General features: G+C 43.3%; 35 protein-coding genes. 15 read left to right on the top strand and 20 right to left on the bottom strand.

All coding sequences use genetic code 11. From position 1 onward, the window contains the following. Nucleotides 1-165: 165 nt before the first annotated feature. From rmf to R7F67_RS21265, 14 genes are all read right to left on the bottom strand, one after another. A complete protein-coding gene (gene rmf, locus R7F67_RS21200) occupies nt 166-339 on the bottom strand; it encodes a ribosome modulation factor (RefSeq protein ID WP_005377453.1) in 174 nt (57 codons plus the stop codon). Nucleotides 340-520: 181 nt separating this feature from the next. Continuing rightward, the gene (locus R7F67_RS21205; protein WP_017634284.1) at nt 521-2,254 is read right to left on the bottom strand and encodes a DUF3466 family protein; all 1,734 of its coding nucleotides are present in this window, start codon (nt 2,252-2,254) and stop codon (nt 521-523) included. 7 nt (nt 2,255-2,261) lie between these two features. Further along, nucleotides 2,262-4,181 carry an ABC transporter ATP-binding protein gene (locus R7F67_RS21210; RefSeq protein WP_005377449.1) on the bottom strand — a complete coding sequence of 640 codons (1,920 nt, stop codon included), beginning with the start codon at nt 4,179-4,181 and terminating at the stop codon, nt 2,262-2,264. Further along, complete coding sequence (locus R7F67_RS21215) at nt 4,159-4,401, bottom strand: glutaredoxin family protein (RefSeq protein ID WP_017821808.1); 243 nt, start codon at nt 4,399-4,401, stop codon at nt 4,159-4,161. Before R7F67_RS21215 ends, R7F67_RS21210 begins: the two co-directional genes overlap by 23 nt. Nucleotides 4,402-4,422: 21 nt before the next feature. Then, a complete protein-coding gene (gene rlmKL, locus R7F67_RS21220) occupies nt 4,423-6,543 on the bottom strand; it encodes a bifunctional 23S rRNA (guanine(2069)-N(7))-methyltransferase RlmK/23S rRNA (guanine(2445)-N(2))-methyltransferase RlmL (protein WP_017634283.1) in 2,121 nt (706 codons plus the stop codon). 486 nt (nt 6,544-7,029) lie between these two features. Next, nucleotides 7,030-7,572, bottom strand: a complete 543-nt coding sequence (locus R7F67_RS21225) for a cell division protein ZapC (RefSeq protein ID WP_017634282.1) — start codon at nt 7,570-7,572, stop codon at nt 7,030-7,032. Nucleotides 7,573-7,740: 168 nt separating this feature from the next. Beyond that, nucleotides 7,741-8,751, bottom strand: coding sequence for a quinone-dependent dihydroorotate dehydrogenase (pyrD, locus tag R7F67_RS21230; protein ID WP_017634281.1), 1,011 nt, complete (start codon nt 8,749-8,751; stop codon nt 7,741-7,743). A gap of 311 nt (nt 8,752-9,062) precedes the next feature. Then, nucleotides 9,063-13,904 carry an NAD-glutamate dehydrogenase gene (locus R7F67_RS21235; protein ID WP_042522994.1) on the bottom strand — a complete coding sequence of 1,614 codons (4,842 nt, stop codon included), beginning with the start codon at nt 13,902-13,904 and terminating at the stop codon, nt 9,063-9,065. Nucleotides 13,905-14,105: 201 nt separating this feature from the next. Beyond that, nucleotides 14,106-14,324: a DUF2835 domain-containing protein gene (locus tag R7F67_RS21240; protein WP_005377440.1), complete on the bottom strand. Its 219-nt coding sequence runs from the start codon at nt 14,322-14,324 to the stop codon at nt 14,106-14,108. 65 nt (nt 14,325-14,389) lie between these two features. Beyond that, on the bottom strand, nt 14,390-16,996 hold the full coding sequence (pepN, locus tag R7F67_RS21245; RefSeq protein ID WP_053304490.1) for an aminopeptidase N: 2,607 nt from the start codon (nt 16,994-16,996) through the stop codon (nt 14,390-14,392). A 226-nt stretch (nt 16,997-17,222) separates the two neighbouring features. Then, nucleotides 17,223-17,888 carry a hypothetical protein gene (locus R7F67_RS21250; RefSeq protein WP_053304489.1) on the bottom strand — a complete coding sequence of 222 codons (666 nt, stop codon included), beginning with the start codon at nt 17,886-17,888 and terminating at the stop codon, nt 17,223-17,225. A 194-nt stretch (nt 17,889-18,082) separates the two neighbouring features. Beyond that, entirely contained in the window at nt 18,083-20,089 is a 2,007-nt protein-coding gene (gene prc, locus R7F67_RS21255; RefSeq protein WP_017634279.1) for a carboxy terminal-processing peptidase, read from the bottom strand. A 17-nt stretch (nt 20,090-20,106) separates the two neighbouring features. After that, nucleotides 20,107-20,733, bottom strand: a complete 627-nt coding sequence (gene proQ, locus R7F67_RS21260) for an RNA chaperone ProQ (RefSeq protein ID WP_005377435.1) — start codon at nt 20,731-20,733, stop codon at nt 20,107-20,109. 97 nt (nt 20,734-20,830) lie between these two features. After that, nucleotides 20,831-21,304, bottom strand: a complete 474-nt coding sequence (locus tag R7F67_RS21265; protein ID WP_005377433.1) for a GAF domain-containing protein — start codon at nt 21,302-21,304, stop codon at nt 20,831-20,833. 92 nt (nt 21,305-21,396) lie between these two features. Between R7F67_RS21265 and R7F67_RS21270 the strand changes: the two genes are divergently transcribed. From R7F67_RS21270 to rsmF, 4 genes are all read left to right on the top strand, one after another. Continuing rightward, the gene (locus tag R7F67_RS21270; protein WP_005377431.1) at nt 21,397-23,193 is read left to right on the top strand and encodes an ABC transporter ATP-binding protein; all 1,797 of its coding nucleotides are present in this window, start codon (nt 21,397-21,399) and stop codon (nt 23,191-23,193) included. A 24-nt stretch (nt 23,194-23,217) separates the two neighbouring features. Beyond that, nucleotides 23,218-24,468, top strand: a complete 1,251-nt coding sequence (locus R7F67_RS21275) for a paraquat-inducible protein A (protein ID WP_005377429.1) — start codon at nt 23,218-23,220, stop codon at nt 24,466-24,468. Continuing rightward, nucleotides 24,461-27,109, top strand: coding sequence for an MlaD family protein (locus R7F67_RS21280; protein WP_054576878.1), 2,649 nt, complete (start codon nt 24,461-24,463; stop codon nt 27,107-27,109). Before R7F67_RS21275 ends, R7F67_RS21280 begins: the two co-directional genes overlap by 8 nt. A 150-nt stretch (nt 27,110-27,259) precedes the next feature. After that, on the top strand, nt 27,260-28,696 hold the full coding sequence (rsmF, locus tag R7F67_RS21285; protein WP_054576877.1) for a 16S rRNA (cytosine(1407)-C(5))-methyltransferase RsmF: 1,437 nt from the start codon (nt 27,260-27,262) through the stop codon (nt 28,694-28,696). Nucleotides 28,697-28,978: 282 nt separating this feature from the next. On the opposite strand, the gene R7F67_RS21290 is transcribed toward rsmF, so the two are convergent. Beyond that, nucleotides 28,979-29,812, bottom strand: a complete 834-nt coding sequence (locus R7F67_RS21290) for a S1 RNA-binding domain-containing protein (protein ID WP_054576876.1) — start codon at nt 29,810-29,812, stop codon at nt 28,979-28,981. Between the two features lie 192 nt (nt 29,813-30,004). On the opposite strand from R7F67_RS21290, the gene R7F67_RS21295 reads away from it, so the two are divergent. Next, nucleotides 30,005-31,357 carry a hypothetical protein gene (locus R7F67_RS21295; protein WP_005377421.1) on the top strand — a complete coding sequence of 451 codons (1,353 nt, stop codon included), beginning with the start codon at nt 30,005-30,007 and terminating at the stop codon, nt 31,355-31,357. Nucleotides 31,358-31,390: 33 nt separating this feature from the next. Here the strand turns inward: R7F67_RS21295 and R7F67_RS21300 are convergent, their stop codons facing one another. Then, nucleotides 31,391-31,888 (bottom strand): DUF4442 domain-containing protein, encoded by a 498-nt coding sequence (locus tag R7F67_RS21300; protein WP_005377418.1) that lies wholly within the window; start codon nt 31,886-31,888, stop codon nt 31,391-31,393. 372 nt (nt 31,889-32,260) lie between these two features. On the opposite strand from R7F67_RS21300, the gene R7F67_RS21305 reads away from it, so the two are divergent. Further along, nucleotides 32,261-33,319, top strand: a complete 1,059-nt coding sequence (locus R7F67_RS21305; protein ID WP_047102331.1) for a 3-deoxy-7-phosphoheptulonate synthase — start codon at nt 32,261-32,263, stop codon at nt 33,317-33,319. Between the two features lie 21 nt (nt 33,320-33,340). Further along, nucleotides 33,341-33,823 (top strand): YajQ family cyclic di-GMP-binding protein, encoded by a 483-nt coding sequence (locus tag R7F67_RS21310; protein ID WP_005377415.1) that lies wholly within the window; start codon nt 33,341-33,343, stop codon nt 33,821-33,823. 101 nt (nt 33,824-33,924) lie between these two features. Here R7F67_RS21310 and R7F67_RS21315 read toward each other — a convergent pair whose 3' ends face one another. Continuing rightward, complete coding sequence (locus R7F67_RS21315) at nt 33,925-34,845, bottom strand: bifunctional precorrin-2 dehydrogenase/sirohydrochlorin ferrochelatase (protein WP_005377406.1); 921 nt, start codon at nt 34,843-34,845, stop codon at nt 33,925-33,927. Between the two features lie 460 nt (nt 34,846-35,305). Between R7F67_RS21315 and R7F67_RS21320 the strand changes: the two genes are divergently transcribed. The 5 genes from R7F67_RS21320 to R7F67_RS21340 all read left to right on the top strand — a co-directional run bounded on the left by R7F67_RS21320 (nt 35,306) and on the right by R7F67_RS21340 (nt 40,547). Continuing rightward, a complete protein-coding gene (locus R7F67_RS21320; RefSeq protein ID WP_005377403.1) occupies nt 35,306-36,334 on the top strand; it encodes an amino acid ABC transporter substrate-binding protein in 1,029 nt (342 codons plus the stop codon). A gap of 218 nt (nt 36,335-36,552) precedes the next feature. After that, entirely contained in the window at nt 36,553-37,758 is a 1,206-nt protein-coding gene (locus R7F67_RS21325; RefSeq protein ID WP_005377402.1) for an amino acid ABC transporter permease, read from the top strand. Between the two features lies 1 nt (nt 37,759). Next, nucleotides 37,760-38,857, top strand: a complete 1,098-nt coding sequence (locus R7F67_RS21330) for an amino acid ABC transporter permease (protein WP_005389988.1) — start codon at nt 37,760-37,762, stop codon at nt 38,855-38,857. Nucleotides 38,858-38,880: 23 nt separating this feature from the next. Beyond that, on the top strand, nt 38,881-39,630 hold the full coding sequence (locus tag R7F67_RS21335; RefSeq protein ID WP_017634609.1) for an amino acid ABC transporter ATP-binding protein: 750 nt from the start codon (nt 38,881-38,883) through the stop codon (nt 39,628-39,630). Between the two features lie 248 nt (nt 39,631-39,878). Further along, nucleotides 39,879-40,547: a Bax inhibitor-1/YccA family protein gene (locus tag R7F67_RS21340; RefSeq protein ID WP_017634610.1), complete on the top strand. Its 669-nt coding sequence runs from the start codon at nt 39,879-39,881 to the stop codon at nt 40,545-40,547. A 76-nt stretch (nt 40,548-40,623) separates the two neighbouring features. Here R7F67_RS21340 and R7F67_RS21345 read toward each other — a convergent pair whose 3' ends face one another. After that, the gene (locus tag R7F67_RS21345; protein ID WP_005377398.1) at nt 40,624-40,998 is read right to left on the bottom strand and encodes a chromosome partitioning protein ParB; all 375 of its coding nucleotides are present in this window, start codon (nt 40,996-40,998) and stop codon (nt 40,624-40,626) included. A gap of 908 nt (nt 40,999-41,906) precedes the next feature. On the opposite strand from R7F67_RS21345, the gene R7F67_RS21350 reads away from it, so the two are divergent. Further along, a complete protein-coding gene (locus R7F67_RS21350; RefSeq protein WP_005377396.1) occupies nt 41,907-42,236 on the top strand; it encodes a TusE/DsrC/DsvC family sulfur relay protein in 330 nt (109 codons plus the stop codon). Nucleotides 42,237-42,238: 2 nt separating this feature from the next. Here the strand turns inward: R7F67_RS21350 and yccX are convergent, their stop codons facing one another. Then, nucleotides 42,239-42,511, bottom strand: coding sequence for an acylphosphatase (yccX, locus tag R7F67_RS21355; protein WP_017634611.1), 273 nt, complete (start codon nt 42,509-42,511; stop codon nt 42,239-42,241). Nucleotides 42,512-42,601: 90 nt separating this feature from the next. On the opposite strand from yccX, the gene R7F67_RS21360 reads away from it, so the two are divergent. Continuing rightward, nucleotides 42,602-44,005, top strand: a complete 1,404-nt coding sequence (locus tag R7F67_RS21360; protein ID WP_318057333.1) for a methyl-accepting chemotaxis protein — start codon at nt 42,602-42,604, stop codon at nt 44,003-44,005. Between the two features lie 160 nt (nt 44,006-44,165). Next, the gene (locus tag R7F67_RS21365) at nt 44,166-45,359 is read left to right on the top strand and encodes a class I SAM-dependent methyltransferase (protein WP_054574168.1); all 1,194 of its coding nucleotides are present in this window, start codon (nt 44,166-44,168) and stop codon (nt 45,357-45,359) included. Nucleotides 45,360-45,411: 52 nt separating this feature from the next. Here the strand turns inward: R7F67_RS21365 and R7F67_RS21370 are convergent. Next, on the bottom strand, nt 45,412-50,008 hold a 4,597-nt coding region (locus R7F67_RS21370), incomplete at its 5' end, for a Calx-beta domain-containing protein (RefSeq protein ID WP_318057334.1).

Here is a 50,008-nt window from a genome sequence, read left to right on the forward strand (position 1 = left end):
GGCGCTGGACTAAACAAAGGCCCCCTTTTAGGGGGCTCACACAAAGCCACCTTCTTTAGAAGGTGGTAATTTACTATCCAGTGTTAACCTACTTCCCTATGTCCCTATAATGTAGAAAAGGCTCCGTAGAGCCCTTTCGAATCCTTCTTTTTGTATGTGGAGAGTTTATTTGTAGAGACCAGATTGTCTTTCATCTCTGGCATCACGCCAACCACCTAACCAATACGACCGAGCATCAACTTGTTGATATGGGCAAGCCTCTTGAGACCTTCCATTCAACCCAGCTTTGTAGCCTTGAGATTGAGCTCGTTCTAGGCGATCACGCTTTTGTCTCTTCATAGTTAATTCCTCATACAGGTCCATTTACTAACGTACAGCTGTTATTGTGAAACTTTGATGGAGTTTTTATGACTCCACTTATAAGAATCGATCAAAGTAGGCAATTTCTCAAGGCATAAAAAAAGCAGAGACTCAAATGTGTGAGCCTCTGCTTGATTTAAAAATTACTGACGATTTTTAACTATTTTCTACGGAACCCAAACAATCCAAGCATGGTCAAAGCTAACCAACCAAGGCCTGCACCTTGACGCTCTGTCGTCGTTGAGTCAATGCTTCGAGATACGATGTCGTCCTTAGTTGCGTCAGCAATAGGTACTAGTTTGACTGCTACAATTTGCTCTTCAGAGCTACATGTCGCATTGTTTGCTGTTGTGCTATAACCACCTGCACATTTCATAGCAGTACCAGAGATCACACCTGCATCATTGATATCAGTTGCGTCGATAATACGGAACTGATTGTTTTGTTCAGAGTAATCACCGCCATTAGTCAAACTGTCTAGGAACCAAGCTTTTCCATTGAATAATGTTGCAGCACGTTCACTAGTCTCGCCACCTACGCTATATGGATAGATAAAACCGCGCTTACGACGTGGCTTGCCATCGTCTTCACGAGTCGTTTCCGCATCAAGTTGCCCGACGATTTCATTGTAAGAGTTGATACCGCCCATCTTACCGCCCGCACCGCTAAAGAAAATGCCAGTAGTTGGGTAAAAAGCGCTAATAGAATCCTTACGAACATCATCTACGATAAAGAGACGATTCGGAGCAGAGCCCGTTGGCATTAAGTATCCGCCCGAACGTTTCGCTTCACCAATAGCAACAAAATTAGAGTTAACGTCGGTTAAGCGTGAGTTTGTATGAACAGTATCATCACCTTCGCGCTGTCTAGCTCCTACAACAACTTTATTTTTCCAAGTTGCGTTTTCAACGCTACCTTCGGCTTCTAGAGTTCCGACAAAAACAGTCGCATTCAGGTAGTTATCATCACTGTAAGTGTTGTAACCTACGCCATAGACCGTTGTTCCATCAGTGACAAGATCACGCATGCTCCCTTGAGCTAACCTTTCTCCATCTTTAGATGTGCCACTAGGCCAAGCCAATTCACTGACGGTTCCGCTTTGATCCCAAATCGCTGCTTTTGATGTGTGGTGAGATCCATTGGTATTGCTTGCTGTTCGAGAAACACTGCCAACAGTAAAAATGCCGTCTGTGCTCCAAGCATGGCTTTGCACAACACTTGCGTCATTATCGCCAGTAAGAATATTTGGCTCTACTGGTGCAACTACGGTATTTCGTGTTTCTAATGTAGAAGTATTTTCTGTGCTAACTTTACTCTGATTACCGACAGCTGCACCACCCTCGGTAAGCTGGTTGATAACATTGTTATATTCATTTTTATAAGCAGCAGAATCTTCTTCTATGAACGCTAACGCATTAGAAGTAAAGTCTTTACTACGTTCTTTATTCCACGGCGTCCAGTTTACTGAAGCCCATGAGTCACAGGTGGAATAACGAAGCTGGTTGTAACAGTAACGCTCAAAGTCTTTGAGTTCTTGGATGTAATAAAAGCCAGCGTCTAATCCGAATGGGATTTCTTCACGATAGCTGTTCCCATCCACGGCTTGTGTCGCTGAAATCGGTGTAGTGCGAGTTTCCATTGCAAGTTTAAACTGCTCTGGCGTGCAGTTTGCTGCTGCATCAAAGCAGCCTAGAGCGAAAGGTGAACCTGTTGAAGGATCTGTACCTGCATTGCCCTGTTGAATTGCAACCCCGTAAGCCGTTTGGTAGTCACCGTTTGAACCATGATCCTGAGGTGAAACCTCAACAACTTGATACAATGCCGCCTGTGCGTTCATTGTGGTACCAACCATCATTGCAATGGCGGTCAATTTGAATTTATTACTACAATTCATTGAATTCTTAACTATCCTGTTGCATTGCTTCGAGTTCTTCCCATCTCTCGAATGCGATTTCCAACTCCTGCTCTAATGCAGCAAGCTGTTCCAATACCGGCTGAGTTTGCTCTACAGGTTTAGCAAAGAACTCTGGATCGTTCACTTGCTCCTGAAGGCTCTCGATATCCGACTCTAATTGTTCAAGTTTAGCTGGTAGAGCCTCTAATTCTCTTTGCAGCTTATACGATAACTTCTTCGAATTGTTCTTAGGTTGCGTAGTTTTGGGAGTTTCCTCAACCACTTTCTCTTTCTTCGTTGGTTTTTCAACCTGACTGCGCGAAGCAAGAACTTGGTCACGCTGCTGTTTAGCATCATGATAACCACCAACGAACTCTTCGATTATACCGTTACCCTCAAAAATCCAGCTGGTTGTTACTGTGTTGTCTACGAACTCACGGTCGTGACTCACTAACAATAATGTACCCTGATAATTGGCAAGCATTTCTTCTAAAAGTTCCAACGTTTCGATATCCAAATCGTTAGTTGGCTCATCAAGAATAAGTAAGTTGTTTGGTTTCAACAAGATACGGGCTAGCAATAATCGGTTTTTCTCACCACCAGAAAGTGCCTTAACCGGGGTTCTGGCGCGCTTAGGTGCAAATAAGAAGTCTTGAAGATAACTCAGCGCATGACGCTGACGTCCCCCAACCATTACTTCTTGTTTCCCATCCGCTAAGTTATCGATCACTGTCTTTTCTGGATCCAAAATCTCTCGGTACTGATCAAAGTACGCGACTTCTAATTTTGTTCCGCAGTGTAAACGACCAGACTGCGCTTCCAATTGCCCTAATAGCAATTTAAGTACCGTACTCTTACCGCAGCCATTTGGTCCGATAAGTGCAATACGGTCACCACGCATGATGTTAAAGCTAAAGTCGTCGACAATTGTCTTGCCTTCGTAAGCAAAAGATACATTTTCTGCTTCAAATACAATCTTACCTGAACGAGAAGCATCATCGATGTTTAGGTTAACTTTACCTTGAACTTCACGACGGTCACGACGCTCTTCACGAAGTTTTTTAAGGGCTCGAACACGGCCTTCATTACGAGTACGACGTGCTTTAATACCTTGACGAATCCACACTTCTTCCTGAGCTAGTTTCTTATCGAACTCAGCATTTTGCATTTCTTCGACGCGAAGCATTTCTTCTTTGTCATTCAAATACTGTTCGTAATTACCAGGGAAAGAAGCTAATTGACCGCGATCTAAGTCGACGATGCGTGTCGCCATCGACTTGATGAATGCACGGTCGTGAGAAATAAAGATGATCGAGCCTTTGAAGTCTTTTAAGAAGTTCTCTAACCATTCGATCGTTGTCACATCGAGATGGTTTGTTGGTTCATCAAGAAGCAATACATCAGGATCACAAACCAGCGCACGAGCTAAAGCAGCTTTACGTTGCCAGCCACCGGATAGATCGGTCAGTTTGGTTTCTGGGCTTAGTTTTAAAGCGCCAAGTACGTTCTTAACACGGTCATCAAAGCGCCAAGCGTTAGAATGATCAAGTTGCTCTTGAACTTTCGCCAAACGGTTAATGTTCTTCTCACTTGGGTCTTGAGCAACAAGATCGAGAAGATCATGATAGATCTTCAATTGTTCGCCGATTTCAGCCAAACCGCCAGATACGTATTCGTAAACCGTACCCTCTTGATTGCGCGGTGGATCTTGTTCAAGCCGAGAAACTACTACGTCTTGAGTTATTTGAATCTTGCCATCATCCAACAAAATGTCGCCGGCAAGCACTTTCATTAACGTGGACTTACCTGCTCCGTTACGACCAACTAAACAAACGCGTTCGTTTTCTTGAAGAGCGAACTCCGCTTTGTCTAGCAATGGGTGGTCACCAAATGCAAGTTGTGCGTTATGAATGGTAAGTAATGCCATTATTATCCAACCAATGTGTGAGTTGTTCTAAGTCAAACGGCCAGTTCAACTCAGAATCTTGATATTTTAATACGGGTATTGTGACGCCGTAACGAGAAAATAGTACATCATCGAACGCAATATCAATGATATCTGTTTGCTCGGCCAAACCGACTTGGTCTACTAGAGCAAATGCCATCTCACAAAGATGGCATCCCTCCGTGCTATACAATATCAGCACGTATTAATCCTTTTGTTTATACTACGCGTGCGTTACTAGCCAACAGTTATGAATCTGTTTATTACGCGAAAAATCTAATGGTAACGTTTGAGAAGAAATATTCTGAGCCTTCAAACCCAATTCAGCGAGTGATTCTTCATCCATCTTGAAGTGACGTTTGTTATTTGAAAATACGATTGTGCCTTCACTTCTCAGTAAACGTTTGAGGTTCTTCATTAGCTTAATGTGGTCACGTTGTACATCGAATGATGTTTCCATACGCTTAGAGTTAGAGAACGTAGGTGGGTCAATAAAGATCAAGTCGTACTCACCTTTTGCGTTTTCTAGCCATTGCAAACAGTCCGCTTGTTCATATTTATGTTGGCGCCCTACACAGCCATTAAGCTGCATATTGTCTTTCGCCCAGTTCAAGTAGGTGTTTGACATATCGACAGTTGTAGTGGAACGCGCACCACCAACTGCAGCGTGCACCGTTGCACTACCAGTGTAAGCAAACAAGTTAAGGAAATCTTTACCCTGTGCCATTTCGCCAAGACGACGACGAGTGATCTTATGATCCAAGAACAGGCCTGTGTCTAGGTAGTCATGAAGGTTCACGATCAGCTTCACACCGTACTCGTTTACTTCGAGCGTCTCTGATACCTGACCTAATTTTTGGTACTGGCTTCGACCTTTCTGCTTCTCACGAACTTTCAGTACAACTTTGTTCGCTTCGACACCTGTCACCTGAATCGTCGCACGGATAATGTCCGTTAGACGACGCTTGGCTTTTTCTTCAGGGATGTTCTTAGGTGCTGCGTACTCTTGAATCACAATTTGATCGCCGTACACGTCGATCGCTACGTTATATTCTGGAAGGTCTGCATCGTAGATACGGTAGCAGTCTAGTTTCTCTTTACGCGCCCACTTGCCAATCTTGCCAATGTTTTTCTTCAAACGGTTTGAGAAGTCTGGTGCGATTTGAACGTTAGTATCTGCACCTTTAACTTCATCAGCGCTGCGCTCGGCAATGCTGTAGTTCTTTTGGTGACACGGTAACGCACCATTGTTCAATTTAAACTGTTTATCAGCGCGCATACGAAGGCAACTCAAGAGCTCGTCTGAGCTAGAGAAGATAGATGCTTTACATCCGCCAAACTCAGATTTTAGCTGTCCACCGAATGCGGTATAGAGCGCAATCAGCCCCGGCTCAGTTCCTAGACGCTCACCGTAAGGTGGGTTTGAAACGATAACACCGTGTTCAAATCCTGCGGGACGAGTAATAGTTGCAGCATCACCTTGCGCAAACTCAATCAACTCTTCAACACCTGCTCTGCGGGCGTTTTCTTGAGCAACTTTTAATACTTTGGGGTCGTTATCGAATCCAAAAAACTTAGCGTCAACTTTCTTGACACCTCGTCTAGCTTGAACATTAGCCTCTGATTTAATCTCAGCCCAGGTCTCCGGTTCAAAATCTTCCAAAACTTCGAAGCCCCATTGTTTGCGCTTAACGCCAGGTGCCATGTTGGCTGCCATCATCGCCGCTTCAATAAGCAAAGTACCAGAACCACACATTGGATCGAGTAATGGTTGATGCCCATCCCAGCCACAACGCATGATAATCGCAGAAGCAAGCGTTTCACGTAATGGCGCACGACCCGATTCTGGTCGATAACCACGCTGATGAAGACCACTACCTACCATGTCTACCCCAAGCAACGCTTTATCTTTATGCAAACGAACGTGAATACGAATATCTGGGCGTTCTTTGCTGATATTAGGACGTGGCAAGCCTTTATTCTCAAAGCAATCTACGATGCCATCTTTGACCTTCATAGCTCCGTATTGGCTATTTCTAATCTCACGGTTTGTGCCGTTAAAGTCCACAACAAAGCGTTTAGAGCTATGAAATTGGTTAACCCAGTTAATAGTGGAAGTGGATAGATACAAGTCCATGTCGTTGTTACACGTGAACTCAGATAAAACACGTACAAATCGAGACGCTAAACGGCTCCACAAACAACAGCGATAAACCTGTTCGTTTGTCGCTTTAAATTTTACGCCTGCCTGTACTGGTTTCGCATTTTCAATGCCTAGTTTAGTCAGTTCTTCAACAAGCAAATTTTCCATGCCATTTGAAGTTACCGCGAGATATTGATTCATAGTGTTCTTTCGCTGATAAAAAATGGCTTCAATTATACCTGACTTTACGATCAATGCCTCGTTTTTAAAGGTATTTTCCCACCCGTTAGTTCAAATCATCACCACTCAAATGATCTAAAACTTTCAACATCTTTAGTTTGAATGTTTTTCATTCATGAACGTATTTTGTTTCCTTTAGAAGAAGTGAATACTTATTTACATGCATTTTGGTATATACCAGCCTGAATTGGTTGATGTAAGTTACTTACAAATACCCTTTATAGGGGAATAAATAGGGTTGTTTTAGGCGCTAGGTTGCCTAATTAAAGGAGTAATCAAATTGAAATAAGTAAAATAAAAGTGACCAGCTTCATGTTTGCATGCATAGAAAACAAACAGTTTCATGGTCTTTCGGATTGGAGTGTCTGAGGAAAGGACAAAAAAAATCGACCCAATAAGGTCGATTAAGGCAAACAAAGGAACGAAATAAAGAAAAATTAAACCGCTTTAACCCACCATTGCCATAGGGGTCATTGCAAAGAGGTGGTTTGCACAAGCCATGCGATCATGCATTACTTTAATCGGCTGCCCAAATTGAAGCGCCTTATTGCCATCAAGAACAAAGGCTTCTTGGTTAACATAAGCACATAAGCTCGATGTTTCGCCTGGTTCTAGAACGATGAACATACCATCAGAATATTGATTTGTGAGAAAGACCATGTCCCCTTCTTGAGGTTCATAATCAGAGGTCTGTGCATCGAAGAACCAGCTCTTAGGCTGTACAGGTTTATGAAAACGCTTTGCAGCAACACAATACAGTGTTAATTCAGCTTGGCGATATTCACTGATATCGAGACAGCGAATGCGCTCATTAAACGTTTGAAATGCGCTGGCGTCATCAACGGTAAATTCACTGTTTGAGAAGGCACAGTTAACCAACAATTTTCGGGATAGATTGGTTTGGAAAATCATTTCCTCCCCCAGATCCAGCATTAAGCAAGCTTTTTGCTCGTCAAAATACCAATTCCATTTGTCGCTGGGTTTAAGCATTATTCCGTTCTCTCTTGACTAGTTAAATCAGTGGTAAAGAGGTAAGACGCTTAATTACCTACTCGTGATTTTTAAATTCTACAAACGAACGGATAAAAAAAAAGAGGAAACAAAGTCCTCTTTTTTATGTAACAGGTACTGATTTTTCAGTAGTTTTTGATGTATATGTTAAAGATTCTTAACAATATCACGTACGAGACCTGGGCCGTGGTAAATAAAGCCAGTGTAGACTTGAACAAGCTTAGCGCCTGCCATGATCTTTTCTTTGGCTGCAACATAGGAATCTACACCACCAACACCGATAATTGGAAGTTTGTCTCCAAGCTCTTCATGAAGCTTACGTACGACCTCCGTAGAGCGTGATTGCACAGGGCGACCACTCAAGCCACCTGCCTCATTGGCGTGTTTCATCCCTTCTACGATCGTGCGATCCAAAGTTGTGTTAGTCGCGATCACACCATCTATATTGTTTTTCAATAAAGAATCGCAAATTTGGCAGATTTCATCGTCACTTAAATCTGGCGCAATCTTTAATGCTAACGGGACGTACTTGTTGTACTTCTCTGATAACTCCGCTTGTTTCGCCTTTAATTCGGAAAGCAGTTCATCAAGGGCTTCACCATATTGAAGTGAACGAAGGCCTGGAGTGTTTGGCGATGAGATGTTTACTGCAATATAGCCAGCATACTCATACACTTTTTCCATACAAATCAGGTAGTCCTCTGCCCCTTTCTCAATTGGCGTATCTTTATTTTTACCGATATTAATTCCGAGAACACAATTGAATTTTGCTCGTTTAACATTCTCGATCAAATTATCAACGCCTAGGTTATTAAAGCCCATGCGGTTGATGATCCCTTCTGCTTCCACTAAACGGAATAGGCGTGGTTTATCATTACCTGGTTGTGGTCGTGGCGTTACAGTGCCGACTTCGACAAAGCCAAAGCCCATGGCATCAAATGCTTCAATACATTCGCCGTTTTTATCTAAACCAGCCGCAAGACCAACAGGGTTACGGAATGTTAGACCCATACACTCAACTGGACGAGTTGGTAACTGTTGGCGGTAAAAGAGATCAAGTGGTGTGCCGTTAAAGCGTTGGAAGTTCTTGATTGCAAGATCATGTGCCTTCTCGGCATCGAGTTGGAAAAAGCCAGTTCTGGCTAGACGGTAAAGCATTGTGCCTCCGAAAGAAAAAAGCCCCGTATAAACGGGACAATATTATTTACCGTTTTTCATCGTAATTCAATGAAAATGAACGTAATAAGTAAAAACCTATATCTTTATAAGATTTTCAAATATAAAACAAACAATTACAATCAAGTTTCTGCGATAAAAATCGTAACTAACCGCTTAAAAGCAATCGATTTCACTCTGTTTTAATTTCAACTCAATGTGACAATGTAACTATTTTCGTTCCAAATGTGAATAATAGATAATAAAAAGCCCCGTTAAATAACGAGGCTTTTACTTATGACTTGATTATTCCACTACTCTTTCGATGAGCAGTTGAGGTTTAAAAGTACTAGCTCTCGAAGTGCTACAGAGAACTTAGCAAATTCGTGTACTGAGCCAACTTTGAACTCGTTTAAGATACTCTCCCAGCGGTGCAACGATTGCTCGTTAGTTTCAATCCAATCTTCTAACGCAGCCATCACGTCAAGCTCTTCGGTTGAGCAGCCACAAGTCAGTACCTGAGCGGTAAGTTGACGTTGTTGCCAGTCCAGATCTTCACGGAATGCCGCTCTTGCAAGTGCTTGCCAGTTGTTATCAACGGCTTGGCTATTAATTTGCTTCAAGAACCAATGCAACGATAAACGGTCACCCAAGTTAAAGTAGAGTTTCGATGCTTGCTCAACCGTTTTACCTGTTTCACTTGCTACTGATGAAATATCCAGTGCAGATTGTAAGCTTGATAAGCGGGCAACTTGGTGAGCGAGTTTCTCTTCAACCCCTTTCTCTATCCAACCTTGAGCCAACTCATTGTGTTCTTCAACTTCAGACTCAACTAACATAGTGTCTAGGGTTTCAGTGATAACATTGACATCTTGCTTGTAGATAGCAATCAACTCACCGACCGTGCATTTGCCGCTACGGTTACGAAGCAACCAGCGTGCAATTCGACGCAGTGCTCGGCGCACGTAAAACATAATTTCGTATTGAGCTTGCGCTGTCGCAACGTTATCAAGTTTGCGAGTTTGCTTGAGGATTTCTTCTAAATCAAAGATTTCTCTAGCCGCACTGTAAGCGTTGGCAATATCGACAACACTTGCACCAGTTTCTTCTTGCAAACGAGTAACGAAGTTACAGCCCATTTCATTAACCATCTGGTTAGCCAATGCTGTAGCGATAATTTCAGCTCGCAGTGGGTGATTAACCATTTGATCTTTATAGTTACGTCGTAACGCACTTGGGAAATATTCAACAAGTTGTTTTGCATGGAATTCATCATTTGCGATTTCATCCGTAACAAGTTGCTGTTTAAGTACCATTTTACCGTAGGCAACTAACACTGATAGCTCAGGGCGAGTCAGACCTAGTCCCTGTTTTTCACGCTCGATTAGCGTTTCATCATCAGGAATGTATTCGAGAGCACGGTCCAAGTACCCTGCTTTCTCCATAGTGTGGATGAATCGAATTTGCTCCTTAACAATGCCAACACCTTGCTGTTCAGTAACAGAGATCGACTCCGACTGACGGTAAGCATCATCCAAGACAATTTCACCCACTTCGTCTTCCATAGACTCTAGAATTTGGTTACGTTGCTTAACCGTAAGATCGCCATTTGAAACCAGTCCATTGAGGAAGATCTTGATGTTGACTTCATTATCCGAACAGTCAACGCCACCTACGTTATCAACGAAGTCCGTGTTCACTCGACCGCCAGTTAGTGCGTATTCGATACGACCAAGCTGAGTCATACCCAAGTTACCACCTTCGCCAACCACTTTGGCTCTTAAGTCACGGCCGTCAATGCGCAGCATGTCGTTAGCACGGTCACCAACATCTGTATGAGTTTCTGTCGATGATTTAACGTAAGTGCCGATACCACCGTTCCAAAGAAGATCGACTTTCATTTTCAAGATCATCTTTATCAGATCGTTAGGCGCTAAAGATGCTTTCTTCGTACCTAACATTTTCTGAATTTCTGGCGTCAACTGGATCGATTTTGATCGACGAGAGAAGATGCCACCACCTTGAGAGATCAAGTCTTTGTTGTAATCTTCCCAGCTTGATCTTGGCAAATTAAACAAGCGGTTACGCTCTTCCCAGCTGCTGGCTGAATCTGGATTTGGATCAATAAAGATGTGCATGTGGTTAAACGCAGCTTGCAATCGAATATGCTTCGATAACAGCATACCGTTACCGAACACGTCACCTGCCATATCACCTACACCGATTGCAGTAAAATCAGTGGTCTGACAGTTGATGCCCATTTCACGGAAGTGACGTTTAACAGATTCCCAACCACCTTTTGCGGTGATTCCCATTGCTTTGTGATCGTAACCGTTTGAACCACCTGAAGCGAATGCGTCACCTAGCCAGAAGTTGTATTCTGCAGAAACAGAGTTTGCCAAATCTGAGAAGGTTGCTGTGCCTTTATCGGCAGCCACTACTAGATATGGGTCATCTTCATCGTGACGAACAACGTTTTGTGGTGGTACCACCTCTCCTTCAATGATGTTATCTGACACATCAAGCAGTGCACGGATAAAGCGTTTGTAACAACGCTGACCTTCCGCAAAAATTTCATCACGACTGGTGAGAGATGGCTGGCGTTTACAAACGAAGCCGCCTTTTGCACCCACTGGTACAATTACAGTGTTCTTAACCTGTTGCGCTTTCACTAAGCCAAGAATCTCCGTACGGAAGTCTTCTTGACGATCTGACCAACGCAAACCACCACGAGCCACTTTTCCACCACGAAGGTGAACACCTTCAATATCTGGTGCGTAAACAAAGATCTCGAATGCAGGTACAGGCTGCGGAATCTCAGGAATATCGCTTGGCTTCATTTTCAAAGATAACCAAGGCTTAGGCTGCTTATTCTCGTCTACTTGGTAGTAGTTGGTACGAAGCGTCGCCATGATCATTTCGATATAACGACGAATAATACGATCATCATCCAAGCTCTCTACACGATCCAACTGCTCTGTTAGCTTTTTAATTAGATCGTTTTGGCCTTTCTCGCTGCCTTTGTGTTTCGGATCAAATCGCTTGGTGAACAGCTTGACTAGACCTGTCGCTAAGTCTGGGTAGTGGCTTAGCGTGTCTTCGATGTACTGCTGACTGAATGGGAAGCCGACTTGGCGCATGTATCGTGCGTAAGCGCGAAGAATGGAAATCTCACGGCCAGATAAAGACGCACCTAATAACAATCGGTTGAAACCATCACTTTCAAGATTACCCGCCCAAATGGCAGCAAATGCTTGTTGGAAACGATCACGAGCTTCACGAAGGTCAACGGTTTTCTCGCTCTTATGCAGCATAGAGAAGTCAAGGATCCAGAAGGTCTGACCGTTGTTTTTCTCGATCTCATATGGCGATTCGCCAATCACACGCAAACCAAGGTTTTCCAACATCGGCATTACGTCAGAAAGGTGAATTGGTTCATCGCGATGATATAACTTTAAGCGGACAGCTTTGGAATCTGCTCCCTCTTCTTGAGGTCGGTAGAACAACATACCAAGTTTATTATCATCACTTAACGCTTCTAAGCGCTCGATATCTGCAACCGCAGAACCTGGCATCATGTCCTCTTTGTATGAGCGAGGGAACGCACTCATATATTCTTTTGAAAGAGGAAGGCCTTTACTTTCACCAAAGTTAGCAATGATGGATTCTTTTAGTCTGTCATCCCAAGAGGTAGAAACTTCCATTAGATTTTGCTCGATCTTTTTCACGTCTACGTCAATGTTGTTATTGTCTACACGAACAATGTAATGTGTTCTCGCTAGTGGGCTTTCTGAGAAGTACGTTGTAAATTCAACCTCTTGCTCGCAACCAAAGTACTGCTTAAGAATGCGTTGAGTTTGACGACGCAATTCTGTGTTGTAACGATCTTTAGTGACATAAACCATGCAACTGAAGAAACGACCAAATGGGTCTTTACGAACAAACAAACGCAGCAAGTCACGATCTTGCATTTGTACAACACCCATTCCCACCTCAAGCAGCTCTTCTTCATTAGCTTGAAGCAACTCGTCGCGTGGGTAGTTTTCTAAGATATTGTGCAATGCTTTGTATGAGTATGATCCGTGGCGGTATCCACTTGCTTCAAGGATACGGTCAACTTTTTCACGGATCAGAGGAATACTTTGTACCGCTTGGTTGTAAACGGCGGAGGTATATAAACCAGTAAAGCGATGCTCACCTATTACTTTACCGTTTTCATCAAACTTTTTAATACCGATGTAATCAGTATAAGCCGGACGGTGGATACGAGATGCTTTGTTACCTTTGGTGATGATCAGAGCGTATGGTTTTTTCGCTTCTAATCGCGCTGAATCTGATAATTCAGAGAGCTTGACGCTACGCACGCGCTTGTCATCAGCAAACAGACCTAGTCCTTTTTCTTTAGCAGGAACAAGTTCGGTATCACCATTGACCTCTTTTAAGTCATAATCTTTATAACCCATAAAGGTAAAGTTATGATCTTCTAGCCAACGAAGAAATGCGATCGTTTCATCCATACGATCAGTTTGGATAGAAACACGATCTTTATTTTTCTCAAGTTCATCAGTAACAAACTTAAGCTTATCAACCATCTGCTTCCAGTCATCAACGACTAAGCGAGTATCAGATAGAATTCTTAACAGCTCTTCTTTAAGCGCTTGCATCTCGTCTTTACTAGTAAGGCGGTCTACCTCTATGTGGAAAAGTGATTGAAGAACACCACCCTCACCGTTTACGTCTGTAACTTGGCCTTTTTTATCACGCTGAATCTGTGTTGGGTTATTCAACATTAGGTGACAAACAAGATCCAAACGTGCTAAAGCCATTTTGACTGAGTCCACTAAGAATGGACTATCTGGAACAACAATTTCTACGATTGTGTGTGTGGATTGCCAGCCTTGACGACTTACGGTCGGGTTAAATACTCGAACCGAAATCTCTTCTGGTTTTTTTTCATTGATATGGTGCCAAAGGCTAACGACAGCACCATAAAGGTCGGATTCGTTTCGCTGAATTAGATCATCATCAGCAATGTTACTGAATAAGTGTTGAGCAAGTTTAGTTACAAGCGTTTGGTGAGAAAGCTCGAGTTTGTCTTGAATCAGTTGGTAAACCTTTTCAAGCAGAACCGGCACTACATTTTCACGCGCGGTCATATTCACACTCCACATTAGAATTGTTGTTTTGTAGGGGGACTTAGTAGCTAGGTTGTTACCTTAGAAACTAAGCATAGGTAATGCATGTGCCCATTGTAAAAGCATAATTACAAATGTTTAACAACTAATCGTAGTGGTAAGAGGTGAAATGTCCGATTCTGTGACTAAGATTCCTATTTAACTCTCTGCAAATACAATACATCACAGAGTTTCTAACTTAAGAAACTTATTATTTTGGTCAGTTGTTAGTCTAAACTGGCCTCTAACGCCCAATTGACTAAGAAATGGTCTAAATCTCGCGGCGGGTAACTGCAAACGCAAACCGTTGTGTGTGACAACTTGAACAACACTTGCCGCACCAGAATAATGAGATAAAAACGTTTGATATGAAATGTTGAGATTGAAGTAGTAATAGTTCATGAAGTGAAAACTAAGTGACATAAACAAATAAGGTGGCCTTAATGACCACCCTATTGTGTTGTTTACTATTCGTCTAGTGCTTTAGTCACTTTTTCGAATAGATCTTTAGCAAGATTATCCATTGCTTTGAGCTTTTCAAGTTCTGCACGAATCATTGCTTGGCGAGCTTCATCGTATTTACGGAACTTAAGCAAAGGATCAATCATTCGAGAAGCTACTTGTGGGTTCGAATCATTTAGTTGGCGAAGAATTTCACCGGCAAACTGGTAACCTACACCGGATTTATCATGGAAACGTACAGGGTTCGCACTTAAGAACGAGCCAATTAAGCTGCGCGTACGGTTCGGATTTTTCAAACTAAATGCTTCGTGGTTCATGGTTGCTTTTACTTTTTCAAGAGCATCCTCTGCAGGATTGCTACCTTGCAGTGCAAACCACTTATCCATAACCAAACCATCGTGCTTCCATTTATCGCTGTAATCAGCCATAAGTGCTTCACGACACTCGAGCTGAGCGTTATTTGCAGCACTCATCGCAGCAATCGTATCTGTCATGTTATTTGCAGATGCGTACTGCGCGTTGACTAAATCATTACCTTTTTCCGTATGTGCAAGGTACTGAAGGCAACGGTTACGTAAAGCACGCTTGCCAATAGCAGCATGGTCGATCGTATACTCTGTTTGCTTAAGCGTGTGATAAGTCGCACTTAGCTCATCTTCTAACTCTTTGGAAAGTGACACTGTAATGCTGTTTAGCACTTTGTCTACGGCATCGATATCAATTTGCTGGTACCAACCAGTAATCTCATTGATTGAAGGCATAGAGAAAACTTGAGCAATGAAAGCTGGCTCAAGCGTTTCATCCAACAGCACACCGCGGAAAGCATCTATCACACCTTCAGAAAGCGATACTTCTTGTCCCGCTTGAACGTTTTTCACATTCTGACGAATGTATTTAGCCAATAGCATTTGGCTAGCGTCCCATCGAGCAAAATCGTTCGTTGCGTGCTTCATCAAGAAGACTAACTCGTCATCGCTGTAATCGTATTCTAATTTGACTGGTGCCGAGAATTCACGCAACAAAGATGGCACTGGCTGTTCTTCGACATTTTCAAATACGAACGTTTGCTTATCTTGTTTAATATCCAGCACGTTATGAACAGATTCACCGTTACTCATCAATGGGATAACTTGACCTTTCGAATCATACAACTCGATATCGAACGGGATATGCAGCGCTTGTTTTTCTGCTTGGTCTTGCGTCGGCTCCGTAAATTGCTCTACCGTTAGTGCGTAAGTTTTTGCATCAGCGTTGTATTCGCTATTTACGCGCAGCGTTGGTGTACCCGATTGGCTGTACCACAGACGGAACTGTTTTAAATCAACACCGGTGGCATCTTCCATTGCAGAAACAAAGTCTTCACACGTCGCGGCGGTACCATCGTGACGTTCAAAATAAAGTTTCATTCCTCTTTGGAAGCCCTCTTCGCCAAGGAGTGTATGGTACATACGAATAACTTCGCTGCCCTTTTCATACACCGTTAGCGTGTAGAAGTTATTCATCTCAATGACTTTGTCAGGACGAATCGGGTGAGACATTGGGCTTGCATCTTCCGCAAATTGAGGACCACGAATAATACGTACGTTATCAATACGGTTATCAGCACGAGAGCCTAAGTCAGAAGAGAATTCTTGGTCACGGAATACGGTTAAGCCTTCTTTTAGACTTAGTTGGAACCAGTCACGACAAGTGACACGGTTTCCAGTCCAATTGTGGAAGTACTCATGACCGATCACAGCTTCGATGCCTAAATAATCACGATCTGTCGCAGTTTGATCGTTCGCCAGCACATATTTTGAGTTAAAAATGTTCAAGCCTTTGTTTTCCATTGCACCCATGTTGAAGAAATCAACAGCAACGATCATGTAAATATCCAGATCGTATTCCAGGCCAAAGCGTTCCTCATCCCACTTCATCGAGTTGATCAAAGATGTCATCGCATGGCCTGCACGATCTAGGTTACCTTTATCAACAAAGATTTCTAAATCAACACTGCGACCTGACATCGTTGTATATTTGTCACGCAATACATCAAAGTCGCCTGCAACAAGGGCGAACAAGTAAGCTGGTTTTGGATGCGGATCCTGCCATTGAACCCAATGACGACCGTTCTCTGCATCACCTTCTGCAATTCGGTTACCATTGCTCAGCAAATATGGGTAAGCCGCTTTATCTGCGATCACTTTTGTTGTGTATTTTGCTAGAACATCCGGACGGTCTAGATAGTACGTGATACGGCGGAAGCCCTCAGCCTCACACTGAGTACAAAATGCGCCGCCTGATTTGTACAAACCTTCGAGTGCTGTATTCGCTTCAGGATCAATTTTGGTGACGATTTCAAGTTCAAACTCGGATGGAAGATCGGTCAGTACCAGCGATGACTCCTTCACCTCGTGATGAGCCCAATCCTCACCATTTACTTTTACAGCGCGTAGCTCAAGCCCTTCGCCATCGAGTTCTAGCGTTGTTGTATCGCCTTTTTGAGCAACTTTTGATACCGCCGTAACGATTGTGTCATTGTCATATAGATCAAAAGTAAGATCGATATCAGTAATCGCATGAGATGGCTCTTTATAATCTTTACGATATTTGGCCAGGGGAGCTTGAGACATGAGCATAAATCCTTGTATGTCGAACAACAAAAATACCAGACTGCATGATCAAAAATGCATTTCTGGTATCACTATATAAGCTATTTGTAGGGGTTGTGGTATCAGAATACAAGTCTTTCCATCAAAAAACGGAGCTTTTAGTGCTCTAGCTCCGTTTTTTGATTAACATTTAAACAACATTAATGACTTACCGTACGCACGCGTAATTTGGCGCATGTTAAAGGCATCATGGCGTAACTCTATTGAGTACGGCGTACATATCACCATTGGAATCTTCGATCGTTAGCTCATTCTTGTTGAGCTTATACGTGGTTCCATGCTCGCCATTTTCATACAGCAGAACCAAAAACTCATCTTCTGTGTAAAACACACCTTGTTTGATGGACTCATCCCCTTCTTCGTTCGAAACCCTAAACATGAACACGAAATCAGGTTGAAGTATCAAATCCATCTGATTAATGTTGTTGGCCACAAGACCGTCGCCAGATACGTGAGAGCTAGACCACATACCTGCAAGTGAATTGGATAATCCCTTAGTGAATGTTACACCATTAAGATCAAGCGTATTATGGTTGTTGCGATAGGCATAAATTTGAGGCTCGTCGGTGTTTAAACCAAGAACGATTGTGTCTTCATTTGCGTTATACAGCCCTTCCCAATGGTCAACGGAATAGTCTTTCTTTTGAATATCAATAGAAAAGCTGTAGTCAGAACCTAATGAGAGTTTGATCGCACGAAAGTTTTCAGCCGACTCTTCGGGGTTTGGGTTCATCAAATACCAGTCTCCGATGAGAAACGGCGTGTCAAAGTGACTTAATTCATCTTCTCTGGTGTTTTCTCCACCAAACACACTAAAGCAGCAAAAGCTAAGTAAAATAAAGAACCACTTCATATCGGCATCCTTATCGTTTTCTTTTAGCTTAGCCAGTAGTCCTCACTTTCGCGAAATTTTAGATGTAGATCACGTAAATTATTGGGGGAAAATAAGCGAATATCTTGCTCGATATCGAGACAGCGGAAGACAAAAAGGCATAAAAAAAGAGTGAATCTGAAAGACTCACTCTTTTTATTCTAAATTGCCAGTTATTATGACTGATTTTCCTGCTTAAGTAGATCGACCATAATCGCGACAGACTCATCTAAATAAACATCAGGAGCCTCGTAGTCTTTTGGTATGTCATCCAATGTTTTAAATGCTTTTTTACCCAAAGCAACTTGACGTTCATTTATGCGTTGTAATCGAAGGGCTTCCGCTTTATCCGATTCAGCCTTACGAACTTTTTCGTTCAAAGACAAAGTATTATCGTCTTTTTCTTTACGATATTTCTCGATGTCTTCATTGATAAAGCGGAACTCCATTTCATCAGAAATACGCTTGTTATGAAGAGCAGTAAGTTTTTCAACTAAGGCGTCGTTACTTGGAAACGTTTGATATTGTGCTTTATCAATCTGATCCCAAGGTAAAGCATTGTCTTCAACACTTTCACCTGTTTCAGAAGCCTCAATTGGCGTTGGGTACGAAATATCTGGTGCAACACCACGATTTTGCGTACTTCCACCGTCAATACGATAAAACTTCTGAATCGTGTACTGAACATAACCTAGCTCTTTATCGAAAAGATCGTAAATATGATTCAGTGAACGATGTTGCTGAACTGTACCTTTACCGAAAGAGTTTTCACCTAAGATGATTGCACGATTATAATCTTGCATTGCCGCTGCAAAAATTTCAGATGCTGAAGCACTGTAGCGGTTAATCAACACCGTCAATGGGCCATCATAACTCACTTTTCCATCGGTATCGGCATTCACCTTGATGCGACCATAGCTGTCACGAACTTGAACTACAGGACCTTCTTTAATGAATAAACCTGTCAATGCCGTTGCTTCTGTTAGCGCACCACCGCCATTGTTGCGTAGATCAACGATTACGCCGTCAACGTTTTTGGTTTTCAACTCAGCTAGTAATTTATCGGTGTCTTTCGATAAGCCGACGTAGAAACTTGGTACTTCTAAAATACCAATCTTCTTACCGTCTTTTTCGATGATTTCTGACTTAACTGCACGATCTTCTAAGCGAACTTTGTCACGAACAATTGTGACAATGTAACTCTTCGCATCGTTACCTTCTGGCAAGATCTGTAGATTAACCTTTGTGCCTTTAGGGCCTTTGATTAACTGAACAACATCATCCAGACGCCAACCGATCACGTCGACAATTTCTTCACCGTCTTGTCCAACACCAGTGATTCGGTCCCCTTCACCAAGTTGCTTACTCTTTGAGGCCGGACCGCCAACAACAAGTGAACGAATTACTGTGTAATCGTCTGTCATTTGCAAAACGGCGCCGATGCCTTCTAGAGAAAGGTTCATTTCCGATTGGAATTGCTCGGCATTACGTGGAGAAAGGTAGCTTGTATGAGGGTCAACCTGTCGCGCGAAGGCATTCATATACAACTGAAATGCGTCTTCATTGTTGGTCTGTGTGATGCGCTTCATCGCGTTGTTATAACGCTTCTCTAAAACTTCTTTAATCTCTGGCCACTCTTTGCCAGTCAGTTTCAGATTTAACGCGTCATATTTCACACGCTTGCGCCACAACTCGTTGAGCTCTGCTTCGTCTTTTGGCCATGCGGCCTCAGAGCGGTCTAACTCTATCTCGTCATCGGTATCAAACTTGATCTCTTCATCGAGTAGAGTTAACGCATAAGCAAAACGATCGAAACGCTTCTGCATTGAGAGGTTGTAAACATCAAAAGCAATTTGGTTGTTGCCCGATTTAAGCTGATCATCAAGCTCGACTGACCAATTTTTAAATGAATCGATGTCTGCTTGAGTGAAAATATTTCTATTGTAATCAAGCAACTCTACATAGCGTTCAAAGATCGCTTTAGAGAAATCATCATTGAGGCTGAAGTGCTTATAATGAGAGCGGGTAAATCGCGAGGTGACTCGTTTGCTAGCTGTTTCATGCTGAACTTCAGGAGAAAGAACCGGCAGGTCATCTTTATGTAGTTTGGCTTCAAGAGCCTGAGCTGATGCTGCTAGCCATAAGCTAGCAGCAATCAGGGTCACTTTTGAACGGCAATTCATGCGTAGGAGTATCTCCTTTATGCGCGCAAGTGCTCCGCTTTCACAACCATTTGTAGGCCGTTAGCAAGTTGAACACGTACATCATCCTTATTGATTTCAACAATGGTCGCTGCCATGTTTCCTTTGCCCATGTTCACGTTAACTGCGTTACCTACTGTGATTTCATCAGCATTTAGAGCGCGCGTTTCTACAGGCTTAGTTGGTTTTTGTACTTTTGGTTTATTAGTACGACGAGGCTGTTGAGGCTTTTTAGCCGCAGGTTTCGCTTTCGCCTTACCCTCTTCACGAGCTTTTTGTGCTTGTTCTTTACGACGAGCCTGAACTTTCGCCTTGCTTTCTGCAAGTGTCGCTTTCGCGTGTTCAACGTGCTCTTCTTCTAGCTCACCACAAGGGTTGCCATCTAGGTCTACACGTACTGCACCTGGTTTTACACCGTGTAGGTAACGCCATGATGAAGTGTACTGTCTTAACGCTGCACGAAGCTGTGTTTTGCTTACTTTTTCGTCTTCATTTAGACGTTCCGCAAGATCTTGAAAAATACCAATTTTCAGAGGTTTTGCTTCACCTTCTAAAGTAAAGCACTTAGGGAAACATTCAGCAATATATGCAATAACTTCTTTGCTGTTTTTTAACTTTTCAGTCATGAGGGGTCCTGATTTGAGCGGATTTCCGCGAGCATTAAGAAAAAATATTCTCGTATTATAGTGACATGCCAAGGAAAAACCACACTCGAAGGCTAATTTATGCGTCGTTCGCGTGTGAATTAAGCAGCTTTTCTACTTCAACCATGAAATGAGTGAGACCTTCTTCGTCTGTTTCATTAAATCGCCCAATACTTGGACTATCAATATCAAGTACACCAACCACCTTTCCATTAATAGAAAATGGAATCACAATTTCTGAATTGCTCGCTGCATCGCACGCAATATGCCCCTCAAATTCGTGAACGTCGTATACTCTTTGTATAGTATTAGTTTGTGCAGCAGTACCGCAGACGCCTCGACCCATTGGGATACGAACACAAGCTGGTTTTCCTTGGAACGGACCAAGAACAAGCTCTTCACCTTTTGTTAGGTAAAAGCCTGCCCAGTTAAGATCGTCAAGTTCCATGAAAAGCAATGAGCTCAAGTTTGCTAGGTTCGCAATAAAGTCTGGTTCAGACTCAATTAGAGCAACAGCTTGTTTGGTTAGTCTTTGGTATTGTTCTAAGTTCATATTAACTTCCTACTTACTATAAAAGCTTCCATTCTCAATGTATGGCGCTAAAATGCAGCCCTACTTTATAATAGGACTTATTCTCAATTACAATGCTTCTGAAAAATGACACTATTAGCCGTTCTTGGTTGATAACACAAGTAAAAAAGCACAAGTCCAAGCTGATCATAGCGAACTTGATAGCGGTGCTTGCAACCTTGATTAGTGTTCCAATTCCCCTCCTCATGCCTTTGATGGTTGATGAGGTCTTATTGGACCAACCTGCAAAAGGCTTAGATGCCATGAATGCCATTCTCCCTGAAGCGTGGCACACTCCGACAGGCTATATTTTCTTCACCCTATTCTTGGTTGTTCTTATGCGAGCTGCGAGCCAAGGATTAAATATCCTTCAAAGCCGACAATTTACGCTTGTTTCAAAAACCATCACGTTTGAGATGCGCAGTAAAATGATCGACAAACTCGGCCGTATCAGCATCCGACAATACGAAACCAAAGGTAGCGGAGGAATCAACGCACACCTTATCACTGACATTGAGACCATTGATAAATTTATTGGTTCTACGTTAGCAAAATTCGTTATCAGTTTTCTGACTGTTATTGGTACTGCTATCGTTCTACTTTGGCTCGATTGGCGACTTGGTCTGTTTATCCTGTTAGTTAACCCTATTGTCATTTATTTCTCACGTAAACTAGGCAGTATGGTTAAACATCTGAAACGGAAGGAAAATCATTCTTTTGAAATTTTCCAAAACCGTTTAGTTGAAACATTAGATGGAATCTACCAACTACGCGCGGCCAATAAAGAGCGAGAATTTCTCCAGCAACTCAAAGACAGTGCGAACCAAGTTCGCGTTGATGCAGACAAGTATGCTTGGCAATCTGAAGCGGCTGGTCGCGTTTCTTTTCTTCTCTTTTTGATCGGCTTTGAATTATTCAGAGCTGTCGCAATGTTAATGGTCATGTTCAGTGACCTTACTATTGGCCAAATATTTGCCGTTTTTGGTTACCTATGGTTCATGCTTTCTCCTGTTCAAGAGTTGCTTGGGATTCAGTTTTCTTGGTACAGCGCTAAAGCCGCATTAAAACGCATCAACGACTTATTAGAGTTAGAAGAAGAGCAGAGACCGGTTCCTAAGGTAAATCCTTTCAAAGAAGGTAGAGAAGTTGATGTTAAAGTAGAAAACATTAATTTCTCTTACAATAATGAAAACAAAGTCCTAGATAATCTTTCTTTACATATGCCGGCAGGAAAGAAAGTGGCGTTGGTTGGTGCAAGCGGCGGTGGTAAGTCAACCTTGATACAATTACTTATTGGGGTTTACCGTCAAAACTCCGGTAGCATTCGCTTTAATGATGAATTAACAGAAGATATTGGTTTTGAAGTAATTCGCGACAAAATTGCCGTGGTATTACAGCAACCTATACTATTTAACGATACCTTGAGGCATAATCTAACGCTTGGTGGGAATTTTGACGAAATGTCACTTTGGCGTGCGCTTGAAGTGGCTCAGCTGCATGATGTAATTTCTCAACTTAACCACGGCTTGGATACTCAAGTTGGTCGTAATGGCATTCGTTTGTCAGGAGGTCAACGACAACGGCTTGCCATTGCTAGAATGGTGCTGAGTAATCCTCAATTTGTTATTTTAGACGAAGCCACGTCTGCGCTAGATACCGCTACTGAAGCGGCTTTACACAAAGCACTGACCGAGTTCTTACGTGGTAGAACAACATTAATCGTTGCGCACCGACTATCCGCTGTGAAACAAGCCGATTTGATCTACGTGCTTGAAGATGGGAAAGTGACGCAAACAGGTACTCATGGTGAGTTAGTTGAGCAAGAAGGCTTATATCAAACCTTATATGGGGGCATACAGTCCCACGCTTAAATCGTTCAAGCTAGAGAGGTCGTTATGACCTCTCTGTCTAAGCACGCCATGCAACCCAATAACGTACGTTTGTGCCAAGGTTGTGAATTGCCTGTCGACATCGTCGACTTACCCCATGGCAAAAATGCACACTGCCCTCGTTGTGGTACACAATTATATCGCGGAGGTAGCCCTAGCCTCTCTGGTAATCTAGCCGTCGCGATAACCTGTATCCTACTATTTATTCCATCGCACTTTTTTAACTTTATTAGCATCCGACTCTTTGGTGTGATGATTCCGGCAACCCTGCCTTCAGGGATGATCACATTGATGGAAGAAGGATTTGTTCTTCTTTCATTGCTCATTCTATTTTGTAGCTCTCTAGCGCCACTGACGGTTTGTGTTTCAGTGGTAACGGCGCATATTTCTTTACATCAACGATGGTTCCGTGGGCTTCGTATCTCACTGTGGCTAATTCAACATTTGAAGCATTGGGTTATGTTGGATGTGTTCTTAGTTAGCATCGCCATTTCCTGTTTTAAACTCCAAGATTATTCCGACATTTTCGTCGGCCCAGGGTTAATTGGTCTGGTTCTTTTGCAGATATTTACCGTTTTGTTAGTTTCAAGAATCAGCGTGCGTCGTTATTGGGAAGCTTGGAAACCAGAAAGTTTATATGCTTTTGAGCATAAAGATGTGCATTGCCATGAATGCCACTTGTCCCAGCCTGAAGGTGACCATTGCCAGCGTTGTCATCACGAGTTATATCATCGCAAGCCAAACTCCATTCAGAAAACATGGGCTTACCTCATCGCAGCAACGGTCGCCATCTTCCCCGCTAACCTGATCCCTATTTCCATCTTGCTTACCAATGGTAAGCGTTTGGAGGACACTATTTTTTCAGGCGTGGCTGGTTTGGTAAAAAGCGGCATGTATGGAATCGCTGCGATCATTTTTGTTGCCAGTATCGTTGTCCCGGTGATTAAAATACTTGGGCTCGCCTACATCATGCTTTGCATCCAATTCAAACGTTCGGTGTTTAAGAGACAACGAATGATGGTTTACTTTGTTGTTAAATGGATCGGTAAATGGTCTGTGATGGATTTGTTTGTTATTTCTATCATGATGACGTTAGTCGATCGTGGTCAGATACTGGATTTCACACCAGGATATGGCGCGGTAGCATTTGGTGTTGTCGTTGTATTGACCATGCTTGCAGCAGAAAGTATTGATCCAAGGCTAATCTGGGACCAAACAAGCCCAAAACAATCAGAAAAAGAGTCAATGAATGAGTGATCAGAACAGTTCTCAAACGTCATACGTACCAGATGTAAAGCGGAGTAAAGGCATATCTCCTCTTTGGCTGTTGCCAATTTTGACCATGGTCTTAGCTGGCTGGCTTGTTGTGAAGTCGATACACGATGCAGGACAACGAGTGCAAATCTATTTTTCTGATGCCGCAGGTCTTGTCGCCGGCCGAACCACTATCCGTTACCAAGGATTAGAAGTCGGCATGGTAAGAGACATTAACCTCACCGAAGATCTCGGCAGTATTTATGTCGATGCTGATATCTATCCTGAAGCTGCAAAGTTACTGAACGATAAAACACGCTTTTGGTTAGTAAAACCAACAGCTAGCCTAACGGGAGTTTCCGGACTGGATGCGCTCGTCTCAGGTAACTACATCTCGATTCAACCCGGAGATGGTCAAGAGTTTGAGACAACATTCCATGCGTTAGACTCTGCCCCAACAGATTTACGCGTTTCTCAAGGTTTGAATATTAAGCTCAAAAGCCGTGATTTAGGTGGTGTATCGGTTGGCTCTCAAATTGTTTATAAGAAAATCCCAATCGGTGAAGTGTACAGTTACCAGCTAGATGAAGATGCAAAATCTATCACTATTCAAGCCAACATTCAGGATCAATACCGACATATTATTAACAACCGCAGTCGATTCTGGAACGTCAGTGGAATTGGTGCCAGCATCGGTTTTGAAGGTGTCGATGTAAGACTAGAAAGCATGAGTGCCTTACTAGGTGGCGCCATCGCCGTCGACTCTCCGGATGATGGTGAGCCTGTAGAAGAGAACACCGAGTTCCGTTTGTATAAAGATTTGAAAACTGCTGGTCGAGGCATCGCGGTTAAAATCGTCCTACCTGATGACAGCAAGATCAGCGGAGAAGGCGCTCCAATTATGTATCGCGGAATCGAAATTGGCCAAGTGACGGACTTGAGCCTTTCCGAGGGTCGAGAAGTGATATTGGCGTCAGCGGCAATTCAACCCGCTTTTAGTGACATGCTGACGACAGGTACTCGATTTGTTTTAGAAGAAGCAAAAGTGTCCCTTTCTGGTGTTGAAAACATTGCTAATTTAGTGCGAGGAAACTTCTTAACGATCGTGCCGGGCGCGGGTGAACGCTCTCGCCGCTTTACTGCCATTCGTAAAAACGTGTTTAACCAACAGCAAGAAAAGTCCATCGCGATTCGGTTGGTGTCCGACAATTCGTTTGGCCTAGATAGCGGTGCCAATGTACTTTATAAAGGCATCGTTGTTGGTTCAATCATCAAAGTGGGCCTAGTTAAGGAAGATAAAAAATCACAACACGAAGTATTTATGGATGTATTGATTGACCATGAATACAAACATCTGATCAAATCAAACAATCGTTTTTATGTAACCGGCAGTGCGTCAGCAGAGTTAACTGAATCCGGGCTCAGCGTTACCGTTCCTCCAGCAAAGCAGTTGTTAACCGGGTCAATTAGTTTTGTGAGCGAAGGCAAGCAGGATATTCAAAAAGAGTATCAACTGTTCCAAAATGAATCATTGGCTGAATTGGCGCAGTACAATCAAAGTGGCTCTAGGGCTCTAACACTATTTGCTTCTGAATTGCCGCCGATTTCCAAAGGCAGCCCTCTACTCTATCGTAATCTTCCAGTTGGTAACGTCTCCGATTTCCAACTAGTTGATGGCGGAGTACTAATTAAGGCTACTATCGAAAACCGCTTCGCTTATCTTGTAACGCCAAAAACCGTTTTTTGGAATCGTTCAGGGATTGAGATAGATGCATCATTAGCTGGCGTCAGTGTGAAAGCACACCCTTTGAAGTCGTTAATCGAAGGTGGCATCGCTTTTGACTCCGTGCCAGGCGTTGAAAACAAAATCGGAGAAAACTGGAAGCTGTATTCTGATCAAAAAACCGCTCGCAAGTTTGGGCGCGTCATTGCTTTAGAAACCGACGGTTCGCAAGAGATTGCTAAAGGAATGCCGATTGAATATCAAGGTGTTAAAGTTGGTGAAATCACTCTGGTTGTACCGAATTTTCGTCGTAACATGGTTGAAGTCACTGCAAGGATCCTACCTGAATACGTAGAAAACATTGCGGTTGAAGGTTCACATTTTTGGCTAACTGAACCAGAAATTGGTTTAGGTGGCGTTAAAAACCTCGGAGCGTTGGTGTCGAAATCCATCAGTGTTGAACCAGGTAAAGGTAAAGCCAAATTTGATTTTCAGTTAGAAAATAGTTCAGAACGCGTGCATGGAATCATGTTTACGTTACAAAGTGAACAAAGAGGCTCAGTACAAGTCGGTACACCTATTCTTTACCGCCAGATGGAAGTTGGCCAAGTGACCGACGTAAGCCTAGGAGAATTTGCTGATCGCATCGTCACAACTATCAAAATACAGCCTGAATACGCTTACCTCGTTCGTCAAAACAGTGTGTTCTGGAATGTTTCAGGAGTAGATGTTTCCATCGGGCTTACCGGCGCTAACATCAAAGCGGGAACCTTTGATAGTTTAGTTCGCGGAGGAATTGCGTTTTCAACGCCAGAGCAATCGACTATTCCACCAGCGGCAAAGAGTGGGCAATCTTTCTTTTTGTATTCACAAGCTGAAGAAGGTTGGACTCAATGGCGTACAGCGATTCCTAAGCCGTAGAATAAAGCTCAATTCACGTACAATTGAAGTTTGATCACTTTAAAAGAGCAGCAATCGCTGCTCTTTTTTATTGCTCGGCCCTTGTCACTATTCGTTTCTGCTTCGCTTTCGTATATTATTTGCCACAAATTCTGCAAACGAGATCCCACATTGCATCCTAATGTTTACATCCCAGACGCGTTTCTGGAAAAAATCCAAACTATCCTTCCAGCTCACCTCAACATGGAAGACTTTATCGCATCGTGCCAAAAGCCACTGCGCAAGAGTATTCGAGTTAATACGTTGAAGATCAGCGTTGAAGCGTTTTTAGAACGAGCAGAAACAAAAGGCTGGAAGCTTTCTCCCGTGCCTTGGTGTGACACAGGTTTTTGGATTGAAGCGGATGAGTCAGTTGTACCATTAGGCAACACAGCAGAACACATGTCTGGCTTATTCTACATTCAAGAAGCCAGTTCTATGATGCCGGTATCGGCTCTGTTTATGAATGATGAATCTTACGATACCGTGTTAGACACCGCAGCCGCTCCAGGCTCAAAAACCACTCAAATTGCAGCTTTAATGAACAACGAAGGTGTACTTGTGGCCAATGAATACGCCGCAAGTCGTGTAAAAGTACTGTACGCTAATGTGGAACGTTGTGGGGTACGTAACGCCGCACTAAGTAACTTCGATGGACGCGTTTTTGGCGGTTGGCTACCAGAACAATTTGATGCGGTTTTGCTCGACGCGCCTTGCTCTGGAGAAGGCACCGTTCGCAAAGACGAAGATGCGATGAAAAACTGGACGCAAGCTTCCGTACTCGACATCGCTGACACACAGAAAGATCTTATTGAAAGCGCCTTCCATGCATTAAAGCCCGGTGGTGTGATGGTTTACTCAACATGTACGCTCAGTACAGAAGAAAACCAACAAGTTTGTCATCACTTGAAAGAAACCTTTGGAGATGCTGTAGAGTTTGAAAGCCTTGAGAACTTGTTTGAAAACGCAGAGGCAGCCCTAACTGAAGAAGGCTTTTTGCATATTTTCCCACAGGTCTACGACTGTGAAGGGTTCTTTGTTGCAAGAATTCGCAAACTGGCTGCTGTTGAGGCGCCAGAAGTCAAAAAGCGCATGGGGAAATTCCCCTTTGCTAAAACTTCAAAAAAAGAATCGACAGAAATTGCTCAACAACTCCAAAGCGCGTTAGGTATTAAACTTCCAAATGACAGTTCTGTATGGCTTCGCGATAAAGATGTCTGGTTATTCCCTAATGCTTTAGAAGCGATGATCGGCGAATTACGCTTCTCCCGTATGGGTATAAAGATCGCGGAAGCCCATAAAAATGGCTACCGTTGGCAACACCAAGTCGCGACTGCCCTGGCGACAGGTTCTGAAAGCAACGCCATTGAACTCAGTATTGAAGAAGCGCGCGAATGGTACATGGGGCGTGATGTTCGCCCACAAACCATTCCTGAGGGAATGAAAACAGGTAAAGGCGAAGTGCTTGTCACCTATCAAGGCGCAGTTATTGGCCTTGGCAAGTGGGTAAGCAACCGAATAAAGAATGGTCTCCCTCGCGAATTAGTACGAGATAAGAACTTATTTTAAAGAAGTAGCGAATCATAAATAAATGAAAAGCCATCGTATTTGCGATGGCTTTTTAATTCGTAAGTATGAAAGCAACTGGGCTCGCTAGCGATCCGGATACGCTGTACTAAACTAGTTGTATCAAAGTAATGCTTTGATGTGGCATTTCTCTCTATGTTCACCAACAAAATTATTGTTGGACAAGTTTAGCGCAGGCTCTGCGGAGCCGTTTCCCCTAGGCCCAAAAAAAGGAAAAGTTTGGGCCGTTTTTTTGGCTGCAGATCCGCTATACGTGAGTTAGGACTACGCTAGACGAATACCGTCTTTCTCAATGACAATTTTACCCTGCTTGTATAAGCCACCGATGGTCTTTTTATAAGTCCCTTTACTTGTGCGGAAAGCATCAAAAATCGCTTCAGGAGACGACTTGTCATTCAAAGGCAAAAATCCGCCTTTCTTCTCTAGCAGGTCAAGGATCTTACTAGAAAGATCGTCCATTTTCGCCACACCGACTTTTTGTAGAGCAAGGTCGATTTTGCCATCTTCACGAATGTGCTTAATAAAGCCTTTCAGCTTTTTACCGATGTAAAGCTTACCAAAAACATCCGATGGGAAAATCATGCCCCAATGCTTACCGTTAACGATAGCTTTATAACCAAGTTGACTACGCTCTGCGATGATCAAATCAACTTGCTCGTTAACTTCATAATTCGCTGGAGTTTTATCTAACCATTTATTGAACTTAGTCGTACCAACAATGCGACCTGACGCTTTGTCGGTATAAACATACACTAAAATGGTTTGTCCGGCAGAGAAGCGAGTGCGTTGCTCACTAAAAGGAATCAGTAAGTCCTTTTCTTTGATGCCCCAATTTACAAAAGCACCTGTCGCATTCACACCCTCAATCTTCATTAAACCCCACTCACCCACTTGGGCAATTGGTCTTTCAATGGTCGCAGCAAGTTGGCTTTCTGAATCGAAGTACAGAAATACGTCTACATACTCACCAATTTCAGTACCCTCTGGTACATACTTACTAGGTAGTAGAACAGAACCGTAATCATCGCCATCCAGAAATACGCCAAAATCAGCCTTTTTAATGACTTCTAAGCTGTTAATTTGACCAATTTTAATCATTGATTTTGTCTCTTTTTAAATTTACGTGGAATTATACCTAAACTAACAAGAAAATCAGAGAGAAAAGCATAGTGCTCTGTTATGCTGTTGTCGTTCAGCTATATGCCCCAGTCACTCTTTTAGCACTCTTATACTTACCTGCTCAACGGAACGCATAAGTTAAGAATGCTTTAGCAAAGTCAGGAGCTTTCTTTGGTCACCGTCGATAAACAAGACTCAATAACATTAAAAATCAGTCATGCACTCGCAAAGAGCAAAAGTGTCGACCTAGATATTTACTTTTTTATACCTGGTGAGCTTGGTTTAAACGCCGATATCATCAGTGAATCCGAATTTTATTACACCTCAATCACACAGCAACGATCTTATTACAGTACTGAAATCCTTCTTCCGCTAGTACACAGTCGACTTGCCAAACGTGGACGCCTGTCGAATCAGCAATACCGAGTAAGTTTGAGTTTGTTCGCTTACCAATACGTTATCGCGCTAGACAAAGCGGTAGCAAGTTTAAACAAGCATGAGAACAACTCCGTAACGGAAGATGAAGTGGACGAAGTTATCGAGCTCACGCTTGAGATCTTAAAGCGCTTGCGGCGTTCTATTCCTTATGAAGAGAACTTAAAACGCTACTACGTTAACATCGATAACTATCTGTCTTGGTATACCGAGCAAAAGTTCCTGTCACTGGTGGCCCATCTACCACGTGAAGGCGACTATGGCACGATCAAAAAGCGTCTGATCACGCTATGTGAGAAAGAGCAAGCCCATCGTAAACTCAACAAATACAACTCATCAAGAGTCGTTGAAGACGTTACTCGCCTATCTAACAAAATGCGCTTGCTAAGGCGATTGATTGAACACCCTATCGTGCTTCGTGAAGAAACCATATCGATGGGTAACAACATTAAGCGCGCTATCAAAGGTATTGCAACCGGTTTAGTGATGGTTGTCGTGACCTCGACCGTGATTCTCGCTCGCGATTATCTGGGGGAAATTTCTGCCTCATTCATTATCGCGATGTCTTTTATTTACGCTTTACGAGAAATCTTTAAAGATGATTTACGCGATGCCATGTGGCGATGGATCCGTAAAGGCAAACCAAAATGGCGTAAGAAGTACGTTGATCCAACGACGAAAAAAGTGGTTGGCAAAAAATTGGAGTGGCTCGATTATCGTACCTTAAGTAGCTTGCCGGATAAGATTCAAAGAATACGTAAAAAACGCGTCGTTCAACGTGAAGAGCAGATTCTTCATTATCATGAGAAAACCGAAATGGCGACCTCTCTTTTCTTGAGTGGTTACGAACAAACGAGAGAAACATTGAACATCAGTTTGCGCCCTATCATCCGCTTGATGGATAAAAGCTCAAACCGAGTTTACCGTTTAAATGAAGGTCAAGTAACCAAAGAGTCAGTAGAGAAACGTCATTTGCTCAATGTGATTGTCAAAGAGGACAACCACACCGATGAGCCTGTTTATTACCGCTGGAAAGTGGTCTTAAATCGCTCCAAAATCGTCTCTATCGAGAAGATTGAACTCAATTAAGCCAACGCCTTTAAACAAACGAGCCACAAACCACTAGGCAGCCTCTTTTCTTTGTTGGGCTGCTTTTTTTATCGAAAGAGTAAGCGAAAATTCAGCCATTGGCTCGTCACCATGTAAGTTAGGACACAGCGCGACAATTTTTACGTCACGATTTACTCGTTCACCCGTTGCCAAGGTGTGCTCGAGCATCTCATCAATGACATGACCATCGTTACAAACAAAGTGCACATCGGCTTCCGGGCGCTTTAAAAACTCGGCTTTCACACCTTTAAATGCTAGCGAGATCGCTTCTCCCTTTTCTTGCGCTTTACTCATTGCAAGAAAACCACCAGCAACATCAGCGCCAACGGCTAAAGCGCCGAAATACATGCTATTCAGGTGGTTCTTCGTTCTTCTGCGCAATGGGATACGAACCTCAACATGCTTGCTATCTATCGCAATGATTTTAGGGTGGCAAAGCCAAATCAGCGGCACTTTCGAAAAGCCAAACAGATTTAGATACAAATTCGCACGACGTAGAGCTGATAACATTTTGGTCTCCTTACCAATCTAGTCAGACCAGTTAATCAACGAAAGAAATAGATGTCAAAGAAATGTTAACAAAAGCTCGATCTCACGAGTTATTTAACCCTCATGAAGTGACGGCGTCACCCGTGAGGTATGAAGTTTATCGCAGTTACTTAGATTACCTTACAGCGAGATAGATAAAATGGTTATAAATTCAAATGTATATATATTGATTTAATGATCAAGTTTTGTCATTTATACATAAGTCATTTAAATGAATACCTACACCTTTGTATACAATTCGGTATTTCCTGGCGAAGATTCCCGTGAAACGGTTTATTCCTGCCTGTAATTCCGTTATCTTTACCCCTTCGCAATAGAGAATAAAGCTATAACATGCCTATAAAAACAGATGAATTGAGAACCCAGCCTTTGGGTCCAATGCCTACCCCAGCAGAGCTAGGTAGTGTACATCCTATTACGGATGACGTTGCAGACCGTATCGCTCAATCTCGTCGTCAGATTGAAAACATTTTATCGGGTGAAGACGATCGCCTTCTTGCGATTGTAGGTCCGTGTTCTGTTCACGACACTGAAGCTGCCATTGATTACGCCACTCGCCTGAGTGAAATCCAAGACAAGTACAAAGACGAACTGTTTATCGTGATGCGTACTTACTTTGAAAAGCCTCGTACAGTAGTTGGTTGGAAAGGTTTGATTACGGACCCTAACCTAGATGGTTCTTACGCACTTGAAGCTGGTCTTCATAAAGCTCGTAAACTACTACTGGATATCAACAAGCTTGGTCTTGCGACTGCTACTGAGTTTCTTGATATGATCACTGGCCAATACATCGCGGATTTGATCACTTGGGGCGCGATTGGTGCTCGCACAACGGAATCACAAATTCACCGTGAAATGGCGTCGGCACTATCTTGCCCAGTTGGTTTCAAAAATGGCACAAATGGCAACGTAAAAATTGCAATTGATGCAATTCGCGCATCGAAAGCATCGCATTACTTCTACTCGCCAGATAAGAACGGTCGAATGACGGTTTACCGCACAAGTGGCAACCCTTACGGTCATATTATTCTGCGCGGTGGAGAAAAAGGCCCTAACTTTGATGAAGCATCAGTCAAACAAGCATGTGATGCTTTAGCTGAGTTTGGATTGCCACAACGTTTGGTTGTGGATTTCAGCCATTCAAACTGTCAGAAGCAACACAGAAAACAAATCGACGTAGCTCAGGACATTTGTAACCAAATTAAGTCAGGCAGCACTCGTATTGCGGGTATCATGGCTGAAAGCTTTATTCTTGAAGGCAATCAGCCAATGACTGACATCAATAACCTAACGTATGGTCAGTCTATTACAGATCCATGCCTAGGTTGGGAAGACACTGCTACAATGCTAGATATGCTGGCAAGCGCTGTTAAGTCCCGAAAGTCCCTATAACAAAATAATCAAGGAATCTTCATGCCATCGTTTGATATTGTTTCTGAAATCGATACGGTTGAACTACGTAACGCCGTTGATAACGCTAACCGTGAATTGTCTACTCGTTTCGATTTCCGCAACGTAAATGCGAGCTTTGAGCTAGTAGAAGAAAACGTAAAAATGTCTGCGGAAGGTGACTTCCAACTTAAGCAAATGCGCGACATTTTACGCGGCCACTTAGCGAAGCGTAACATTGACGCGAACGCAATGGATGCACAAGACCCAGACGTTACTGGTAAAAACTGGCACCAAACTCTGCTTTTCCGCCAAGGTATTGATACTCCAACGGCGAAAAAAGTAGTGAAACTTATCAAAGACGCAAAGTTAAAAGTACAAGCCTCTATTCAAGGCGACAAAGTACGTGTTACTGGTAAGAAACGCGACGACCTGCAAGCGACAATGGCAGCGATTCGTGAAGCAGAGATGGGTATCCCATTCCAGTTTAACAACTTCCGTGATTAATCAATCTGAGAAGTAAATAAAAACGCCAGCGCATAATCCGCTGGCGTTTTTTATTGCCTTTAGTGTAACGAACTACGTATCCACTTTAGCATTTGGCATTGCTAGATAACTAAGTCCTGCCCTTGCAGCAATACGAATTCGCTCGTTCCTTGTGGTATGAACACGCAAATTCGAAGCTTTTCAGCTTTAGCCTTAGCCAGCATATCCGAAAGCTCAGCAGCGCTCGAGAAAGCTTCTCTTTCTGCATCTCTTCGTATTAGTTCTAACACATTCGCTTCACATCGAGTTGAGTACAGAGCCAGCTCCGCTTGTTGCATATAGCGTACGGCTTTTATTGGCAACATCTCAACATCTTTCCCAACATGAACCCAAGTACAACTTCCCTTTTCATCTAAAGGTGTTGCCATGGTCGCTTGGTAAATTGCTTCTAACTCACGATTATCTCGCGCGTTTTCCACCTCGGGATTCGAGAAGAATTGCTCCCAAAACTTGCGGCGTAAATCGACACTAGGCAGCGCCTCTTTAATTGAGTTTCGCTTTGAGTTAGCAAAATCCGCCATCAACCCCATGTTTTGTGGCAGTATCGATTCAAGTTTTTCACGGATGTTTCGAATTAAAACTGGCGAAGCTCCACCACTAGAGATTGCGATTTGGATGCGGCCACGATTAATCATAGACGGCGTGATGAAATCACAATAAGGCTTATCATCCACAACGTTAACCAAGATGCCTAGCTCTTTAGCATCTTTGTACACTTGGTGATTTAGCTCAGGATTGTCTGTCGTCGCCCACACTTGAACAAAGTTTTTAGTGACAATGTCACTCGAATAGAAACGTTGTACCCAGCGCAGTTGATGCTCAGAAGCAAGCTTAGACAGAAAATCAACCAACGTCGGAGAAACGATAGTCACATCCGCCCCAGCCTTTAGCAACGCTTCCACCTTTCGGCTTGCCACCTCACCGCCACCCACGACGAGAACGGGTTTATTAATTAAATCTAAGAACAGAGGAAAATATCGCATTTCAATCCATGATTACTCTAATTAGCTGTTGTAGACCATGCTACCAAAAATGGGGCAAGCTCATCACCCTGTTTCGGTATCACAAATAATTTTTGTTTGAATTTTTACTGAACTTCACCTTGCTCAGCTAATGACAGTTTTAATAACAACTTTTTATTCTTTTGTATTGTTCACTCTTCTATTGATTGTTCTGATGCACCAAATTGTCCATGAATTGCACTATTTACAAACAATTAACATTTCGTCATTCTAAATCTCAAGGCACTTTGTAAGTTCTCTCAAAACTTCATTTAAATTATATATTTGAGAATTAACAGATCCTTTCCTACGCTTATAACTGGTTGATCTATCGAATGCCGTTTCTTCGAAAATCAATCACGTAGGACGATAACTCTAACGAATTGGACACGTTATTTCAGGTCACTCCTGATTAAACATGGATCATACAGGAAGGATACAAATGGCAAATAAACTCACAGTTCTTGCTTCCGTCGTAGCGGCTTCTACTGCGATGATGGCAACATCAGCTCAAGCAGCAGACACTACTCTGGACAAAGTCACAAAACAAGGCTTTCTTACTTGTGGCGTAAGTACCGGTCTACCTGGTTTCTCTAACCCTAACTCAAAAGGCGAATGGGAAGGTATCGACGTAGAATATTGCCAAGCACTGGCTGCAGCCGTTCTTGGGGATAAAACGAAAGTTAAATATGTACCCCTAACCGCAAAAGAACGTTTCACTGCGCTTCAATCTGGTGAGATTGATGTGCTTTCCCGTAACACGACCTGGACTCTCCACCGTGACACTGCACTGGGCCTAAACTTCGTAGGTGTGAACTACTACGACGGTCAAGGCTTTATGGTGAAGAAGGAACTTGGTATATCAAGTGCTAAAGAGCTTGATGGTGCGTCGGTATGTGTTCAATCAGGTACAACAACCGAGCTAAACCTTGCAGATTATTTCCGCAACCAAGGCATGGCGTACAAACCTGTGGTATTCGACACAGCGGCGCAAACTTCGAAAGGTTTTGATGCGGGACGCTGTGACGTATTAACAACTGACCAATCTGGCCTTTATGCACTACGTTTGAATTTGAAAGATCCGTCCTCTGCGGCCGTTCTTCCAGAAATCATCTCTAAAGAGCCACTAGGTCCAGTCGTTCGTCAAGGCGATGATCAATGGTTTAACATCGCTAAGTGGACATTGTCTGCGATGATTAACGCTGAAGAATACGGTATTAGTTCGAAGAATGCGGATGAAATGCTGAAGTCAACAGATCCAAACATCAAGCGTATCCTTGGTGTTGATGGCCCTAAAGGCAAAGGGTTGGGTATCCGCGACGATTGGGGCTACCAAGTTATCAAACAAGTTGGTAACTATGGTGAAAGCTTCGAACGTACAGTCGGTACTGGTTCGCCGTTAGAAATCTCTCGTGGCGTTAATGCGCTATGGAATGCAGGCGGCTTTATGTACGCGCCACCAATCCGATAGAAAGAGTTAATCAGGGCGGTTCATGCCGCCCTTTTTCTTGATTATATCTCACTGTATGAGTAAGGATCGCTCATTGGATGGCGAAAAGCGCTCGCTTTGTGGAACGGCTTTAAAGGTTCGTAAGCCGCTAGACATGAGAGCGTTATTCTTTAGCCAGCAAGGACGAAACTTCGTTATACAGGCCGATATCTATAACTAAGGTTTGAGGTTATCGCTGTATGAAACCGACACAAGATGCATCGCCAAGTACGATGTCCAAACCAAGCGGAAGCAAGAGCCTGATTTATAATCCTGCCTTTCGTTCTGCTATTTTCCAGATCATTGCCATTGCTGCACTGGTATTTTTCTTTTACACGATTGTAAACAACGCTCTCAATAACTTAGATGCTCGTGGTATTGCAACGGGCTTCGGTTTTCTGAATCAAGAAGCCGGGTTTGGTATTGGGTTAACACTAATTGAATACGATGAAACGTACTCTTACGGTAGAACATTTATCATCGGCCTTCTTAATACGGCGTTAGTCTCCGTATTAGGTATTATTTTGGCTACTGTGATTGGCTTTACCATGGGGGTTGCCCGCCTTTCTTCTAACTGGTTAGTTAGTCGTTTAGCGGCAGTTTATATCGAAACTTTCCGAAATATCCCCCTTCTTCTGCAAATATTCTTCTGGTATTTCGCTGTTCTTCAAGCATTACCCTCACCACGCCAAAGCTTAAGTCTTGGTGAAGCTATTTTCCTGAACGTTCGTGGCTTATATTTCCCTGCACCGACTATGGAACCCGGCAGTAGCTACGTTATTGCCGCGTTAATCTTCGGGGTAATCGCAAGCTTATTAATTAATGTATGGGCGAATAATAAGCAACGTCTCACTGGGCAACAAACCCCAATGGGAAGAATAGTTTTGGGTTTAGTTGTTGGCCTTCCATTGGTTGTGTACTTCCTTGCTGGTATGCCAATTTCACTGAATTATCCTGAACTAAAAGGGTTTAACTTCCGAGGTGGTATTAGCATTATTCCTGAATTGGCTGCGCTACTTTTGGCATTGAGTGTTTATACAGCTTCTTTCATTGCTGAGATTGTTCGCTCTGGTATTAATGCGGTTAGTCATGGTCAAACCGAAGCAGCGATGTCGCTAGGCTTACCACGCTCGAAAACTTTAAAGCTTGTTGTCATTCCTCAAGCGTTACGAATTATTATTCCACCTTTAACCAGTCAATATCTCAACCTCACCAAAAACTCATCGTTAGCGATGGCGATTGGTTACCCAGATCTTGTCTCTGTGTTTGCTGGTACTACCCTGAACCAAACGGGACAAGCGATTGAGATCATTGCGATGACGATGGGCGTGTACTTGACATTAAGTCTGATTACGTCTGCATTAATGAACTTGTATAACCGTAAAGTCGCGCTGGTGGAGAGATAATATGAGTACTCATCAATTTCAACCGGATCTCCCGCCACCCGCCAATACTGTAGGCTTCGTTGGTTGGATGCGGAAAAATCTATTTAATGGCCCTATCAATTCCATTGTTACTGTCATTCTTGCGTATATTGTCGTAACTGCAATATGGTATATCGTGGATTGGGCGTTTATTAACGCAGACTGGATTGGCTCAACGCGTGACGACTGTAGCCGAGATGGTGCTTGCTGGGTATTTATCAGCGTGCGCTGGGAGCAGTTCATGTATGGTTTTTATCCAGAGTCCGAACTATGGCGCCCTCGCCTGTTCTATATCACATTAGCCATATTTACTGTTTTACTCGCGTATGAGAAGACACCGAAACGGATGTGGATTTGGCTTTTCTTCGTAAACATCTACCCATTCATCATCGCTGGACTTTTATACGGTGGTGTCTTTGGACTAGAAGTGGTAGATACACACAAGTGGGGTGGACTACTCGTTACGCTCATTATTGCGCTAGTTGGTATCGTAGTTTCATTGCCAATTGGTGTGGTGCTTGCGCTTGGTAGACGTTCAGAGATGCCGATCATTCGCAGCATTTGTACCGTCTACATTGAAGTTTGGCGTGGCGTTCCTCTGATTACGGTTTTGTTCATGGCTTCGGTTATGCTTCCATTGTTTATGTCTGAAGGCTCAGAGACAGATAAACTGATTCGCGCCCTTATAGGTGTGGTTATGTTTGCCTCCGCTTACATGGCAGAAGTGGTACGCGGTGGTCTACAAGCCATTCCGAAAGGTCAATATGAAGCCGCTGATGCGCTTGGGTTAAGTTACTGGAAAAAGACTGGGCTGATTATCTTGCCACAGGCGCTAAAGATTACTATTCCTTCTATCGTGAACACCTTCATCGGTTTGTTTAAAGACACCAGTTTGGTACTCATCATTGGCATGTTTGACGTACTCGGTATAGGACAAGCAGCAAATACCGACCCTGAATGGTTAGGTTTTGCTACAGAAAGTTATGTATTTGTCGCGTTAGTGTTTTGGGTATTTTGTTTTGGCATGTCGCGCTATTCGATATGGCTTGAAAACAAACTTCATACCGGTCACAAACGATAACTCATCAAGATCAAGGACGTATTATGACGCAACAACAAGACTACATGATCCAATTGAAGGACATGAATAAATGGTATGGTGAGTTTCACGTACTAAAAAATATTAACCTCGACGTTAAGCGCGGCGAGAAAATCGTTATCTGTGGTCCATCAGGGTCGGGAAAATCAACGATGATTCGCTGTATTAACCGTCTTGAAGAGCACCAAACAGGCAGCATTTACGTCTCTGGTACGGAATTAACTGAAGACTTAAAGAACATTGAAGCAGTACGCCGAGAAGTGGGCATGTGCTTTCAACACTTTAATCTCTTCCCTCATTTAACCGTACTGGAAAACTGTACGCTCGCGCCTATCTGGGTGAAGAAGATGCCAAAAGATGAGGCAGAAGCAGTTGCGATGAAATATCTGGAACGTGTAAAAATTCCAGACCAAGCGGAGAAGTATCCCGGTCAGTTGTCTGGTGGTCAGCAACAACGCGTGGCGATTGCTCGCTCTTTGTGTATGAACCCTAAAGTCATGCTTTTTGATGAGCCAACATCTGCACTCGACCCGGAAATGGTTCGCGAAGTACTGGATGTAATGGTCGAACTCGCCGAGGAAGGCATGACTATGCTTTGTGTGACACATGAAATGGGCTTTGCTAAAGAGGTTGCCGATCGCGTGATATTCATGGACGCAGGAGAGATCATCGAAGAAAACAACCCGGTCGATTTCTTTGAGAATCCTCAATCGGATAGGACCCAAAACTTCCTAGCGCAAATCTTACACCACTAAGATTTAGCCGAATCGACATAAAAAAGCACTGGTTTCTATGAAGCCAGTGCTTTTGTTACTAAATTCAAAAATCTGTGTGAGAATCAACATAGCTATGCTAGGCAGTAATATTGTGTTACAAGTTGCCAAATACATAACATCTTATTTCCATTATCATTTTATCTAGGATATGCATGAAAAGGGCTTGATTTTTTGAACTTTCAGCCCCATAAATGTACCAATAGTAAACTCCCTTATTGAGGATAATTATGAACAGTCCAATGTTTACTCGTTCAACAAGTGTTCCTAATACACTAGAAACTAACAAAGTACTGAAAAACACTTACTTCCTACTGTCGATGACACTGATGACCAGTGCTATCGCAGCAGTCGCGACTATGGCAATGCAAATTTCACCAATCATGGCAATTGTGATGCAGGTTGCAGCGATTGGTATTTTGTTCTTTGTTATGCCAAAGGCAATCAACTCATCATCTGGTATCGTTTGGACATTCGTTTTCACGACTCTAATGGGTGGTGCTTTAGGTCCAATGCTTAACTACTACGCATCAATTCCAAACGGTCCTACTATCATTGCTCAAGCTCTAGGTTTGACTGGTATGGTGTTCCTTGGCCTATCGGCTTACACCATTTCAAGCAAGAAAGATTTCTCTTTCATGCGCAACTTCCTGATGGCAGGTTTGATCATTGTGATCGTTGCAGCGCTGATTAACATCTTCGTTGGTTCAACAATGGCTCACCTAGTAATCAGCAGTGTTTCTGCACTCGTGTTCTCTGGTTTCATCCTATTCGATACAAGTCGTATCGTTCGTGGTGAAGAGACAAACTACATCAGTGCAACAATTTCGATGTACCTAAACATCCTTAACTTGTTCACTAGTCTGCTAAGCATTCTAGGCATCATGAACGACGATTAATCGTTTCTCGTTAAGTAGAATAAAAAAGCCCGAAGGTAATTCCTTCGGGCTTTTTCTTTGTGTGCAATTCAGTGTATTACGCCTGCTCTACTGACAACTCTATAACTTCGTCAGCTTCTGGATTTTCTCTAAAGCGTCTCACTTTGATCGTTTCCTCTCCTAACATGATTTGCTTGGCGATTCGGTGCATACCGTCAAAAACACGATAGTCACTGGTTAAGATTACCGGATACGACAAATCAGCATTGTTGATTCGTTGGCAATGTTTTGCAATTTCACGGCAGGTTGGCTGTGGCCCTTCATGACTAAACCAAGTCACTTCATTTGGGCCTTTGATATCATCAATCGAAATTTCTTCTACAGGTAAGGATTCTGCAAGTTGCCAAATACGCTCGATGGACCAAGTGGATTTTACATTGTCATTAATCTCAATGTAACGTTGTTTCGACATGACTAACTCCTTGTCATCATTGTTGTTTCTAACCTGAATACAGGCTTTCATTAATCCAATGAGAATATCGGTCTATGAAAACAAACACAACGTTTAAGCTATTAATTCTCAAACAATCGCTATATCGCTTGTATGAGCGCTTTATAATCACCTCTCTCAGTTTGTAAACTGATTTCAAGGTATAACTTGTCTTAATTCAAACCGCGACTTCGCAATCGCTCATCGACTGATGACAAGAAGCAAAATACTCCAAACGCAACCCACCAATAACCGAACATCTTGAGCGCGGGCAACCAGACTACTGATTTACCAGCTACGCTAAAAAATATGTAGGCCGACATCATCGGTGTCACTAACATGACTCCCCAAGTCAAAAAAAGTAACGGCCCATAGATGTACTGCAACCAAGCATACTTCGGTTTTATAGGATTATGTTTTACAAATCCCGTCAGACATAGAAAAGAGAAAATGCTAAAGCATGCTTGCAGTACCGCCCATCCAATGGAAACGAAAAGATTCGACCACTCCATACACTCCTGAATTGCTCCGTGTTGTTGTTAAGCATGGGTGAACATAACGATTTTTTTCAATTTATTCTTTTGATTTAAAACTAGTTTATATTCGTTGTGATCGACTTATCTAAAACAATAAATATAACTGACAAATCAATCACACCAAGCGAATTGCATAACAATGCAAAACCACCGATATCAACCCCGAAAATTTTCTAACAACACGAATAAAAAAACAAACTTATGCTTAAAATATAATTTAAGAGTATTCAGTTATAGGCCACTACTTTGTACGCTTTTGATTCGCTCGATACGACTTCGAGATTCTTTTGTTGAGAACATTCTCGGCTGTCGCTAATCTATAAACATCCATGTTTACTTAACGGATAAAACGTTATGTTCGTTTACAACGGCAAAGAAATTGAAACGGATGCTCAAGGCTACTTATTGGATCATACTCAATGGGAAGAAGGTATGATTGAGCTTTTAGCAAAAGAAGAAGACATCGAGCTTACGGATGCTCATTTGGAAGTTGTGCATTTTGTGCGAGACTTTTATGAAGAGTTTAATACCTCCCCTGCAGTGCGTATGCTTGTGAAAGCGATGGAAAAAGCGCACGGCCCAGAAAAAGGTAACAGTAAGTATCTATTCAAGCTGTTTAAAAAGGGGCCAGCCAAACAAGCAACCAAATTAGCCGGCCTACCAAAGCCAGCTAAATGCTTGTAGATTCATAAAATTTTAAAACCGCGTAACGGCTTATACGACGCAGGTTCCTGCATCACATGCTCTACTGTTGCCGTTCGCGGTCCTTCTTGTAACCATTCCGAAAACGCAACTATTTGCGCGTCTGTTCCACACGCCATCACTTCAACATCACCATTGTTTAGGTTCTTCGCATAACCTGTTAACCCTAGCTTCAATCCTTGATGGGAAGTATGGTAACGAAAGCCCACGCCTTGAACATGACCTTTTACTATAAATCTCTCACACTTTACGTTCATCTTTGTACCGCTTCTTTTTACTGAGTGATATATTCTTTTCGTCTATTCACCCCACTAAGGATAGTGGGTTTTTGCACGGTTATTATAATTATGAAAGAAATTCCATTCCACTGGATTGATAAGTATCTCATTCACTTAAAGATTCAAGAAAAGTTCTATTTGCTCTTCGTTCTCCCTCTTCTTGCTTTAGTCATTCTCACTCTCGTCCTTAATAGCGCGGCTAATACACTGATCTCAAGTATGTACCAAGAAGAGCTCATGCTTATGAAAGGTCTGATAGAGGCAGGCAACCTTTCTCAATCTCAAGTAGCAAGCCTCATAGCGGGTTCAGAAACCGTTTCTATTGGCTCAGGGCCGCAATCCGTGTCAGTTTTAAATGGTGCGTACAGCTTGGTTGCAAACCATGAACTTTCTTTATGGACTGCCCTATCAACGACTCAAGTGAGCATCATCTGTGTGAGCTTGTTTATTCTCGCTCTTGGCGTTTACTACATCATGACGTTTATTGGCGGCGCGATGTTCACGATGAACAAAGCATTAAACACTCTTGCTGGTGGCGACCTAACTGCGAGAATGAACTTCTTCCCTGTTCGCGACGAGTTTAGTGAAATTGCTATTACGATAGACAAAGTTGCAGAACGAGAGCAACAAATGGTGCTGTCGATTCAAGAGTCTGTGGCTTTAATGCAACAAATTAGCTCAGATCTGAATCAATCGATTCATCACAGTTCAGATATTTCAGCGACTCAGCAGGAACACCTCAACTCTCTTGCGAGTGCAACTGAACAGATGGCATCAACGATTCGAGAAGTCGCGACACTAGCTCACGATTCAAGCACGCAAACCGATGATGCACGTAACGTGGCTCAGTCTGGACAAGTGAAAGTTGAGAATACGCTTCACTCGATTTCGAACCTTTCTAATGAGATTCAATCTGCGTCTCAAGCCGTTGCCGAGTTAGATGCCAATGCAGCACAAATTGATGAAGTAGTGACAACAATCAATGGGATCTCCGAGCAAACCAACCTACTTGCTCTGAACGCGGCTATTGAAGCTGCACGTGCTGGAGAACAAGGTCGTGGATTTGCGGTCGTTGCGGATGAGGTTCGCGCTCTTGCGGGACGCACTCAGCAAGCGACAGTTGAAATCCAAACGATGATTGAATCATTACAGCGTAACAGCCAGTCGCTTACTAAGCTGATGGAAGTGACAGTTAATAATGCAAATGAGGGACAAAACCTCATGACGGAAGTGAATCACGAAATCGGCTCTTTGGCAGATAAAAATCAAACTATCTCCGACAGTAGCATTCAAATTGCAACAGCAGCTGAAGAGCAAGGTGTAGTCGCGGACAATATCGCCTCAAGCGTTGAAGAAATTCGAGTTCAAGCAGATAACGTGTGCAATATGATAAGCACGACTTCACAAAACGTTGATCAACTGCGTAAGCAAAGCGACACAATGGAAGCACTACTTACTGGACTTAAAGCATAGCAACGGAATCTATTACAGCAAATTCAAATAAAAGGGTCACTTTAGTGACCTTTTTGTATTTAAAAGTCACTACAATGTACTGGATTGCCGAGGGATATTGCTTTTACCATTCACATCCCGGACAATACGCCCCTTTCAAAATTCAACAAGAGCTAATGAAATGACAGCTGCTATCTATTTGGTTAAAGGTCGTGAGAAATCGGTCAAGCGCAAGCACCCTTGGATCTTCTCTCGAGGCATCAACAAAGTTGAGGGCGAACCTGCTCTTGGCGAAACGGTTGATGTATTCACTCACGACGGTAAATGGCTAGCTAAGGCGGCATATTCGCCAGCTTCGCAAATTCGTGCTCGTATTTGGAGTTTTGATAAAGAAGAAATCGACACCGCGTTTTTCGTTAAACGACTTAAAGACGCACAACTTCTTCGTGAAGACATTATCGAACGTGATGGCCTTACGGGTTATCGCCTTATCGCAGCAGAGTCTGACGGCTTACCAGGCGTTACGATCGACCGTTACCAAAATTTCTTTGTGTGCCAACTTCTCAGTGCTGGCGCAGAACACAATAAGCAGGCTATTGTTGACGCTCTGGTTGAGTGCTTCCCTGATTGTAATGTGTACGAGCGCTCTGACGTGGCCGTTCGTAAAAAAGAAGGTTTAAAAGAGATCACGGGCGTCTTGCACGGCGAAGAGCCACCTAAATCGGTCGTCATCGAAGAAAATGGCGTAAAGATTAGTGTAGATATCGTTGGCGGACACAAAACAGGTTTCTACCTAGATCAACGTGATAGTCGCCAGCAAGCGATGAAATATATGAAAGGCAAAGAAGTTCTTAACTGCTTCTCTTACACAGGTGGCTTCGGACTTTACGCTCTAAAAGGTGATGCAAAGCGTGTGATTAACGCTGACGTGTCACAACCTGCTTTAGATACCGCAAAATTCAACGCAGAACTAAACGAGTTTGATATTTCGAAGAAGCGTGCCGTGTTCCTAAATGCAGACGTGTTTAAGCTGCTTCGTGAGTATCGTGATCAAGGAACTCAGTTCGATGTTGTGATCATGGACCCACCGAAGTTCGCAGAGAGCAAAGCACAACTAAACGGCGCATGTCGTGGTTACAAAGACATCAACATGCTAGCAATGCAAATTCTAAAACCGGGCGGCACGCTACTGACCTACTCTTGCTCTGGCTTGATGGATCAAGTTCTGTTCCAGAAAATCATCGCTGATGCAGCCGTAGACGCTAACCGCCAAGTAAAGTTTGTGGAGCGTTTTGAACAAGCCGCTGACCACCCAACCGATACAGCATATCCAGAAGGTTTCTACTTAAAAGGTTTTGCATGTAAAGTGCTTTAGGCTACGAATAAGTAAGACAAAGCAGAAGAAAAGGGCCTACTGGCCCTTTTCATTATGGCTCTAAGTTAACCTTAGTTAGTGCGGATAACACATCTCTCTCAAAGTCCGCATTTCCCACGATTAAATCACTAAACTCTGTCGCCCCGTTTTCTATTACGATAGTTTGAATTGAGTTTCCATCGTTATGGGTTATTTCTAGAGATAAGTCATCGCCATCAATGTTCAAGTCAATACTATTAAGAAGTTCTTCTATCGTATTGTGCCCTGCATCTTCAACGACTTCACTCAGATCTAAGGTGTCCAAATCTCTCTCAAAACCTCTAATTAGATCTGTTCCTGTATCCAAGGAGTCGTTGACCCATTTAAAGACATCTGCCTCGTTATCATTACCGATCAAGATGTCATGACTTACGTCTACTTCAGCTTCAATAATATTTGCAGAGCCATTACTTGAAGCATTTACTCCTCCGTTTTCATCAATAACGAATTGCAGGGTATTCTCACTTTGATCGCCATCGTTATCCGTCAATACATAATCGAAGTCTAACGTTTCAACTGTATCACCCACCGCACCATAAAATGCATACGCACCATCGTTTAGGTCGATTTCCAGAGTATGTTTGCTGTCGATATAGATAGTAAGCTGCATCGTTGTGTCGTCAAATGCATGCGAAATACCATCGTTATTGTCAGTTACTATTAGGTCTGTACCATCAAACGAATAAGTGACACCGTCATGTTCTATTTCGCTAATATAACCACCATCTGCACCAATACCTGTATCTGGAGAAGTGGTATACATCAAGTTCCCCCCAACAGGTTGAATCACTGACTGCAACATAACCGGAGGTAATTGAGTTACGTCAGGAACCACAACACCATCAAGGTCTTGATTCAAAAAGCCATCATATGCTACGCGATCTAATTGCTCCGGCATAAGATTAACGCCCATACCATACGCTAGGGCTGTTATCTGATTATCAGGATCGGTTAGGTGATCAATCCAACTCTGCTCGCGAGCGTCGTTTATAAATGATGACGCAGGGTTTGGCTGACCATCTGACAAGAAGTAACTAACATTCGACGCACTGGTTAACTTACCTACATCATCCCATGACTGTTTTGCTTCATTTAGCGCGTTGTTATAGTTAGTCGCGCCACCCGCAGTTAGCGTCTCAATATACGCTTTGGCCTCCTCGACCGTCAGCCACGTCGCAGCACCTATAGCGTAAGTGGATGCTGTACTGCTATAAGTAATAATTTGAACTCGCGTTTGACCGATAGACTCATATTGATTCAATAACTGAGTTGCCGAATCTTTCATTATCTGCAAGCGATTATCCGTTCGCATAGAACCCGAGACATCCATTATGAGCTGAACGTTGGCACTTTCTTTAGTTTCTGCAACTACATCGTGAATAATAGATGCAGAATCTGGTGAGTCATCTTCCACAATAACGTTGACCGTTGTGGAGTTAGTAAGGCCACGAGCATTCGAGACAAGCACAGGCACCTCAATATTTAAGGTGTCTTCTCCAGATGGGTTGGAGTGATCAATCGGACCAAGAAGCTCCGTAGATACCACTCCAGTATCATTGACTGATATTTTGATAACCTCTTCACCGTTCGCTGAACCGATAAGCATTTGGTCGTTATTTGATAACGTCCACGTTACAGAGATCCCGTTACTAGTAAGAGCTGTAGATGGTTCACTGAGCGTAACAGAATCAACGGTTTGACCCAGCGTCAATTGTTCTACATCAGAACTCGAGTCAGTTGTGTCATCAAAGCCGTTTAGAGCAGAGTCATCAGCAATGGCGTTGCTTAAGCCTTCCTCAGAAACGTTTAGTGTTACACCTTCTACGATTGGTGGGGCGTAAGGGTTGACAGAAAAGTACCCCGTTTTACTGTCGCCATCATTATCAGTAATCGTGTAGTTAAAATCGATATCCCCATCGCCATAAGGTGAGGTCAAAGGCAAGTATTGGAAGAACTCCCATTTTCCAGTGCTAGGTGTAAGTTGAACTTCGAATGCAAGCTCTCCATCAGCCTCTGCAATCAGTCTATTAGAGTTTTGTGGATCGACGTATATCAACACGTCTTTACCATCTAGAGTCTCTAAACCAGCCTCACCTCCATTTAAGACTATAGAACCAGGGCCATCAGCTCCATATACAGCACCGAGGTTCCCATCCGCACTAGCAATTGGCACGCCAGAGTACGCACCTGTAAAGGTTATTGATTTAACGGTAAAGTCACTGTTGTCTTCAGTATCCGGGCCATTGCCATTACTGGTCGCCTCGAGGATGATTTTATCAAAGCCTCCCTGTTGAACATTGAAATTTGCCGCGTAATCACCACTGCTTGCGTCAGAGCTGAACGATTGCTGAGCAATTAATACACCATCTCTATAAAAAGATGCGATTCCTTTCTCAAGTTCACCACCAAACATTTTCTCAAATTCTATTTCTGCTCCGTAAGCAACTTTATTGCCTAAGTCTATGATTAACTGCTCTGATACACCCTCATTACCCGCGAATCGATAATCGACTTCGTTTTCTAATTGGAAGCCGTTGTTACCAGAACTTTTAACGCCAATCCCTTCTGATGATTGATTGATTTCAGCTGTTCCCAGCATCACAGATTCGTCAGACACAAAACCGTTTGCAGTCACAACAACGTCCCCAAATGTTCGACTGGTTGCATCTGCCTCACTTCCTGCAAAATCTATGCGCCCTGTCAGAACGTTAGGTGCACCAGTAAGCGACACATCGACGGGTTGAACAACAACAGGCACGTATGGGCAATCATCTTCAACGGCCACATTTAAGCTTTGAGATGTTGTTGTTTGTCCATCACTTACAGAAATCTGTAAATCAAAGTTGATGATGTCTTCCACATCATTAACAGGATGATCAAGTGGCTCAAACAGAGTAATAGTATAGTCCCAAGAGCCTTGACCTGAAGCTGAAGGCTCGCTCAGCACAACAGTAGCAACAACGCTCAGGTGAGCAGTTTTCGCAGTCAGCGTTTGAGTACTGTTGTCCCACGTCCACGATATAGGCTCCCCTCCTGATGTTAGGTTGTTAGGACCTGCCAATACCACTGAAACATTCGCCGTGTCTGGATCGGCAACTGTGAATGTTCCTGAGAAACTTGCGGAGTTAGTAGTGTCTGAAGGTGATCCTGTATTATCAGGGATACCATTAGCTAAACCTTCTTCCGAAACAACTGCATTCACAACATTTGAAATAGAAGGAGGAGCATCATTATCAATAATCGTTGCCGTACCGGTATCGCTGCCTTGCACTGCACCAATGCCGGTTACTGTCACGCTGAAATCTTCAGGGCCTTCATAAACAGCGTCATCAATGGAAGCGATACGCACATCAAACTCAGTTTGCCCTGCTGGCACGGTCACCACACCATCGTTTGGCACTGTCACCCAACCACTTCCGGTGTTGTATTCCAAGGTACCTAAGTCACCGGCTTCGGTGTCACCCAAGTTCAGGCCTAGTTCGACTTGAACTGTAGACTCGGCGGCGTTCGACAACGTTACTTTGAAGTTCGCTGTCTCACCCTCATTAATCGTACCAGCGTCTGAAATAGTCACATTCGGGCGGTCATCATCCGGATCGGGGCCTGGCCCCGTGCCGTCATCCACTATCGTCGCCGTACCGGTATCACTGCCTTGCACTGCGCCAATGCCAGTCACCGTCACACTGAAATCTTCAGGGCCTTCATAAACGGCGTCATCAGTGGAAGCGATGCGCACATCAAACTCAGTTTGCCCCGCCGGCACCGTCACCACGCCATCATTTGGCACTGCAACCCAACCGGAGCCTGTGTTGTATTCTAAGGTGCCTAAGTCTCCAACTTCGGTGTCACCTAAGTGCAGGCCTAGCTCGACTTGAACTGTAGACTCGGAGGCATTCGACAACGTCACTTTGAAATTCGCTGTCTCACCCTCATTAATGGTGCCAGCGTCTGAAATAGTCACGCTTGGACGGTCATCATCCGGATCAGGGCCCGGACCACTGCCATCATCCACTATCGTTGCCGTACCCGTATCGCTGCCTTGCACTGCGCCAATGCCAGTCACCGTCACGCTGAAATCTTCTGGGCCTTCGTACACCGCGTCATCAATGGAAGCAATACGCACATCAAACTCGGTTTGCCCCGCCGGCACCGTCACCACGCCATCGTTTGGCACTGCAACCCAACCGCTTCCCGTGTTGTATTCTAAGGTACCTAAGTCACCGGCTTCGGTGTCACCTAAGTTCAGGCCTAGTTCGACTTGTACTGTAGACTCAGAGGCGTTCGACAGCGTCACTTTGAAGTTCGCTGTCTCACCCTCATTGATGGTGCCAGCATCTGAAATAGTCACGCTTGGACGATCATCATCCGGATCGGAACCCGGGCCACTGCCGTCATCCACAATCGTCGCCGTTCCCGTATCGCTGCCTTGCACCGCCCCAATGCCAGTCACCGTCACGCTGAAATCTTCAGGGCCTTCATAAACGGCGTCATCAATAGAAGCAATGCGCACATCAAACTCGGTTTGCCCTGCTAGCACCGTTACTACGCCATCGTTTGGCACTGTCACCCAACCGGAGCCTGTGTTGTATTCTAAGGTGCCTAAGTCTCCA

This window comes from Vibrio sp. YT-17 (assembly GCF_033337375.1).
Taxonomy (GTDB): domain Bacteria; phylum Pseudomonadota; class Gammaproteobacteria; order Enterobacterales; family Vibrionaceae; genus Vibrio; species Vibrio alginolyticus.

Bases quoted from the DNA above. Each gene is read 5' to 3' on its own strand.
- rmf (WP_005377453.1), bottom strand. From the start codon at position 339: ATGAAGAGACAAAAGCGTGATCGCCTAGAACGAGCTCAATCTCAAGGC.
- R7F67_RS21205 (WP_017634284.1), bottom strand. From the start codon at position 2,254: ATGAATTGTAGTAATAAATTCAAATTGACCGCCATTGCAATGATGGTT.
- R7F67_RS21210 (WP_005377449.1), bottom strand. From the start codon at position 4,181: ATGGCATTACTTACCATTCATAACGCACAACTTGCATTTGGTGACCAC.
- rlmKL (WP_017634283.1), bottom strand. From the start codon at position 6,543: ATGAATCAATATCTCGCGGTAACTTCAAATGGCATGGAAAATTTGCTT.
- R7F67_RS21225 (WP_017634282.1), bottom strand. From the start codon at position 7,572: ATGCTTAAACCCAGCGACAAATGGAATTGGTATTTTGACGAGCAAAAA.
- pyrD (WP_017634281.1), bottom strand. From the start codon at position 8,751: ATGCTTTACCGTCTAGCCAGAACTGGCTTTTTCCAACTCGATGCCGAG.
- R7F67_RS21235 (WP_042522994.1), bottom strand. From the start codon at position 13,904: ATGACCGCGCGTGAAAATGTAGTGCCGGTTCTGCTTGAAAAGGTTTAC.
- R7F67_RS21240 (WP_005377440.1), bottom strand. From the start codon at position 14,324: ATGAACTATTACTACTTCAATCTCAACATTTCATATCAAACGTTTTTA.
- pepN (WP_053304490.1), bottom strand. From the start codon at position 16,996: ATGTCTCAAGCTCCCCTGGCCAAATATCGTAAAGATTATAAAGAGCCA.
- R7F67_RS21250 (WP_053304489.1), bottom strand. From the start codon at position 17,888: ATGAAGTGGTTCTTTATTTTACTTAGCTTTTGCTGCTTTAGTGTGTTT.
- prc (WP_017634279.1), bottom strand. From the start codon at position 20,089: ATGAATTGCCGTTCAAAAGTGACCCTGATTGCTGCTAGCTTATGGCTA.
- proQ (WP_005377435.1), bottom strand. From the start codon at position 20,733: ATGACTGAAAAGTTAAAAAACAGCAAAGAAGTTATTGCATATATTGCT.
- R7F67_RS21265 (WP_005377433.1), bottom strand. From the start codon at position 21,304: ATGAACTTAGAACAATACCAAAGACTAACCAAACAAGCTGTTGCTCTA.
- R7F67_RS21270 (WP_005377431.1), top strand. From the start codon at position 21,397: ATGCTTCTGAAAAATGACACTATTAGCCGTTCTTGGTTGATAACACAA.
- R7F67_RS21275 (WP_005377429.1), top strand. From the start codon at position 23,218: ATGACCTCTCTGTCTAAGCACGCCATGCAACCCAATAACGTACGTTTG.
- R7F67_RS21280 (WP_054576878.1), top strand. From the start codon at position 24,461: ATGAGTGATCAGAACAGTTCTCAAACGTCATACGTACCAGATGTAAAG.
- R7F67_RS21290 (WP_054576876.1), bottom strand. From the start codon at position 29,812: ATGATTAAAATTGGTCAAATTAACAGCTTAGAAGTCATTAAAAAGGCT.
- R7F67_RS21300 (WP_005377418.1), bottom strand. From the start codon at position 31,888: ATGTTATCAGCTCTACGTCGTGCGAATTTGTATCTAAATCTGTTTGGC.
- R7F67_RS21305 (WP_047102331.1), top strand. From the start codon at position 32,261: ATGCCTATAAAAACAGATGAATTGAGAACCCAGCCTTTGGGTCCAATG.
- R7F67_RS21310 (WP_005377415.1), top strand. From the start codon at position 33,341: ATGCCATCGTTTGATATTGTTTCTGAAATCGATACGGTTGAACTACGT.
- R7F67_RS21315 (WP_005377406.1), bottom strand. From the start codon at position 34,845: ATGCGATATTTTCCTCTGTTCTTAGATTTAATTAATAAACCCGTTCTC.
- R7F67_RS21320 (WP_005377403.1), top strand. From the start codon at position 35,306: ATGGCAAATAAACTCACAGTTCTTGCTTCCGTCGTAGCGGCTTCTACT.
- R7F67_RS21325 (WP_005377402.1), top strand. From the start codon at position 36,553: ATGAAACCGACACAAGATGCATCGCCAAGTACGATGTCCAAACCAAGC.
- R7F67_RS21330 (WP_005389988.1), top strand. From the start codon at position 37,760: ATGAGTACTCATCAATTTCAACCGGATCTCCCGCCACCCGCCAATACT.
- R7F67_RS21335 (WP_017634609.1), top strand. From the start codon at position 38,881: ATGACGCAACAACAAGACTACATGATCCAATTGAAGGACATGAATAAA.
- R7F67_RS21340 (WP_017634610.1), top strand. From the start codon at position 39,879: ATGAACAGTCCAATGTTTACTCGTTCAACAAGTGTTCCTAATACACTA.
- R7F67_RS21345 (WP_005377398.1), bottom strand. From the start codon at position 40,998: ATGTCGAAACAACGTTACATTGAGATTAATGACAATGTAAAATCCACT.
- R7F67_RS21350 (WP_005377396.1), top strand. From the start codon at position 41,907: ATGTTCGTTTACAACGGCAAAGAAATTGAAACGGATGCTCAAGGCTAC.
- yccX (WP_017634611.1), bottom strand. From the start codon at position 42,511: ATGAACGTAAAGTGTGAGAGATTTATAGTAAAAGGTCATGTTCAAGGC.
- R7F67_RS21360 (WP_318057333.1), top strand. From the start codon at position 42,602: ATGAAAGAAATTCCATTCCACTGGATTGATAAGTATCTCATTCACTTA.
- R7F67_RS21365 (WP_054574168.1), top strand. From the start codon at position 44,166: ATGACAGCTGCTATCTATTTGGTTAAAGGTCGTGAGAAATCGGTCAAG.